The following is a 57,671-nucleotide window of genomic DNA, read 5'->3' as shown; positions in this document are numbered from 1 at the left end:
GCAGCGCCAGGTCAGTTGCGCGGGAGGCCCATGGCAGACGCTTACCGCCACCGAGTTCTGCCTGCTGCGCTACCTGATGCACCACCCTGACCGGGTGCACTCCAAGACGAAGCTGCTCGATCAGCTCTACGCCCTGGAGCAGGATGCCCCGGCGCCCAACCTGGTGGAGGTCTATATCGCGCGCCTGAGGCGTCTGCTGGGCAAGCATGTCATCCAGACCCGCCGAGGCCAGGGGTACGTGCTTGTTTCGCATTAGACGCAATAGTCTCCGTCTGCGCCTGCTGGTCAGCCTCGGGGCGGTGTCCCTGCTGGTCATGGGATTGACCTGGTTCATGCATGGCCTGCTGCTGCGCGAGACCGCGCGGGACTTTCTGGGTGACCGACTGCGTCAGGAGGCGGAGTATCGCCTGGCGCAACTGCGTCAAGCCGCAGACCCGGTACCGGCCCCCACCTTGCCCTCGAGCCTGTCGGCCGAGGTCTTTCATCACCTGTACGTGCTCAAGCGCGGCGAGCTCGTCACCACCTCCCATCCGAGCTGGTTGTCGGCGCTGACGCCCCACCTGGATGGGCCTGACAGGTCGCTGCTGGATGTACACCTGGAGGGACGTCACCTGCTGGTGTTGAGGCGAACCTTTACGGTGGACGGCAGGCCTGGGGTGCTGCTCATCGGAGAATCCTTCGACAGCGTCGAGGAAGGCCTTGCGGCCCTGCACTGGTGGATTGGCGCCATCGCAGGTCTGGTGCTGCTGGCTCTTTCGCTGCTTAACGGGTTGGCGGTCAATGCCGCCCTGCGGCCACTGGATCTGTTGCAGCGCCAGCTGGCCGAGCTGCGAAGTGGTCAGCGACAGCGTCTCAGAATGAAGGTGCCGCAGGAGTTCCGCCCTCTGGTCTCGCAGCTCAACCGTCTGATGGACAGCCAGGAGCGCCGATTGGTGCGTTCGCGTAACGCCGTTGCAGACCTGTCCCATGCGCTCAAGACCCCTCTGACAGCGGTGATGCAGGCGCTGCGCAGCAAGCGTGAGCTTGATAAATCCCGCCGTGAGCGTCTGCTGGAGCGGTTGACGCTGATGCAGGAGTTGATGGAATCCCATCTGCGTCAGGCGCGTCTGGCGGGCCCCGGTGGCGGCCAGCACACCCGGGTCAAGCGGGAATTTGACCAGCTTTTCGACATGTTTCGAAGCCTCTACCCCGACAAGCGCTTCGTCATGGCGCTCGGGGACGCCGAGGATGCCTGCATCGAGATGGAGCGACAGGACTTCCTGGAAATGATCGGCATCGTGCTCGACAACGCGGGCAAGTGGGCCAACCAGTCGGTGTGGCTCGCGCTGACGTTGGGGCGATGTCTAGAGCTGAAGATCCAGGATGATGGCCCCGGAGTGGCGGCGGAGTTGCTGCCGTTGTTGGGCCGGCGAGGGCAGAGGCTGGATGAAGGGCGGCCAGGCAACGGCATTGGCCTGTCGATTCTGCTTGAACTGGTCGAGCAGTACCGGGGAGAGGTCGGCTTTCGGGCGGCGCCCAGCGGTGGACTCGAGGTGACCATCCGCTTGCCGTTGGCGCTGGCGTCAACCTCCGAGAGAGAGGCCGTGCGTTAAGGATTCAGCTGGCTTTCAGCTTGGCGATGGAAGATGGCAGAAGTTCATCGCACAGGAAGACAGCACCCATGTCGACGACACTTCTGCCGCCACATCGGCTATCACGACGAGGATTCATCAAGGGAAGCGCGGCCCTGGGAATCGGCACCGCCGCCCTCGGTCTGGCGCCTGCCTGGGCCAACCCCTGGGGGCAGACCTCGAGTTACCCCAAGGGAGTGGAAAGCGGTCCGGATATCTCGCTGGCCATTCGTCGCCAGAGCGTGCCCATCGCTGGCCAGTCTGCACGGCCGATTACCCTCAACGGCACCAGCCCTGGCCCCCTGATCCGGCTCAAGGAAGGGCAGGACGTGACGCTGCGGGTGACCAATCTGCTGGACGAGCCCACCTCGATTCACTGGCACGGCATTCTCCTGCCGCCTGAGATGGATGGCGTCCCCGGCGTGAGCTTTGCCGGCATCATGCCGGGCGAAACCTTTACCTACCGCTTTCCCCTCCGTCAAAGCGGCACCTACTGGTACCACAGCCACTCAGGACTGCAGGAGCAGATTGGCCATGTGGGCCCCCTGGTCATCGACGCCGAACAGCGCGAACCCTTTCGCTATGACCGCGAGCACGTGCTGCTGCTGACCGACTGGAGTTTCGAGGACCCCTCGACCATCTTCCACAACCTGAAGACCGGGGAGGGGTACTACAACTTCCAGGAGCGCACCCTGGGAGACTTCATCGCCGATGTGGACCGTCAGGGGCTCGCCTCCACCTGGGAAGCGCGTGCCATGTGGGGCCGGATGCGCATGAGCTCCCGTGATATCGCCGATGTTACCGGCGCCACCTACACCTATCTGCTCAACGGTCATTCACCCGATGACAATTGGACTGCCCTGTTTCGCCCCGGCGAGACGCAGCGGCTACGTGTCATCAATGGCTCCGCCATGAGCTACTTCGACGTGCGGATTCCGGGGCTCGAAATGACGGTGGTGGCGGCCGACGGCCAGCCGGTTCGGCCCGTGCCCGTCGAGGAGTTCCGCATCGGGGTGGCGGAAACCTATGACGTTCTGGTGACGCCGAAAGACGATGTGGCCTACACCATCTTTGCCGAGTCCATGGACCGAAGCGGCTTTGCCAGGGGGACCCTGGCGCCGCGTATGGGGATGGTGGCGCCGCTGCCGGAACGCCGACGTATTGCCGATCGAGGAATGGAGGCCATGGGAGCCCACGAGGGCATGGATCACGGCTCGATGGCCGGTATGGATCACTCGAGCATGGCGGGCATGGATCACGGCTCGATGGCCGGTATGGATCACTCGAGCATGACGGGCATGGATCATGGCTCGATGGCCGGTATGGATCACTCGAACATGGGCGGCATGGATCATGGCTCGATGACCGGTATGGACCACTCGAGCATGGCGGGAATGGATCACGCTCAGATGGACAGTACGGAGAGCGCCACTGGTACAGCCATGCTACCGGTGGGCGTGGCGCAGCCTGGCTCCCGCCTCGATCAGCCTGGAATCGGCCTGGATGCCCGCGAGCGTCGTGTGCTGGTGTATCAGGACTTGAAGGCCATCGCGCCATGGCCTGACCGTCGTCCTCCTGGTCGCGAACTCGAGCTTCATCTGACCGGTAACATGGAACGCTACATGTGGTCCTTCGACGGCAAGAAATTCAGTGAGGTCTCGGGGCCGATCCACTTCGACAAGGGCGAGCGTCTGCGCCTCATCCTGGTCAATCGCACCATGATGGAGCACCCGATCCACCTGCACGGCATGTGGATGGAGCTGGAGAATGGTGCCGGCGAGCTGATTCCGCGCAAGCACACCCTGAACGTCAAGCCTGGCGAGCGCCTTTCTGCACTGATCACGGCGGATGCCGAGGGCAGCTGGGCGTTCCACTGCCACCTTCTTTATCACATGGACGCCGGCATGTTCCGCGTCGTCAAGGTTGCCTGAGGAGAGATGACGCATGGAAATTCGTGTGGGCCGTATTTGCCTGGCAGCGCTATCGGGCCTTGGGTTGTCGTCGCTGGCGCTGGCTGAGGATGGCTACGACGCGCCAGATCACTGGCCGTCGCCGATGCAGGAACATCTGCGTGGCTCGGTGCTGGTCGACCGTCTGGAATACGTCTGGCCGTCTGAAGACAGCGAGGCAGTAACCTGGGATTTTCAGGCCTGGTACGGAGGCGACGTTCATCGCGTCTACCTGAAGGGGGAAGGGGATAACACCCAAGGGGATGGCGAAGATGCGGAATTTGAATCACTGGATCTGCTGTATAGCCGACTGATCGCCGACTTCTGGGAGCTACAGGGAGGGCTTGGCTACCAGGGCGGGCTTGGCAGCGATGACCATCCCGAGCGCTATTTCGGCGTGATCAGTCTGCAGGGGCTGGCGCCCTACCGGTTGGAAACCGAGCTGGATCTTCGTGTCAGTGACGATGGTGACACCTCCTTGAGTCTGGAGCAGGAATATGATCTGCGACTGACCCAGCGGCTTTATCTGCAGCCTCGCCTGGAAATGGAAGTGGCGTTCGATGATGCCGAGGAGTTCGGTGTAGGGGAGGGATTCAATTCCTTGCGCACCGGCCTGCGCCTTCGCTATGAGCTACATCGCAAGTTCGCGCCCTATATCGGCGCCTATTGGCAGAAACTTTATGGTGATACTGCCGATATGGCGCGTGATGAAGGCGATCAAGTGGAGGACACCGCAGTGGTTGCCGGGCTGCGCGTCTGGTTTTGATGCCTCTGCGCCTACGGTTGCCATTCAGGCCGCTGGCGGGATCTGCTTCACTACGCCGTTTTTCAATGTTTCAGCGTAGATTAAGCCAGATGACACATCATGAAGGTGCCAACATTCAAAGGAGGTAATCGTTATGAAATTGTGGCAACACATGATGGGTGTAGCTGTCCTCGTGGGCGTTTCTCTACCGGTATGGGCTGCGCAGGGCCATTCGCAGGAAGCCGAAATCTTGCGGCAAGGTGTGTCTGCCACCCAACAGCTTCGTGGTGCACCCGTGCGTTACCGGTTGCCGATCGAAGAGGAAGGAATGATCGTCGTCAGCAGTGAACATCTTGCCAGCGACTCGAGTCAGTCGATGAGTATCGAGGGAAGGCTGTATTCCCCCGCGGGGCAGCTGGTGGCCAGCGACGCGGACAACAACGGCCACTTCCTGCTGGAGGAGCCTGTCACTCCCGGAAACTATGAGCTTGAAGTGCGAGGCAGTGTGCTTGGCAGCGCCAATGAAAACAGTGGTCGCTACAGTCTGCATGTCGGCTTCGAATAAACGTTGCATCGTGCCAGAGAAAACCCGCCAGGCAATACCTGGCGGGTTTTTGCTACGCGTCTGGAACGGCCAGATCAGGCGCGCTCTACATCAGAAGTGCCTTGGCCGGCATCCACAGGCCCATCAGCAGCATGATCAGGTTCTCGCTCAGGGAAACGAAGCCCAGGGGAACGTTGCTGTTGCCGCCGACGCAGGCGCACTTGAGTTCGCGCTTGTCGATGTAGACCGCCTTGAACACCGAAATGGCCCCCACGGTACCGATGAACAGGGCCACAGGCGCGGCGATCCAGATCAGGCTGCCTGCCAGCATCAGTATGCCGGCCAGTGTTTCGGCGTAGGGGTAGATGTAGCCGTAGCGTACATCGCGTTGGGCCAGCAGGTCGTAGTTCAGGAACATGGTGCTGAAGCTTTCCACGTCCTGCAGTTTCTGCAGGCCCAGCAGAACCATGGCCGAGGCGACGGCGAACTCGATGGTGCGCACTGAGACCAGCGACTGGCCGGACACCCAGCCCACCGCCAGGCCGATCAGCAGGGCCGTGGCGAAGATGGCGATGACAGGACGGTAGCTGACTTCCTTGTCGCCGGGCACGCTCATGCCGAGGTAGCGGCGCAGCTGCTCGTAGCCGCCGATGCGCTCGTCGCCGATGTACACCTGGGGTGTGGTGTCCACGTCGGCTTCCTGCTTGAAGCGGTCGATGGCTTCACGTGACGTCAGGGTGTGGTCGTCGACCTGGTAGCCCTTGCGCTTGAGCAGCGACAGGGTCTTGAGGCCGAAGGGGCAGAGGTGCTCCGCGGTCTTCATGCGATAGAGGCGGGCAGTGCTGGATGAGGCCCGCTGCGCCGGGCTTGCTGTGTTCGTGCTCATTTCCTCTCCCTGTGGTGGTTGAGAAAAGCCCAGACAGGCCAGGGTGGTGGCCCCTGAGGCTTCCGTCACTACTGTGCAAGTTCGAGCATCTTCACCACAGACTAAAACCCTTGTGCAGCACAAGGGTCAAGGCGATACGGTCATCGGCTGGTTAGTCCTGGACAACCTGTGCAGGGGGATCCAGGTGGCGGGATATATCGGCTCGGGACCGGGCGATAGCGCGATCGACGAGGGTGGGGGCGATGGCGTTGATCAGGGCGAACAGGCGCTCCTTGCCGCCGAGAGCGGCGCGACGTTGGCCACTTTTCAGCTGCGTGATGATGGCATCGGCCACGCGCTCGGGGCTGTCCACGGTGTTGCCAAGGGCCTCGTTCATGGCTTCGGCGTCGGGGCCGTTCATGGCGGTCCGGGTGGCGCGGGGGGCCAGGTACTGCACCCGGACCGAGGTGTCTTCCAGTTCCCGCGACAGCGCTTCGGCGAAGCCCTTGAGGCCGGCCTTGCTGGCGCAGTAGGCGACATAGCCCGGGTGGCCGATATGCCCCAGCAGCGAGCCAACGAACAGCAGGTTGGCGCTGGGTTGTCCGAGAAACAAGGGCAGCAGGGCCTGGGTCAGCAGCAGGGTCGAGGTCAGATTGGTATCGAGCACCCGGGTGACGTCGTCTGGCGAGGCTTCGCGAAACCAGCCCAGGTGATTGATGCCGGCCAGGTGGACCAGCGTCGAAGGTCGTTGCTCGGGAACTGTCTGACTTAGCTGGTCGAGTAGCCGCTGGCGGCCCATCGCGGTGGTCAGATCGACGCCAGCGACGAGGGTGTGTCTCGAGGCAGCCTTGCCAAGCTCGCCCGCCAGGGCGCTGAGCTTGCCCTCATCACGCCCTGCCAGCCACAGGCTGGCGCCTTCGGCGTCAAGCCGCTTTACCAGCGCCGAGCCGATGCCGCCAGTGGCGCCGGTCACCAGAATCCTGCGCTCGCTCAGTGATGGCATGAGTTTGCCTCCAGCGCTTCGTCCGTCCAGTGCTCGGCGTCTCGCAGGGCGGCGTCATGGACCGCGCCATAGAGGCGATAGAAGGCGCGGGCCGAATGGATGATCTGGGCCTGCTCCTCGGTGTCGGTGATGGTGTCCATAAGTTCGGCGAAGAAGGCCATATGGGAGATGTCCAGTTCGCCGTGGGAAAACAGGTAGTGGAAGGCGTCATCGGTCAGGCCCAGACTATCGCGGATGGCCCTGCCGGCGGCGCTGGCCGCCGAGGTGCTGGTACCCTCGAGCACCAGTACCATGCCGAACATGGCCAGCGGATGGCGCCGTCTGATGCTGTCGTAGGCGTAGGACACCATCCATTCCGTCTCGAACAGTGGTGGGCGTGAACGTGCGTGGTGCCGATCGACGCCGGTGGACTCGAGGTCATCGAGTATCCAGTGTTCGTGGCCCTTTTCCTCGTCGATGTACTCGGCGATGGCCATGCGCAGGTTGTCGCGCAGCACGAAGTTCGGAGCGGACAACTCGGCGCCGCAGGCCATCATCAGTGAGACGGTGTGGCGTACATGGTGATAGGCCTGGGCGAGAAAGGCGCGATATTCGGGCAGCGTGATCTTGCCACCCTGGGCGCGCCCGATCAGTTCTCCTCCCATCAAGGCTCGGCGTTCGTCTTTGGTGGCAGCGAGCAGGTGGCGGTAGAAACCGTCGGGCTTGCCGTTATCGACAGGTGGCGAGGTGACGATCGGGGTATCGGTCAGCGTGTTCATGGGGGCGGGGGTTCCTGTGGGTATGAAGGGAGGCCGTCGGCGGCGGAGGAAAGCGCTGCTGATACCTGCTCATGGCCGGGGAAGGTTCTGGCGACAAGCCGCTCGATGTCGCAGCGACGGCGGAGCTGAATGCTGGCCCGGCGCAGGCGTCCGTTGGCGGTCAGTTCGTTGCTGGCGATCGACAGCGGCTCGGCGACGCCTGGCAGTTGCCGCATCAACGACTGCCAGCCGCGGACCCTGGCGTAGTCGGGCAGGCGCTGATTGAGCGCGGTGATGTGGGCTTCCAGGCGGGGGGGCTGGATAGCGGCTGAAGGACTAAGGAGCGCCAGCACCCCCGGCAAGCCTTCGCCGAAGACGAAGGCACGATCGATACCGTCGATGAGCTCGAGCTCCGCCTCGAGCCACTCGGGACAGAGATTGCGTCCGTTCGACAGGATGATGACGTTGCGCTGACGCCCGTCCAGGCGCCAATGACCGTCCGCCAGGCGGTGACCGAGATCTCCGCTGGGCCAGGGCATCTCGGTTGATGGAACCTGATGATCGGACGCCAGATAGCCGAGCATGCGACGACCGTGGACCAGCAGTTGCCCCTGCTCATCGGTGCTTAGGCGCAATCCCTTGAGGGGGCACCCGACACGGCCATCCTGGGGCTCGTCCGGGCGGCTCAGACAGACCACCGAGCCCATCTCGGACATGCCGTAGCCTTGGGCGACAGGGAGTCCCAACTGGGTTGCCTGTTCGAGCAGGCGGCGGGGCACCTGGCCCCCGCCCACGGCGACTAGCGACAACACCTGTTGCCAACCGTTTGCCGCAGAATGATGTGAGGCCAGGTGAGTTAGCGCCTTGAGCAGCGCCGGTACCAGAATCAGGCTGTCGGGTCGGCGCTTGGCCAGCCAGCGTTGCCACTGGTCGGGGTCTAGCGTACCGCTGCCATGGAGCCCGGCAAGATCGGGCGTATCGATAACGATCGCGGCTCCCCGCCAGAGCGCGAAGAGTGCGCCGGCCAGATGTTCGAGCAGCACCGCCATGGGCAGCACCACGCCGTGACGATGGAGGGGAACACCTGCAAGGCGCTGTTCCAGCCCTTCGATGACCGACTCGAGATGAGGCCCGGACAGGCAGACCCCCTTGGGGGTGCCGGTGGTACCGGAGGTAAAGGTGATCAGTCGCGTTCCGTCCGGCAGTGGTGCGGGTGTCGAGGGGCGCCGGAACAAGGCGATGGACAGGCCGGCCGGAGCGTCGAGTGGCTGGCGCTTGAAGTCGTTTGCGCAGTCGGAGGGCAGCCAGGCGTCCAGCGGGCTGTCCTGCGCGATCAGAAGCCCGTCCAGCCCGGTGGTATCGAGCAGGTGGTTGAGCTGTTGTTCGCTGAAAAATGCAGGTATCGGGGTGATCGGCAGGCCAGCCCGCCAGGCAGCGAGCTGGGCGACCAGCCAGCCAGGAGAGTTGTGACCCAGCAGGCCCAGGTGGGAAACGCCCGACTGCTCGAGTTGGTGCGCGACAGCGTCGGTGGCGGCCTCCAGTTGCCGGGCGGTAAGTCGGATGTCGGCGCCATCCGGGGATTGCCCGATCAGGCTCTCCGCATCCGGCGACAGCCTCGCCCTTTGGCGCAGGCGCTGGTGTAGCCTATCCATGGGGCATGTCCCCGGCCGCGGAGCAGGCGTGGACATGGGGTAGCCCCGGTACGGGATCTGCCGCCTCCGGGGCAAGCTGTGCTGCGCCGGCGAGAAGCAAAGCGCCGAGCGGGGTGGCGCGCATGCTGTTGGCCACCTCGAGGGGGCGAATCACCACGACCCTGGGGTCCCGCTCGTAATACCGTCCCCAGTCCACAGGGTTGTCCAGGCAGTGGCGATGGGCGCGACCGATCGTGTGCATCTCGATGCCGAGCCGGGCGAGGCCGTTGCGCACGTCCCTGGACGCGGTCACCACCAGCCAGTCGATACCCAGTCGCTCGAGCACCACCACCAGCGACAGCATCAGCCGTCGGCCGGCGCCTGGCGATGCGCTGGCCAGGGCGCCGACCTCCATGACCTGGTGGCGCGGCGGCGCAAGGTCGCAGAGGCCACGAGTGGCGAGCACCATCTCGACAGGTGCCTCGAGGTAGTGTTCCACCATGAGAGGGCCTTCATCGGCACGCCTGAGCCCCGTGGTGGCGACCAGCGCGCCATGGGGGGCTCGCAGTGTCAGCAAGCGCTGGTAGGGGTTGCTGATGGAGGCATTGTGATGGAGACGATAGACGTCGGAGATGAAGGCGTTTGCCTCACCCAGCCGCTCCGGGGACGCCCAGCACAGGCCGGAGGGCATGTTCGGCTCGGGAGCATCCGTGTGGGCTGTCGTCTTCGAGGCCGATGCTGCGATTGCCGGGGCCATGTCATCGCGTCCTTGAAAGAGGAGTTGATGGCAAGGCTAGGCTGCCTAGCTTAGCGAAAACTTAACGTTCGCAGATGACTAACCTGTAGCGCGCACAGGTGGCCTGAGTGGACGCAAGAGATGGTGCTAGGCTGATCCTGCAGGGTCCGGTAAAGGAGGTATCCATGTGCGGCCGTTTCGCCTGTTACACACCTTTTGCTCAGCTGGCGGCGCTGATGCGCTTGCCGGTGGCGCCGCGCCTGCCCGAGCAGGAGCCGCCACCTCGCTACAATGTCGCGCCGGGCACCTGGATCACCTCGCTCGCCATGGACGGGGAGGGCGTACCTTCCTTTACCTCGATGTGGTGGGGCTATCGACCCCACTGGGCCCAGGCCGGGGCGCCGGAGCCGATCAACGCCACCGTGGAGAAGGTCGCCACCTCGCGCTATTTTCGTGGGGCCTTTGCTCGCCATCGCTGCCTGGTGCCGGCGGACGGCTGGTACGAGTGGCTGCCGGGCGAGGCCGGCAAGCAGCCCTATTTTTTATGTCGTGAAGATCGCGCGCCGCTGTGGCTGGCGGCAATCTTCAGTGAAAGGGCCGACGGCAGGCCGGGCCTTGCCATCCTTACCGAACCCGCCCGGGGCTGCGCGAGTCAGGTGCACGCTCGGATGCCGCTGGCGCTGGACGACGGCAGCCTTGAACCCTGGCTCGATCCTGCCCTGAGTGATCGCGACGTCATGCGCCAGACGGTGCGGCATCTACCCGCTGGCGCCTTCGAGGCATGGCCGGTCTCGACCAGGGTCAATCGGGCGGGAGAGGAAGGAAGTGACTTGATGCAAGCCGTCCAGGCACCGGGCTGACCGTCGGATCTGAAGCGCCCATCTGCATGCCCTGGCTGCGGTGATGTTCCAGGTGCTGCGCGGCTTGTCCGCCCCGCGCCGATGGGCTAAGGTCGAAGGCGCATGGCACGGGGTGTCCCGCACGATAGCGGGGCTGAGAAACACCCGTCGAACCTGATCCAGTTCATACCGGCGAAGGGATGTCAGCGCAGTCGTCAGTCCAGGGGTCGGCGTGCGTTCCTCGCCTCGACCAAGGACCCGCCAGATGACCCTTTCCGACGCCTCACGCGCTACCTCCGCAAGCCCGCCCGCGCTTCCTATTTCCCGCCAGCTGGTCGTCGTCACCGGCGCCGGACGTGGCCTCGGTGTCAGCCTGGCGCGCAGCTTCCTCGAGCAGGGCGCGCGGGTGGTGGTCAACTATCGACGCAGCGAAGAGGGCGCCAACGCGCTGGTAGCCGACTATCCCGAGCAAGCCCTGGCGGTGGCCGCCGACGTCTGTGATCGCAGCGCCGTCGATGCCATGTTCGCGCGTGCCCGCGAGCACTTCGGCGCACCGGTCACCACCTTGATCAACAATGCGCTGCCGGACTTCGCTTTCAACGGCGACGCCCGTCCCGGTCCCGACGAGCTGACCTGGGAGCACCTCGATCATCAGCTTCAGGGCGTCGCCCGGGGAGCACTGAACACGGTGCAGGCGTCGCTTGCCGGCATGCGTGAGGCCGGCTTTGGTCGCATCGTCAATATCGGTACCAACCTGTTCCAGAACCCGGTGGTGCCCTACCACGACTACACCGCCGCCAAGGCGGCGCTGCTGTCGCTGACGCGCACCCTGGCCCACGATCTGGGCCCGGACAACATCACCGTGAACATGATCTCCGGGGGCCTATTGCGCACCACCGATGCCTCCCGCGCCACGCCGGAGGCGGTGTTCGATCTGATCGCCGCCAGCACGCCGCTGAGACGGGTGACCACGCCGCAAGAGTTTGCCGACGCTGCGCTACTGTTCGCCTCGCCCTGGTCGCGAGCGGTCACCGGCCAGAACCTGGTGGTCGACGGCGGACTGGTGAAGGACTGATGGCCAGCATGCACCTCAATCTGTTCATCATGGGCTGTGGCCACCACAAGGCGGCCTGGCGTCATCCCCGTTCCAGCGTCGAGCGCCTGGCCGATATCCGCTACTACGAGGAGCTGGCGCGGCTCGCCGAGCGGGGTCGCTTCGATGCGGTGTTCTTCGCCGATGGTCACGCCGTGGGCAGCGTCGCCGACGGCCCGCTGTGGACCCTGGAGCCACTGACCATGCTGGCGGCCATGGCGCGGGCCACCGAACACATCGGGCTGATCTCGACCGTCTCCAGCACCTTCTATACGCCGTTTCATGCTGCGCGCATGCTGGCCTCGCTGGACCATATCTCCGGCGGACGCCTGGGCTGGAACCTGGTGACCTCGATGTTCGACAGCGAGGCGCGCAACCATGGGCTCGAGGCCATGCCAAGCCACGCCGAGCGCTATGCCCGGGCGGAGGAATTCGCCAATACCGTGCTGGCGCTGTGGGACTCCTGGAGTGACGACGCCCTGGTGAGGGATCGCCAGGGCGATTACGTCGACGCCAGCCGGGTCGGTCCCGTTCACCATCACGGCGAGCACTTTCTGGTGGATGGCCCGCTGACAGTGCCGCGTCCGCCCCAGGGCCACCCGGTGCTGTTCCAGGCCGGCGCCTCGGATCAGGGCCGTGACCTGGCCGCGCGCTACGCAGAGGCCATCTACGCGGTGGCCTACGATCTGCCCTCGGCCCAGGCCTACTACAGCGATCTTCAGGCCAGGGTAAAGGCCGCGGGCAGACCGAAGGTCGCGATCATGCCGGGGCTTGTCACCTACGTCGGCTCCACCGAAGAGGAGGCCAGACGCAAGCAGAGGGAGCTCGACGAACTGTTGCCGGTGGACAGCTCCCGGCGCCAGTTGAGTCAGTTCATCGGTCAGGACGTGAGCGACTGGGAATTGGATGCCCCGGTGCCCGAGTTGCCGCCACTGGAGGCCTTCAGCGGGCCCAAGGGGCGCTACGCCACGATTCTGCGGATCATCGAGAGCGAACGACCGACGCTGCGCCAGTTGCTGGGACGGCTCGCCGCCGGTGGCGGCCACTGCACCATGGTCGGCACCCCGGAGCGTATCGCCGACGAGATGCAGCGCTGGGTCGAGCAGGGCGGGGCGGACGGCTTCAACCTGATGCCGCCGTCGCTGCCGGACAGCATCGAGGACGTGGTCGAACAAGTGGTACCGGAACTGCAGCGCCGCGGGCTGTTTCGACGCGAGTACCAGGGCCGCACCCTGCGCGACCACCTGGGGCTGGCGCGTCCCGAGCGCTGATGAGCCGGAACTGCCAGGGCCCCTGATCGCCAGGCCTTGAAACGACAACAGCGGGACGCGTCAGCACGTCCCGCTGTTTTTTATCACGCCTTGCCAGGCTGTCAGCGTGGCGGTGTCAGCTCTGGAAACGCCGCACCAGACTGCCCATGCGGGTGAAGTCATAGTCCTGGCGGGATGGCAGCAGCTTCATCAGCACCAGCGAGACTAGCACCGGCACGAAGGCCGCCAGCAGGAAGGATTCCAGCAGGGTGGCGGTACCGCCGCTGGGAGACGGGAACATCGCCAGGCCGGCGACCAGCCCTGCAGCGGTGCTGAGGACCGCGTTGCGCCCGTCGTAGCGGCGATTGAACAGACCGAAGAACACCGGGAAGGCCGCCGCCGAGCACAGCAGGTCCGCCAGCAGGAACAGATAGAGCACGCTGTAGCCCTGGGCTGCCACCCAGGTCACCGGCACCGCTGCGGCGACGATCAGCCAGCGTGCCAGGCGCATCAGGGTGGCTTCGCTGGCCTGGGGCAGCAGCCGGTGCATGTCGACGGCGATGATGCTGGAGGTGGCGTTGACGGTGGTGTCGGCGCTGCTCATCACCAGGGCCAGACCCAGCGGAATCAGGGCCAGGGCGAACCACAGCGGCACCTCGGACAGCAGCACGCTGAACAGCGCCACCGAGCCGTCTCCCTCGAGCCCGAGGCCGACGAACGCCAGGCCGAACAGGCCCATCAGCACGATCACCGGAAAGTTGAACAGCCCTGCGATCCAGAAGCCCCGCCGCAGCACCTTGCTGTCCCGGGCGGCGTAGATGCGTTGCCAGGTACCCTGGTAGAACAGGCCGGTCAGCATCACCGCGATAAAGAACGTCAGGCCGGCACGCAGGCCACCGGCATCGGTGACATCCAGCAACTGAGGCGCACGTTCCTGCAGGCCCTCGAGCGTCGGCGCGACGCCGCCGGCGGCCTGCCAGCCGAACACCAGCAGCAGCGCCAGCAACGGCAGGATCACCAGCATCTGTACCTTGTCGGTGAAGATGGTGGTGCGCAGGCCGCCGTAGAAGGTGTAGAGCAGGGTCGCGATCATCACTACGCAGGCGGTCAGCCACAGCGGGATCGGCGCCAGCAGGGTGACCATATGGGCGATTGCGGTGAGGCCTGCCGCCAGCGAGATGAACAGATAGAACAGCATGATCGTCAGGGTGAAGGCGTACATGGTGCGCCCGTAGCGATGGATCACGAACTCGGTAAGGCCGTGGCCTTCGGGGATCAGCTCACGCATGCGTCGTCCCAGCGGGATCATCACCAGGCGCGGGACCATGGAACCCAGCGCATAGCCGAGTACGGCGCCGATGCCGCCCCAGGTGGCCGCCTGGGCGGGGCCGAACAGGATCCAGGTGCCCAGGGTGGTGGCCACCAGGGTCAACACCGTGGCGCGGGTGTTCTGGCTGTTGCGAGCCGAGATGTAGTCATCCAGGCCGCCCTGACGACGTCGGGCATAGATCAGGCCGGGGATGGCAAAGATGGCGGCGCACAGCAGAAGCCACAGCGCCGTCCAGGTGGGATCGAGCATCATCGAAAGAAGACCTCTTTCTTGTCGTTGTCCGCAGGGACCGGTGGACAGGCGGGACGAGCGGCGGACAGGAAGAAAGAGGAGATAACGCAACCATCCTTCCCTTCGCCGGCATGACCCGGATCAGGTTCAAAGGGTTACCGCGTGATGCGGAATCTCAGCCGTCAGGCTCCCCCAGGAATGCGCACAGCGTAGGACCGCCTCCGATGGCTGTCAATTGGCGCTTTGGCCGCAGCGACGGGGCGTCAGACGGTGGGCGAGGTGCGCAGGCTGTGCCAGCCATCGTAAAGCCAGTTCGCCGCTCGGCTTGGATCGATGTCAGTCATCGCCAGATAGCCATGACAGCAGGCCTCGCGGCTCGCTCGCGCAATGGTCGAGGCGTCGGTGGCGTCCATCACCAGGGTGCGTCGGTGCCCGCCGCCGCCGCGCAGGAAGGGAGCTGCGGGCGCGCGCTGGAACTCGACGCCTGCCGGCAGGGGCGCTGTCGAGTGATGCGTGTCGGGGTAGTCCGGGGCGCACAGGATGACCTCGAAGCCGAGCCGTTGTCCCTGGCGCGCCAGGTCGGCATTGACCGGGGAGTGGCCGGTCAGCACCAGACGCAAGGCCGGCTGGATCAGCACCTCGACGACGTCGTCGCCGATCTGGACCAGCGGACTGGTTGGCGTGGGTCGCTGCAGGTTCATGGACGTACTGCCCAGGCTGACGCGGCGAATCAGCGATGGCTGGCCGGCGAGCGTTGCATGGATGACCTCCAGGTGCACCAGGGTCTCGCTGCTCGGTGACAGGCGCTCGACCAGGCAGGGGGTGCCATCGTTGGCGTTGTTGTCGATATTGACCAGACAGGCGCCGCCGTCCCGGGCCTGGGGCAGCAAGATGGGCTGTCCGGCGTACCCGGGGCCATCGGCATCGCTGGTGACGCTCAGGTGGGGGAAGGCGGGAGCAAGGGTGTCCAGACGCGTGCAAAGCCAGCTGGTATCCCCGCGATTGGCCAGCGTCAGGGCGTGTTCGATGGCGACAAGGTCCTGGTGGTTCATGGGCAGCTCCCGCGGCGGTGTCGGCGACGCCAGCATAACGTGGAAGCGGGCAAGCGAAATAACCCGGCATCTATAAGCATCTTTTCATAGGCTAGAGAAGACGGCACGCGAGCCGCCAGGGTATTGACCTGCTGCCGGTCCAGGGCAGGGCTTACGCAAGGAGTTGTCCTCATGGAGCGTTTTGCCTGGGTGGAAGAGGCATTGGTGTCGTCCGGAACGGTGCTGGTACGCCTGACGCCGGAGTTGCAGGTGTACGACGTGGTCGGTGATGCCGTGAGCGTGCTGGGCGAGCCTGGAGAGGTCTGGATCGGGCGGGGGCTGGCAGAGCTGCCTGGCGAGGTCGCCAGGGTCGCCGAAGCCTTGGCATCCCGGGGTGCCGCTCACGCTGCCAAGCCTTCGATGCCGCTGCAACTGGGCGATGGTAGCTGCTGTCGCCTGGCCGATGGTGGGCTGGTGCTGCGACTGTCGGCTCGGCAGAAGGCAAGCCGCGGTGTCATCGCGCGGATGGCCGACCATCTGCCGGTGATGGTGGCCTACGTCGACCGCGACTTCTGCTTCCGTTTCAACAATCGTGCCTACCTCGACTTCATCGGCCAGCCTGCCGAGGCGCTGATGGGGCAGCCGGTGTCTTCGGTGCTCGATGCAGACTCCTACGCCAAGATCCGGCCACGTTTCGATCTGGCGCTGGCGGGGCAGGAGGTCAGCTACGAGGATTCCCTGGTGCTCCAGGACGGTCGCCAGATCTACTTCAAGGTCCACTATCTGCCGGACGTGGTGGAAGATGAAGTGATGGGCTTCTACGCCATCATCCAGGACGTCTCCGAGTATCGCTCGATGATCCAGTTGTTGCGGGATGTCCATACCGGGGTAAATCGCACCGATATCGGAGTATCAGAGATCGTCGACATGCTGCTGCGTGACGCCTTGAGCTACCTGAGGCTGGATATCGCGCTTGTCAGTCAGGTCGAGGGGGAGCGTTACACGGTGCGCTGGGCGGCCTCGGATAATGCGCCAGTAGGGGCCGGCGATAGCTTTGCACTGGGTGACACCTACTGTCGGCTGACCCTCGACGCCGATGACGTCTTCCATACCCACCGCGCCGGGCAGGACGAGCGAGTCAAGGGCCACCCCTGCTACGAGAACTTTCAGCTGGAGACCTATATCGGTGCACCGCTGCGGATCCAGGGCAAGGTATGGGGAACCCTGAACTTCTCCAGTCCGTCGGTGCGCCGGCACGCCTTCAGCGAGGTCGACATCGAGTTGGTCCGGCTACTGGTCGGGGCCGTCGAACGTGTCATTTCCAACGAGATGGAGGTCGAGCGTATTCGCCTCGAACGTGATCAACTGGAAGACCAGGCGATGACCGATGCCTTGACCGGACTCCCCAACCGAAGCCAGTTGGATCGCCACGTCACCCGCCTGATCGAGGAATGCGACAGTGGCGGGATGGTGTTTTCGCTGGCCGCGGTCGATATCGACTTCTTCAAGCAGGTCAATGATGGTTTCGGTCACGCGGCCGGTGACCAGGTGCTCACCTGGCTGGCGCAAACAGTAGCCAACTGCCTGCGTGATGGCGATCTGGTGGCGCGCACCGGCGGCGAGGAATTCGTGGTGGTCATGCGGCGAACCGCCTTGCCCGAGGCGATCAAGGCGGCCGAGCGGGTGCGTCGCGCGGTGGAAGGGGGGGAAATCACCCTGTCGGATGGACAGACGATTCGCATCACCATCAGCATCGGCGTCAGCCAGTATCGCAAGGGGGAGGGGTTTGCACCGCTGTTCGAGCGCGCCGACCGGCGCCTGTACAGCGCCAAGCGTAGTGGTCGCAACCGCATTGCCAGCCTGGATGAATAGCGCCCAGGTGTCGCCAGGTGCGGCGTTATCATCGCTGACGTAGGACTTTGCTCGTTCTTTCGGTCTAGTCTGAAAGGATCAGTGTGAGTGGTTGGGTAATCTCAGGTGGCTGGGCTGAGGTGACAGCGGCTGCCAGGCCTTGAAGCAACCTGCTTGGCGCATGGCTGCCGCCGCTCCCGTGTACCTGAAGATGGTCTCTTGTCCCGCGTAATTTCGGAACTTTCCAGGTTTCAATGTGCTACCCGATTCCCTTCGGTGGCGGAATGCGATAGCGAGTATGAACTTTCTCATCTTTTGCGATGTAGTTTCCTACTGCGTCGATACTGCGTTGATCATGTTGCCTGCAAAAGAGTAGATAGGAGCTGTGTTCCTACAAAAGATGTGGGTAATATCGTACGTCCGTTGTTAATAAAATATTACAAAGCAGTTGCGTAATGCCGGTGTTTGTCCCACCGGTGCGCAGGGGAAAAATCATCATGCATCTCAACAAGCTTGCGTTCGGCCTGGCGTTGGGCGGGTGGGCGTGCCTGCTTGCTCCGTCCGTGCTGGCAGAAAGTCTGCTGGAACTTCACGAGCTCGCGGTGGACAGCGATCCTCAGTTTCAGGCCGACTTTCATGGTAAGCAGGCCACCGATGAGCGTTACTATCAGGCGCGCTCAGCGCTGCTGCCGCAGATCAATGTCAATGTCGAGCGCAGCGAGATCTCCCAGGACATCGTCAGTACCGACAACGAGGTCTACGGCAGCGGCAGCACGTCCTACCCGACCACCGTCTACGGTGTCTCGCTCGAGCAGTCGATCTATGACTATTCCCGCTGGGCAGCCTTTGGCCAGGCCAAGCTGGAGATCCAGCAGGCCGCGTCCGAGCTCGAGGTCTCGCGCCAGGATCTCTACCTGCGGGTGGCCGAACGCTACTTTGCGGTACTCGCCCTGTCGGAAAACCTGAGTTTCCTGCAAGCCGAAAAGAAGCAGGTCCAGACCAATCTCGAGCAGGTCAGGGCGCGCTTCGAGGACGGTTTGATTCGCGAGATCGATCTGCTCGACGCCCAGGCGCGCTTTCTGCAGGTCGAGGCGCGCGAGCTGGACGTGGCCAACCGTCTGCGCGATGCCCTCAATGCCCTGGCCGAGGTCAGCGGCGTGCGTCCGGTGGAGCTTAGCCTGGTCGATGAGGACCTGACCCTGGCGAGCCCGGAACCGTCGTCAGTCGAGGCCTGGATCGAGCTGGCGATGCAGCGTAATCCTCGTCTGTCAGCCGCACGGCTGGCGGTGGAAGTGGCCAATCAGCAGGTCAAGGTGAGTCGTGGTGGTCACTATCCGACCCTCGATCTGAGTCTCGACTACGACAACGACGAGACCGAGGGCTCATTGTTCGGCGGCGGCAGCGAGGTCGAGACCCAGACCATTCGGGTCGGCCTCGGTGTGCCGGTCTACAGCGGTGGGCGAGTGTCGTCGGAGGTGCGCGAAGGGACCCGTCTGATCGAGGCAGGGCAGGCTCGACTCGAACAGGTGCGGCGTGAACTCGACCGCGAGATACGTGCGGCCTTCGAGGGTATCGTCACCGCCATGTCCCGGGTCAGGGCGCTCAGCGAGTCCTTGACCGCCAACCAGCGCATCGTCGAATACCGCCAGGTGGCCTATGAATCTGGTGTCATGCCGGTGCTCGAACTGCTCGACGCCGAGCGCGATCTGTTCTTCGCCCGCAGCGAACTTGCCAGTGCGCGCTACGACTACCTGATCAGCGTGCTGCGGCTGAAGCATGCCGCCGGCGTCATCAATGGCGAAGACCTGGCGGAGATCGACGCCCATATGAATGACCGGATGGACCTCCTTGCCTTCCAGCACTGAACCCCGGCCCTTCGCCGAGCGTCAGGCGTTGATCGAGTCCTGGCTCGATAGCCTCGCGCGTCCCTACAGTGCCGAGCGCTCGGTCAAGTGTGCTCCCGCCCGCTGGGCGCATCAGCGCAGGCTCTACAGTGTGCCGCTCGAGGGCGTTGACGCCGACGATCTTGCGGTGCGCCTCGAGGGGTTGCTGGAGTCGCTGGCGCTGGCGCCTGGCGACCGGAGGGCCTTTGTCGCCGGACTGTCGACGCAGGCGATGGCGCACTATCTGCATCTCGGGCTGGAGGCCGCGACCACCAAGGTGTACTGGGAAGCGCCGCTGCCGGACAAGGCCCTGCCGGGGCGTCGCTTCCCGCTGTACCAGGCGTGGAAGTGGCGCCCTGGCGTCGACGCCAGTGTCTCCGACTATGTCCTGCTCGAGAGCGCCGAGGCGGTGCGCCATGCAATGGCGAGCACGCTTGCGGCGATGCCCCCGCTCGTCGGCGACGTGATCGAACAGCTCGAGGTCAGCCACGCGCTGGCACGAAAGCCCTGGCCACCGTTGACCGTGAGGATCGAGGAACGGCGCCAGGGCCGCGATACCGGTCGTGATTCCATCAATCTGCATCTACATCCGGCCGAGATACGTCTGGGCGAACTGGCGGGCCTTTTGTTGTCGCTGGCTCGCGAGTGGCGCTGTACGTCGCGCGCACAGGCGATCGAGTGGATTGCCGCCCACGGCGACAAGCCGCTGAGCAACCTTTCTCTGGGGTTCGATGCGAAAGGCGAACCCTTCGTGACCTTCTACCACGGGGTGACACTGGTCTCCCCGACTTCCACCGGCGCGCTGGCCGCGCAACGACGCTGACGTCCAGGCCCAGGGACGACACTCAAGTACAAGAGGACTCTTTCATGGCGACTCAACTTCTGATCTATCGCAACGTTCAGCCGATCACCCGCGACAAGCATCGCGAGCTGTCGCTCAAGGTCGGCAAGGACTTCGGCTTTGCCAGCGGGGTGAACTCGGTGCCGCTGATGGCGGCCGAATTTCCGACCGCCGCCACCGACCTGCCGATCGTCTTCACCCAGGCCGACGACGGGGTGCTGCCGGTCGCCGTGCTGGGACTCGAGCAGGACCAGAATCTGCTGGTGGACCGTGAAGGCCAGTGGCGCGGTGAGTACGTACCGGCCTTCTTCCGCCGCTATCCCTTCGTGTTTGCCTCCGCCGACAACGACAAGACCTTCACCCTGTGCATCGATGATGACTACGAAGGGCTCAATCGTGACGGTCGCGGCGAGCGCTTCTTCGACGCCGACGGTGAGCAGACCCAGTACCTGGGCAAGGTACTGGACTTCCTTCAGGACTATCAGGCGCACTTCCAGCGCACCCGCGCCTTCTGCGCCCGTCTGGTCGAGCTCGACCTGCTCGAGTCGGTCGAGGCCCAGATTCGCCTGCCGGAAGGTGGTCAGCGCACCCTGACCGGCTTCCAGGCGGTCAACCGTCAGAAGCTCAAGGCGCTGCCCGAGGACAGCCTCAAGGCGCTGCTGGACAGTGACGAACTGGAGCTGCTCTACGTCCACCTGCAGTCGCTGCGCAATCTCAACCGACTGAGCCGTCAGGCGCAGGGTGGTTCGCGGCTGGGTGCTCTGGCCAAGGGCGACCCCGCCGAGGAGGCGGTCGCGTCTGACGCCGAACAGGACACTCCCGTTCACTGATCGACCGAGATCAGGGGGCGTATCGTCGCCGCGATGCGCCTCTTGACGTTTTTCGCCACCGGAGTCCCCCCATGAGTCGCCACCAGCGCAAGCCTCTGTCCGAATTGATCGCTCGTCTTCTCCGCCAGCCCAGGCGTGCTCGTCGTGCCCAGGCAGAGCCGTCCCGGTTCGTGTTCGAGGGACTCGAGCCACGCATGCTGATGTCGGCGGACCCGCTGACCGCCAGCGTGGCCGGTGGCGCCGAGATGACGTTGCGGGTGGTCGAGGAGAACCAGCAGCAGGTGCTGCAGGTGGTCGAACTCGACGAGCAAGGTGTCAGTCAGGTGGTGGCCTCACGCGGCCTCGATGACGCCAAGGCCAGTGGCGGCGTGGTCATTCAGGGCAGCGACGCCCAGGACATCCTGCGCGTGGACCAGAGCCTGCTGGGCCAGGCGGATGGTCTGCTGGTGAGCTTCCAGGGCGGCGACGGCGACGACGTCCTGGCACTCGAGCATAGCCAGGGGCTGACCATCACCTTCGCGGGGGGCGAGGGCGATGATCGCATCGAGGGCATCCAGGGCAACACCGAGTGGCAGGTGAGCGCCGATGGGGCGGGCAGCGTGGACTGGTCGAGCACCACCACGGCGGCGCGCAACGATAGCTGGCTCAGTTTCACGGGCATCGAGACGGTGAACGCCGCCTCCTATCGCCAGGGTGACGACGGCGTGCTGTCAGCCACGGACGATGCCGCTCGGCACCGGCTCTCGAGCAGCCAGGACGGGGCGCGTTGGTCGCTTTACGACGAGGGCAGTCTGGGGCTTGGCAATATCGCGTTCAACGGCATCGACCGACTCGACGGTCGGGCCGGCCAGATCCTCGACTTCAGCGACTTCTCCACCTCGGTAGAGGTCGATCTGGGGACAGGCAAGGCCACCGGCTTCGTCGGTATCGATGGCTTCAATCACGTCATTGGGACCGGCGGCGACGACCGCCTGATCGGTGATGTCACCTCGCAGATCGACACTATCCTGGACGGGGGTAATGGCAACAACCTGATCGTCGGGGGCGGCGGCGACGATACCCTGAAAGCCGGCGCCGGTCGCAGTACCCTGGTGTCGGTCAGCGGCAGCGATCGCTTCGAGCAGAGTGAGCTGGGCAGTGAGTTCACCCCCGAGGAGGTCGAGCTGACCTACGTGGTGCAGCGCGCATCCGGGGACATCACCCTGACCAGCGCTGGCGCCACCGCCACGGTCACCACCGGCGACGGCAGCCTGAGCTTCCAGCGCCAGCCCGTGGAACTGGTGCTGTCCGCCGCGGGGACCGGCCAGACGCTGAACGCCAGCGGCTACTCGCTTTCCGGCGTGACCTTCCAGAGCCTGGATGGCGCCAGCAATAGCCAACTTGTCGGCAGCGCGCAGGACGACCGATTCGTGCTCAGCGCCGGGGGCGGCAGTGTCCAGGCCGGTGGCGGCAACGACCGCATCGAGGCCAGCGCCGACGCCGACATGACCCTGACCGATACCGCGCTGAGCGTGACCGGCTGGACCAACTGGGTACTGGGCGACGTCGAACTCGCCACCCTGGTGGGCGGTGCTTCTGCCAATATGCTGGACGCCTCTGCGTTCAGCGGTTCGGTTCAGCTGGAAGGCGTCGCCGGTAACAACACCCTCAAGGCCGGCGCCGGCGACGCGGTACTCCTGGGCGGCAGTGGCAACGACACCCTGGTCGGGGGTGTCGGTGACGACGTGCTGTTCGGCAATCGCGGCAGCAACAGCCTCGATGGTGGCAGCGGCAGCGACTCGGTGCTGGGCAGTACTTCCCACAGCTTGCGTCTGTTCGGTGGCAGCGGTAGCGCCACCCTGGTGCGCGGCGACGTCGCCGAGGAGCGCGAGCTGGTGTGGTCGCGCAGCGCCGGTGAGACGGTGGTCTTTCACTTCGCCGGCGAGCAGACCGTGGCGCTGGCCTGGGACGCCGACGCCCTGGCGGTACAGCAGGCGCTCGAGGCGCTGTCTGCGGTGGGCGAAGGCAACCTGCAGGTGGCCCGCGAGCTGTTCGAGTCTGCTGGAGAACAGCAGGTACGCTGGCGCATCAGCTTTATCGGCGACTTCATGGCCGTGGCCGACGACGGTTCCTTCGCCAAGGCGCTGGTCGGCAGTGGTCTGGCGCTGGGAGCTTCCGGGGCCAGCGCCACGGTGACCTCGACCCAGGTGCGCGCTCGGGAAGCGGGGCGTGACAGCCTGGCCGGCATCGAGCACGGCATGCTGCGTGCCGAGTTTGGCGACACCGTGCTCGACGCCAGTGGCTTTGCCGGCAGTGTCTATCTCCAGGGGGGCAGCGGCAACGACCTGATGATCGGTGGCGAGGCCACGACCCAGTTCGTGGCGGTAGCCGGGGATAACGTCATTCGTGCCGGGGCTGGGCAGAACGAGATCCGCGGCGGCGTCGGCCAGGATCGTCTGGAAATCGTCCTGGCCGATGGCCAGAACGCCGTCAATGTGAGTGGGGACAGCTTCAGCATCGATGGCGGGACCGCGTCGAGCTATCGCGATATCGAGGCGCTGACGCTGGTCGGCAACGCCGGCGCCAACACCCTCGATGCCAGCGGCTGGCACGGGGTCGGCGAACAGACCCGGGTCACTGCGCTGATGGCCGCTGGCGGCGCCTCCAACGCCGAGATCGAGACCTTCCTCTCGGCGCTGGGCGATGCGATTCCCGGTGCAGAAGACTTCGCCAGCCAGGCGGAGTACGAGTCCTACCTGGCGCGTTACGTCACCGGTAGCGAACTCGAGAACTCCGGCGCGCACCTGAGCTTCACCCTGCAGAACGGCGAGACGCGGGCGCTCAATGTGGCCGACGCCCGCACCCTCGGCGACCTGCTGGTGCTGCTCGGCAGTGTCGAGGGCCTGACCGCGAGCTTCGATGGTGCCAGCGGGCGTCTTGTGGTCACCGACACCACCACGGGAAGCGCGAGCTTCGCCGTCAGCGCCGACGCCACCGCGAAGATCCTGACCGATGCACTCGGCATGGGCGTCAGTGGCGACAAATGGCAGAGCACCGCCTTGAGCGGGACCGGCGTGGTGCTGGACGCCAGTGCCGGCGGCAGCGATGCCCTGATCGGTAGCCGTGGCGATGACCGTATCGTCGTCGTGTCCGGCGCCGCCAGTGTCGACGGCGGCGCCGGCACCGACAGCCTGCTGGCGGCGGCGGGCGACTCCATGACGCTGACCGATGGCGGGTTGGTCGTTGGTTCGGCCACAACCACGCTGTCCGGGATCGAGGCGGCGCGCCTGAGCCTGACCGGAGGCGCCGACAAGACCCTGACGGCCACTGCCTTTACCGGCGCTTTGGCCATCGATATCGCCGAGGCGGCGACCGGAACAACCATCGTGAACGCCAAGCCTGGCGATCAGGTCGAGGTGGAACTGGCGGCGGGGAGCCTCGCCCGGCTCGACGACGTGACCGTCAGTGAGGGCGCCAGCCTGGTGGGCTACTGGGATGGCGACGCCTCCCTGTCCAACGTGACCAGAACGTTGGACAGCAGTGTCGAGCTGCGTGCCGACGGTGCCTTGACCCTGGACAACGTCGATCTGAGCATGAGTGATCCGACGCTGGGACACGATCTGTCGATCCTGGCGCGTGAGCTGACGATCGGCGGCGATAGTGTGATCGATGCCGGTAGCGGCGAGTTGCACCTTGGCGCGCAGTTGTTTCAACCCCTGCTGGCGCCTGCCAATGGCCTGGTCGACGTGGGCCTGTTCGACCTGTCGGTGGATATCGACAAGGCCACGCTCAAGGGCGGGGACGTAACCATCGATGCGCGTCTGGTGGATCCCGATCGCGACTGGTTCAACCTGCGCACCGGCGTGGCCTTCCTCGACCAGGGCATCGATACGGCGCTGGACTTCCTTCAGGGGCTGTCGCTGTTTGGCAGTGTCTCGGTGATGGTGGCCGAGGTCGCCATCGATATCGGCTCCGACGCGGTCATCACCGCCACCAGCGGGGACATCACCGTCGCCTCCGAGCTCGACATCAGTACCGAGGTGGGCGCCAGCAAGGCCTGGGGCCTGGGTGTGTCGGTCAGCACCCTGATCACCCGCTCAAGTGTGCACGTCCACGGTACCCTGAGCGCCGCCAATGACATCAACCTGAGCAGCAGTGTCAGCACCGCCCAGAGCGTCTCTGCTGAACCGGATGGCCTCAAGGGCGTGGCCGGCGCGGTGGCGGTCAGCGTGCTGGTCAGCGATTCCCGGGTGATGGTGTGGGAAGACGCCAATCTGAGTGCAGGCAATGATCTGGTGGTCGCGGCGACCAGCGTGGAGGAAAACGAGACCTCCGCCAGTTCCGCCCCTGACAAGGGCAAGGTCGGCATCGCCCTGGCGATCAACGTCGAGACCAGCAACACCGAGGCGCAACTGGCCGGTGACGTCAGTGTGGGCGGCGATCTGACACTGAGCGCCGAGACCTCCCAGGGCGAAGACCACGGCGGTACCAGCGCCAGCGCCGGTACCGCCCCCGGTGGTGGCCCCGATAGCCTTGTCGACGGGGCCACGGCCAGCGCCGAGGACCTGTCGCCGACATCGGTGATCGGCAACTTTCAGGAGGCGCTCAGCGGCGTCATCGGTGACAAGATCAAGGAAGGCATCGCCGACCGCGGGCCTGCCTCCATCGGCGAGCACTTCAAGGAATCCCAGGGCCAGCAGAAGAACGCCCTGGACGTGGCCGCCGCCCTGGCGGTCTCGGTGGACATCAATCGTGCCGAGGCCCGCCTTGGCACCAGCGTGACGCGACTGGGCGCCATCGCCTCCCAGCGCAGCGACATCGAGGTGGCCGGCGCGGTCAGTGTCAGCGCTACCAGCGCCCACCGCCCGGCGGTCAGCGCCGAGGGCTCCGCTACCGGCGTCGACCCCAACAAGAAGGAAAAGGAAGAGAGCTTCACCGACAAGGTGCTGGGCAACACCCTGATCGGCAAGCTGCGAGACGCCGCGGCGGAGTCCGAGATCCAGGGCACCGACAGCGCCAAGGATCAGAAGGAAGACAGCCAGGTAGCCGATGTCGGTGTCGCCGGCGGCTTCGTCTTTGCGCTGCAGAACAACCATGCCGATGCGGTGGTCGAGGGCCTGGTGGACCTGGACGCCGGCGATGCCATCAGCGTCACCGCCGAGAGCCTCAACAGCGTCGATATGGATAGCCTGTGGGGGCGTCACCTGTATGTGGCGGGCAAGGCCCTGGGTGAACTCGATGGCACCTACGACCATGCAAGCGCGGAAGGTACGGCAGACCTGGCCAACGGCGACAAGGTGCTGGTGGCCGATGACCACCAGCGCGGGGGCGAGGCCGGCCTGATCTATCAGTTCGAGGGGGCCGACGTCAGCGGTGTGGATCTCGCCAGTGAAGACTTCAGCGACGACAGCCGCTGGACTGCCCTGAGCTCGCCGTTGCAGACCCGTATCGAGGAATTCGTCGAGGCGCTCAACGCCTTTACTACCGGCAATCTGGGGATCAGCGGCAGCTTCGACAGCTGGACCGTGGCCACCGCCGAGGGGGGCAAGCTGGCCATCGCCGGTGCCGCCAACGTCTTCCTGGTCAATCAGGACAGCGAGGCCCGCATCCGCGAGGGTGCCCGGATCAATCTGGGGGGCGCCACCGATGTGGCCAGCGTCACACCCAGCGACGAGCAGCAGGTCGAGGTCATCGCTCGCAGCGACAACCACCTGCTGTCGCTGGTCGGCAATCTCAGCTTGCCGACCTTTGCCGGCGCCGACGAGGCCAGCGCCGAGGCCTGGCGTGACGCCTTCAAGAGCGATATCGATACCATCAAGTCCGGGTTCGCCGGCATCCAGTCCGACGGCAGCGCCATCGGTGCTTCCATCGGCGTGCATCTGCTCGGCGCGGATACCCGTGCGGTCATCGAGACAGGTGTGGCGCTGGTCGCCAGCAGTCTGGACGTGCGCGCCGACAGCGACACCCTGCTGATCGGGGCGGCGGTGTCCGGTGGCAAGGCCGACAAGGTCGCCTTCAACGCCACCTCAGTGGCCAATATCGTCGACAACACCACCCTGGCGCAGATTCAGGACGGGGTATCGCTGAACATTGGTGCCGTCTCGGTGGACGGGGCCAGTGGGCCGGCGCTCAGGGTCGGCGCCAACGACGACACCTACGCCTTTGGTATCGGCGGCAGCGTCGCCTCCGGCAAAAGCGCTGGCGTCGGTGTGTCGGCGGTGGTCTCGGTGATGGAGCGCGACACCCGAGCGGTGATCGGTGGTGTGACCACGCCAGCCAGCGCCAGCGGCAGCATCACCGTAGGAGGTGATCTGCTGGTCGAGGCCAATAACGGCGGGGTGGTAGCCAACCTCGCCCTGGCCGGAGCCAAGGCGGGCAGCAGCGGTACCAGCGGGCTGGATTCGGCCGGTGACGCCAGCGGCTCGGGCGCTGGTGGTGGTTCGGCTGGGGGCAGCGCCACCAAGGACGACCCCAACAAGTGGCCCAACAACCAGAGCAACTATGACAGCGTGCTCAAGGAGTTGAGTGGCAAGCTCGGCGGTGCCGCCAAGGCGTCTTCCGGCGGCAGCGGCGGCACGTCTTCCACCTCGTCCGGCGGTGACCAGAAGGGTAGCTTCGGCCTCGGTGTCTCGGGTTCGGTGGTGGTGAATATCGCCGACTATCGTACCGAAGCCCTGATCCAGGGGATCGAGACGCTGAAGATCACCGGCAAGACGTCGGTGGCCGCCAAGGACAGCAGTCATCTTGGCATGCTGGCCGGTGGCGCCGCGCTGTCGCTGGGCAGCAGTGGCACCCAGGTGGCGGTGGCCGGGGCCGCCGCCCTGGCCTTCGACAGCGGCATCACCCGGGCGCGGATCGATCGCGTCACCTCCTTTGACACCGGTGGCCTGGCACTCAGCGCTGCGCGAGAGGGCTGGACGGTGGTTGCTGCAGCCGGTGTCGCTGTCGCCCCGGGCGCCAAGGGCTTTGGTGTGGCTGGCGCAGCCAGTGTGCTGACCTCCGATCGCACCGTCGATGCGGGGCTTTTGAATATCCAGTCCGGCGATCTCGGGGATGTCAGTGTGGTGGCGCGTGACGCCGCCAACACGGTACTGATCGCCGGCGCAGTGGCTGGCGGCGGCAAGGCGGGTGTCGGGGGGGCGGCGGCCTTTGCCGATATCAGCCACGACGTCGACGCCCACGTCGAAGCGCTGGGCAGTGCCAGCGAGTCGCTGGTGATTGGTGGACTCTCGGTCAAGGCGCTCAGCGATACGCTGGTCATCAGCCTTGCCGGCTCGGCCGGTATCGGTACCGGGCCCAAGGGGGTTGGCCTTGCGGGGACCGCCGCGGTCAACCTGATCGACAATGCCACCCAGGCACGTGTGGTCGACAGCTTTCTGGACAAGGGCAGTGACGCCCTTGCGCCGGCGCCGAAAGTGGAGATCAACGCCGAGGACAACAGCAGTGTCTGGACGCTGGCCGGCGCCGTCGGTGTCGGCGGCACCGCCGGCTTTGGCGCCGGGGTGTCGGTCAACAGCCTGTCCAATCAGACCCAGGCCCTGATCAGCGGCGGCGTCATCGCCAACGCCGGCGCGGTGTCGGTGGTAGCGGCCAACACCGGTCTGGTGCGCTCGCTGACCCTGGGGATCGGTGCCAGCACCAAGTTCGCCGGGTCAGGCAGCGTCTCGGTCAACCAGATCGCCAATACCCTGCGCAGTTCAATCAGCAACGCCAACGTCTCGACGGTGGGCCAGGTGCTGGTGGCCACCCGCGATCGCGCCGAGCTGGTGGCGATCAGCGGTGCAGGAGCCGGTGCCGGCAAGGTGGCCCTGGCCGGCAGCGTCTCGGTCAATCTGATCGACAACGACAGCCAGGCGCTGATCCAGAACTCCACCGTTACAGCTGGTGGCGATGTGGTGGTGGACGCCGAGGCCAGCAGCCTGGTGGTGTCAGTCGCCCTTGGAGGCGCCGGGGCCGGCAAGGTGGGCCTCGCCGGTGCCGTCAGCGTCAATCTGATCAAGGGCAAGGTGGAGGCGCTGATCGACGGCGGTCGCGTCGAAAGCAGTACCGGTGATATTCGCATCCAGGCCACCGACAGTGCCCAGGTGGTGGTCGTGGCCATCGGCGCCGCGGGCGCCGGCACCGTGGCCGGCGGGGTCAGCAGCGGCACCGTTCAGGTCGACAACGCCATTGTGGCCCGGGTGACGGGGGCCACCTTGATCGCCGGTGGTGACGTAGCCGTCTGGGCGGGCCTGGCCGAGCGCAGCGGTCGCGCCGCGCTGGAATTGTCGGCACTGGGACTTGAGGTGGACCCGGCGACCCAGGGCACCGAGACCAATCCGAGCACGGGATCATCGGATATTGCCGCCCGGGACATGTCCAACATGGACTGGACCGCCGGGGTGATCAACCTGACCATCGCCGGTGCGGGCGCCGGCAGCGTGGCCGGCTCCGCTGCGGTGGGGCTCAACTGGCTGCGCTCCAGCGTGCTGGCCGAAGTCTCGGGCGGCGCCAGTATCACCGCCGCCGATAGTGTCAGCGTGCTGGCCCAGGACAAGAAGGGCCTGGTCAACTTCTCCTTCGGCGCCGCTGGTGCCGGCAATGCGGCGGGGGGCGCGGCGATCGCCTTCAACTATCTGGGAGGCGACCCCAGCGATCCCTCGCGCACCGTCGACAACACCAGCGACCAGAACGTCGACGCCAGCGAAGACGCCTTCATTCTCCAGGGCGAGCGCAGCGACCACGGCTACAGCGTGGGCCAGATCGCCGCCTTGATCGATGCCTCCAGTGTGACCGCCACCAGTGGCGACGTGCTGGTGGACGCCCGTTCCGAAGCCAGCATGCTCAACATTACCGCCGGCGGTGCGGGCGCCGGGGCGGTGGCCCTGGCCGGCTCCATCGGCATCAACTTCATGCAGAATGATGTACTGGCATCGATTGGCAATGGCGCCGTGGTCAGGGCCAGCGCCGGTGACGTCAGCGTGCATGCCTCGGTGGCGCCGATCATGATCAACGTGGCCGGCGCGGCGGCTGGTGCCGGCTCCGTCGGTCTTGCCGGCGCCTCGGCGACCAACGACATGGCGTCGGCGGTGAGCGCGAGCATCCTCGGGGCGAGCACCGAGGTAACGGCGGGTGGGCGCGTCGACGTCAAGGCCGAGCTGATTCGGATCACCGATGTGCCTTCGGTCAAGGTCGATGACAGCCTGATACCGCCAGAAGACTCAGACGAGAATCGCCCGGCGACGCCTGGGCAGGGCGACCAGGTGTGGAGCTTTGCGCTGGCCGGTGCCGGTGCCGGCAAGGTGGCGGTGGCCGGGGCGCTGTCGCTCAACTGGCTGCGCGGCAGCGTCACGGCGGTGATCGACCAGGCCACGGTCTCGGCGACGGGAGACATTGCCCTGTCGGCCAGCGATGATCTCGGCCTCAATGCCTTTACCGTGGCGGGGTCCGGTGCCGGGGCCTTCGCCCTGGCCGGTTACCTGGCCTACAACTATATCGGCGGTGATCCGGACGACCCCACCAGCGACAGCGCCAACCGTATCCACGCGCTGATCAAGGGCGGCGCCAGCGTGGCGTCCAGCGACGGCAAGGTCAGCCTTTCAGCGGTCTCATCCTCGAGCATCAGCGCCTACTCCCTGGGTGGTGCCGTGGCCGGTTTCGCCGCACTCAGCGGTACCACCTCGCTCAATTTCACCCGCAAGGACGTGGTCGCCGATATTCGCGACAGCGCCACCGAGGTGAGTGGCGCCGGCGGCATCGCGGTAAGCGCCAGCGACACCAGCGCGATCTCGGCGGCCAGTGCCCAGGTCAACGTGGCGGTCAAGGGTGGTGCGGCCGGTCTTTCGGTGGCCTATCTGGACATCGACAACAGCATCCTGGCCGGTAGCCAGGGCGCCACGCTCGACTCGAGCGGCGGCGATATCGCCATTGATGCCCGCTCGCGCTCCACCAACCTGATCGTGATAGCCGGTGTCAGCTATGGCACCTTCGGCGCAGGTGCCGGCAACGCCGGCAGCTCGTTGATCAACAACACCAGCGTCGCGCGCATCGACGGCGGCAGCGTCGATGCCGCCGGCAACGTCAGCGTGGTCAGCGACAGCAAGGACGTCAGCACTATTACCCTGGGCACCGTCAGCGTGGGTGCGGTGGCGCTGGGCGGTGGTGTCGGGGTCGACCTGCTGGGCAGCACCTCCGAAGCCTGGATTGGTGGTGGAGCGCGCGTCAGCGCCGGCGCCGGCGGTGCGGCCGTATCGGTGCGCGATGACTGGAACAATGGCTGGACGACAGACAGCCACAAGGGTGTGGTGGTGCTGGCCACCAGTGAGGTGTCCTTCACCAGCGTGGCGGTGACCGCGGCGGGCGCCGCCGGCAATGCCTTGGCGGCCAATGTGGTGGTGGATGGTGTCACCGGCGCGACCCGCGCCTACATCGACAAGGCGCGCATCGACAGCACCGCGGACGTGGTGGTGCGGGCCTTGCATCGTGGCGACGCCGACAGTGGCGGTGGCGCGGCGGCGGTCAGTGGAGGCAGCTCCGGCGCCGCTGGTGTCGATGTCACCCTTTTCCAGCACAAGACCGAGGCCTTCATCAGCGGTGACGGCTTCGACCATTCGGCTGAAAGCGACGGCCTGATGGTCAAGGCTGGCGGCGACGTGGCGGTGGAGGCCCGCGCCGACGTGAGCTTCCTGTCCACGGTGATGGGGGCGGCGGTGGGCCTCAACGGCGTCGCCGGTGCGGGATCGGCCAGCGTGGTCGATCTGTCGCTTGAGACCCTGGCCTATCTCAAGGACGTGGAGGTCGCCGGCACCAACGTGGCGGTACGTGCCGACAACGACGTGGACGGCCGCTTTATCGTCGGTGCGGTGGCCGGTGGCTCCGTCGGCTTTGGCGCCTCGCTGGCGCTGGGGTTGCTCAACCCCGAGGCACGAGTGTCGCTGGACAAGGCAATAGTGACTGCCAGCAATGATATCGCGGTGTCGGCAAGCCAGCGCCTGGATCTGGGGATCACCGTAGCCACCGCCGGTGGCGGTGCGGTCGGTGTAGCCGGCGCGGTATCGGTGATGACGGCGGATGCGGTGACGCAGGTGCTGGTGTCCGGCGATAGCGAGCTGAACGCCGGCAATGACGTGCTGCTTGAAGCATCCACCACCACCCTGGTCAATGAGCGCAGTGGCCCGGCCGGCTATCTGCAGGGGGTCGGCGCTGCCGCCGTCGGCGCGGCGGGCTTCGGTGCCTCGGTGGACGTCATGGTGCTGCGCGAGCAGACCCGTGTCAGTGTGGCGGATGGTGCGCAGATCATCGCGGGGGGCGATGTGACCGCCGAGGCCAGGCTGTCGCGTACCCTCAACTCCACGGTGATCGCCTTTGCTGGCTCCGGCTCTTTGAGCCTGAGTGGCGCCATCTCGGTGATCAGTCTGGGCAAGGGGCTGAGTGAGGAGAGCTTCGAGCGGGTCGAGGACCTGCAAGACCTGGTGAGCGATACCTTCGCCGGCTTCCAGAGCGGCGAGTTCGCCATGAAGGCCGAGGCCGAAGATTCTGATTCCGGCACCGATACGCCGCTGGACAGCGACGAGCAGGCGGCGTTCGACGGTGACTTCGATCGTCCCGACGATGCCGGCAACCACAACAAGGCCAACCGCACCTCGACCAACAGCGCCTTGAGCACTCTGACCGCTGGTCTCTCGGGGGATACCCTGTTCGACGTCAAGTCGCCTCTGAAGGTAGGTGACACCGCCGCGACCCTGGGACGTGGCGTGACAATCACCGCCGGCGGGGACGTCAGCGTCAAGGCCAGCGAAGCCCTCAAGGTGCAGACCCTGACCGGCTCCGGTGCGGTCAGCGGTGTTGCCAGTGTCGGCCTGTCGGTGGGGGTGGTCGAGCTCAACGGGGCGGTGACCGCCCAGGTGGGCCATGGCTCGACCCTGGATGCGGCGGACGCCATCAAGGTGGCGAGCGACTACGACGGTGACGTGTCGATCAGCGCCTATGGCGGTTCGGCGGCACCCAGCATCGCGGTGGGTGGCCAGGTGGCCATCCTGCTGGATCGCACCCAGCAGCTTGCCTCGCTGGAAGGCGCTACGAGCGCCGCTGGCGGCACCCTGATCAAGGCGGCGGATCGCGTCGATATTGTGGCCAGCGCCGATCGCGACTATTCACTGAGGGCTGCAGGTGGGGCCATCGGCCTGGTGGCCGCAGGCGTGTCGGTGGGCACCGTGGAGATCAGCGGTGCGACAAGGGCCTGGGTCGGCGAGTATACCAGGGTGGGCGAGAATCAGAGTGTCGGTTCGCTGAACGTCTCGGCCACGAGTATCGATCGGGTCGCGCTGGAGGTGGTGGCGGTGGCCGCCGGGATGGCCGGTGGCAGCGCCAACGTGGCCCTGGTGACCCTGTCCCAGGAGGTGCAGGCGTGGATCGGTGACGGCGCGCGGATCTCGTTGTCTGACGCCCTGAGCATCAATGCCAGCCTGACGCCTGCGGTACAGATCAAGACCCTGGGGGTATCGGTGGCGGCGGGCGTCGGCATCGGCGTTTCGGTGGTCGAAGGAGAGCTCAAGGCCAAGGTGCTGGCGCGGGTCGGCACGCCTGGCTCCAGCGCGGCCCATGATATCCGCATCACCGCCGGGTCCATGGACGTTGCTGCGTCCCTGAATACCCTGGCGGGCGGCAACAGCCTGACGGGTGAAGCCCTGGGTTCCGCCGGGGGGGCGCTGTTGGGCGTCGATGCGACCCTGGTGACGCTCAAGGACAGCACCGAGGTGGTGGCAGAGATCGCCGACACCTCCCTGGAGGACGGCAGCGGTAGCCTGCGCGAGAGCACCAATCTTGCCATCGCCGGGCGGCTGGACGTCACCAGCGACCTGAACTCGCGGCTGTCTGGCAAGTCCAGCAGTATCGTCGGCGGGCTGGTGGCGGCGGGTGCCGCCAAGGTTACCGTCGAACAGCGCACCGTCAGTCGCGCACGCATCGGCAGCGGCAATGGCGTCCTCGCCGGAGACGCCAGCGTCCGTGCGAACGGGCAGCTGGAAGCGACCCTCGATGCCCTGGCCGGCAGTGGCGGTGTGGCCGCCGGCGCCGGCGCCGCCACCCACGTCACCCAGCATGCCACCACCGAGGCGCTGATCGGCGCCGCCGAACTGCTGCTGGTGAAGGCTGCCGGCAACAGCGGCCTGCTGACCGTACACGCCGATCAGAGCTTCGACGTCGACGCCCGCATCATGAGTGTCTCCGGGGGCGTGTTCGCCGGCAGCGGCGCCGAGTCGCGCTACTGGATTACCGCCAATACCCTGGCCGAGGTCGGTGACAAGGCGCTTCTCAAGGCTGCGGCGATTGACGTATTCAGCGATACCCGACTGGACAAGCAGCGTCTGGCAGGCACCGACGACGGCAATATCCGCGGGGTGGCCGGTGGTGCGGTGGCCGGCGCCGGCGCCTCCAGCGTCGCCCGTCTCGATCTGAATACCCGAGTGGTGGTCGGCGAAGATGCCTACCTTCACACCAGTGACGGTGATCTGCGCCTGGCGGCGAAGAACCAGGTGGTGTTCAAGGAGAAGGTCAACCTGACCGCCGGCGGCCTGGCCTCCGGCGCCGGTATCACGGTGGACATCCTGACCACCAATCTGGCCGCCAGCGTTGAGATCAAGAGCAACGCCGAGCTGGTCAGCCAGGGCGAACTGCTGATGTCGGCCCGTGGCGGCGGCGACCTGGCAGCGACACTGCTGATGGATACCTATGGCGCGGCCACCGTCGGGGTGGGCAGCGCCAAGGTGGTGGTGACTCCGGACAACAGGGTCACCGTGCGCGGTGGTGCCAAGGTGTCCGCGCTTGGCAATATCGATATCGTGGCCGGTGGCAGTGCCCAGGGCGAGCGTGATCGCTACGCGGTCAGCGCGGTGCTCGACAGCTTTGCCGGCAGCATCATTCCGATCGATGACCTCAACGCCCTGGCCAAGATGGACCAGACCAACCGCATCGAGGTGGCAAGCGGGGCCGAGGTCATCGGAGCGAGGGATATCCTGCTGTTTACCGAGCGCTTTGGCTTCAGCGACATGGAGGCGCGGGCCAAGGGCGTCAACTGGCTGTCGGCGGTGGGCAGTGCCATCGACGCCGCCCTCGGCAGCGGCGGGGCTCAGCTGGTTGACGGCGATGTCGAGACCGACGCCGACGCCGACGTGATTATCGACGGCCGGGTGGAAACCGGCCTGGGGCGCCACAAGACGCTGGTGCTCGGGGTGATCGACGTAACGCAGGAGCGGCAAGACATCGCGGATCTCAATTCGCGCATCAATGCCCTCGCAGAAGCGCTCAACAGCACCAGCCTGACCCCCGCCGAGCGCACCCAGAAAGAAGCCGAAATGGCAGCCCTCGAGGACCAGCTAGCGGCCAAGGTGGCCAATAGTGGCAACTATATCGTGGCCGAAACCGGCCATGACGATATTGGTTTCGCGGTGAGCGTCACTCCGGGTCAGAGCGGACTGGTCGATGAGCTTCAACGCATTCGCGAGGCATACAACGTCTATCGCAACTCCGGCAATACCCGGTTGGTCGACTTCTACCAGGGCGAGATCGCGCGCCTCGAGCAGGCCCTGGTCGATGAAGGCTATGGCGAGAAGGTCAATGGCCAGCTGATCGTCAGTCGGGTGGACGAATTGACCATCACCCTGGATGACGTCTGGGCCCAGGCGGGGGCGGTCTACGTCTACGCCGACGACTTGAGCGGCGGCGGCCATGTCGAGGCGCCCACCGACGCCAGCATCACCATCCTCAACAAGGCGCCCTCGCGCATGGTGCTGGGCGATATCGAGATTCCCCAGGTTACCGGGGGGCTCTACCTGAACCTGACCCAGGTGGCTTCCAGCGCCGAGATCGACGCCATCAACGCGAGCGAGAGCGCCGGCTTGACGGTGGAGGGGGACCCTGGCGCCCAGAATGGCCAGCCGCGCATCACCGTGGTCAACAGCTACGGTGTTGCCTTCGATGAAAACGACGCCAACCAGAAGAAGATCCGCGACGTGCTGATGGGGGCGCTTGGCTACAGCGACGCGGAGTCGCTCTATGACCGACGAATCTTTGACACCGCTCCGCCCTCGAGCCTGGTGTTCGGCGGGCTGACCCGCAATATTTCCGGCGAGCTGATCGGCTACGCCAAGGGATCCATCTCGGTGGAAAACGAGATGCGCGCTGAAAGTATCCTGTTGAGCTCGCCGGGCGAGCTGACGATCAAGGGGCTGTCACAGTTCAACCCTGGGGGTAATGCGGATGCCGCCGCGGTGCGAGCCGATGGCGACGATGGCGCAGGGGCGCTGGACGCCGATGCGCTATCCGCGATCGCCAACAGCGCGAGCGCGAGCCCACAAGTGGAGGCGCGCAGCATCGTCATCGATGCCGAATACGTCAACCTCAACGGCTATATTCGTGCCGGCGTCGACGGCTACGATCTGACCATCGGCGCCGCCGATGCCCAGCGTATCGCCGACCACATCCGCAGCGGCTCCAGCGGTAACCTGACGCTGTCGGCGTCCTCCGGCGACGCCCTGGTGATCTTCAATGGCCATACTCGCCAGATAGAGGTCACCGGCCTTGCCATCAGCGGCGGCAAGCTGGATATCACCGGTCACATCGCCAATACCGGCAACGGCAAGCTTGAGGTGCTGGGGGGCTATGGTGCGATCAATATCACCAACAACACTTCCTACACCCTGGCGGTGGGGGATCTCGACGTCAGCCGTCATGGCGAGGGCTATCTACGGATCGCCGACAAGTACAAGGGCTCCAGTGCCAATCCGCTGGTGACCGAGTATCGCTACGACTTCGCCGATCCTGGCAAGACCTACACCTATACGCCGGACAGTGATGTGCGCTACGGCTTCAGCGTGGTCCAGGACAGCTCCAAGCGGCGTTATGCTCAGACCGCCTCCAGCGCCTGGGCGGGAATCGACGCCTTTGCCGCCGACCCGGATACCCTGAACTGGGGCGAATCCGAGATATCGCCCGGGCGCCTGCAGGATTCGCTGTCCTACTTCTATACCAGCAGCGAGACCGGTTATCAGTACAACAAGAGCGAGGTCAACGCCAGCGAGTGGACTGATCCGCAGCTCGTCGACAAGTGGTCGACCAGCACCTGGTATGGCAAGAAGACCCACTACGCCAAGTTCGTCCAGGAACAGTCGAGTCAGATCCTGCACACCCACTCGGTGGCCGCCAACAATTCGGTGAACATCAGCTTCTTCGGCCAGGCTACGGGTTCGATCAATATCGATTCGGTGGGCGACGTGGTGGTGCTCGGGGATCTGGCCAACTACAACGGCGAGACACGCATCGACAGCGATGGCCAGATTCTTCACTACAATGACCCGACCCGTGATGTGCGGGTCTCCGGCGCCAGCGTGGTATTGCGCGCAGCGGACGGTATCGGTGATGGTTCGGCGTTGAAGCTCCTGTCCATCGAGGGCGCTGGCGGCGCTGCGGCGATGACCATGACGGTGGACGCCGTGACCGAGCGTGGTCCGCTGAATCTGGCGCACGAAAATGCTGACCTGATCGTGCTGCGCGCCCACAGCGGCTGGGGCGACGTCAGCCTGTCTGCCGAGGGCTCGCTCAAGGCGGGCAGTGCCCTTGGCGGTGTCCACGTCAAGGGCAACAACCTGAGTCTGGCGGCCGGCGATGCGATCGGCTCCTTGGCCGCCCCCCTGACCCTGGCCCAGCACGCCGATGGCCGCCTCAATGCCGTGGCCGGTGGCGATATTGCCATCGATCAGCTCAGCGGGGACCTGGGGATCGAACGGGTCGAAAGCCGCCTGGGCGACGTCTGGGTGCGTGCCGCGGGGAATCTGCTCGACCGCAATGACGCCGCCACGGTCGATGAGCGTACGGTCGAGCAATTGCGTGACGGCGTCTGGTCACAGCTCAATCTGGTCGGCAGCGCCGCCGAGCAGAAGATTCAGGACGCCCAGGACGACCTGGCAACCCGCAAGACCCAGGAGTACAACACCTACTGGAACTACCGCCAGGCAACCTCCGATGACTGGATCGGCGGCTTGGCCGATGGCACCAGCTACAGTGTGCTCAGCGTCGACAGCGGGGCCATCCTGCTCGGTCTTGTGCGTCAGATCAGCGATGGTAGCGGCGGCACCCTGGAAGTACGTGACGAGCTGCGCCTCAGCGCGCCGGACATCGCCGCCGGTGATGCCCGGGTCGCGCATCGTTTCTATCGGGCCGATGGCAGCTACTTCACCATCGACAGTCTGAACGACCTCAGCGCAGAAGGGTTGATCCTGGCCTCCGGGGCTGGCGTGGCCCAGGGCAACACCTTGACCTACCGTCGTGTGGCGTCCTACGCCAGCGATCAGGTGATCAGGCTGTCCCAGGCGGAGCGTGACGCCTATCGTCAGCGTTTCGCCGACCAGGGTCTCGACGACGCCCAGATCGAGGCTCGCCTCACGGGCATCGAGTCCGATCGCACCGATATCTACCACGAGCTGCATGACGTCTACGGCAGTGCGACCGAGTACCAGGACGCAAGCTACAGGGTGACCCTGAGCGCGGCAGAGAAGGAGCAGGTGCGCGGCAGCATCAAGGTGTGGACCGAGCAGGAGCTGCTGTCGCTGATCGGCGCGGGCCTGTTGCAGGAAACCACCGATACTCGCACCGAGATTCAGGAACCCAACGTGATTGCCGGGGGCGATATCACCCTGATCGCCGGCGACAGTGTCGGTGTGGCCCGCGGACGCGAGCTGCTCGACATGTCAGGTGGGCTGACCGGGCTCTCCGACGAGCAGCGGGTACTGCTGTCCGCCGCCGAACGGGCCGATGTCACCTACCTCAAGCAGGCGCCACATAGCGCCGTGGTGGACTTCCTTGATATCCAGCGCGACCAGGGCGTGACCACGGTCAAGCTGGTGCGCACCGACGGGCAGAGCTGGGATACCAGCGTGTTCAAGGTGGGCGAGGCCGTCGATCTTGCCGGCAAGTCGCTCAATGTGACTGAGAATGGACGCTACTACACCGTGACCGCGATAAGCGGCGGCACGCTGGAGCTGTCCACCGCGCTGGAGGTGGTCGGCGAGCTTGGTGCCCAGGTGGAGCTGGCAACGGTGTTGCTGGACCCCCAGACCCAGGTCAGTAGCGGTGAGCAGTTGATTCGCTACATCTCGATCAACCTGATCGATGACTTCGCCATCGAAAACGCAGGCGATACCTTTATCACCGCCGCCAACTCGGCCTACGTGGTGTCGGAGACCGATATTCGCCTGGCCAAGCTGGTGGCCGGACAGGACGCCAGGGTCAAGGTGTCCGGATCGATCCTGGCGGCCACGTCCTCCGGTGCCGACCTGGTCATACGCACCTCGGATCTGGTGCTGGAAGCGGCCAGCGGGCAGATCGGTTCCGGCGCCAGTGCACCGCTCAAGCTGGCCCTGACCGATGCCGCCACCCTGACCGCACGCGCTCAGGGCGATATCTCGCTGCACGAGATCGAGGGGGATCTGGCGATCTCGACCCTGTTCACCGAGCGCGGCGACCTGTGGCTGAAGGCCGCGGGCAGCATCATCGACGGGCTGAACCATGACCTGCTCAAGGTGTTGGCCAACAATATCACCCTGATCGCGGGCGACAGCGTGGGCCAGGCGACCAACGCCATCGAGCTGGCCACGCGCGGCGATGGTGTCGTCACCGTCGATGCCGGCGAAGACGTCTACCTGGCGGCGGTGGATGGCAATCTCAGGGTCGGCCATATCAAGGGGGGAGAGCGGGTCGAACTCAGCGCGCTCAACTCCATCATCGCGACCCATGCCGATGAACTCCGCGGCGACATCGAGGCGAAAACGCTGCAGCTCGAGACCGGCTTCGGCGGAGTCGGCGCCGCCGACCGCCTGCTGGCGCTGGTCACCGATGACACCGCGGGGCGCGTCGATATCGATAGCGCCGATTCCGTGTTCGTGCGCGAGGTGAAGGGTGATCTGCGGCTGGGAACCGTGCAGGCGGGGCCGGCGGGCTCCACCGATGCGCTGGCGTTCGTGTTCTCGCAGGGCGCCATCTACAGCGCCCTGGGTGCCAACGAGACGTTCAACCTGTTGACCGCCGGGGTACGTCTGATCGCGGTCAAGGACGTGGGCACCAAGAGCAAGGTGCTGACCTCCCGTATCGGTACCCTGGAAGGCCAGTCCCGCGACGGCAAGGTCTACCTCAACAACACCGGACATCTGACCATCCATGGTCTGGGACTGACGGCCACCGGCGATATCGAGATCACCGCCAACAGTCCGATCACGGTGACCGAGGATATCGTTTCGGCTGATGGCGATATCGTGCTGACGGCCAGGGAAAACACCTCTGACGCCAATGACAACGAAGACTACCTGCACATCGAGGCAGGGGTGACGCTGGATGCCGGTCGCGACATCCTGATGACCGCGGGCGACGATCTGCTGTTCAAGGCCAACGACATCATCGTGAAGGCCGCGCGCCATGTGGTGATGAAGGTCGACACGCCAGATGAAGACCAGCCCACCTTCCGTGATACGCCGGAGGCCAAGGTCGAACTGCGTGGCGACTGGACGGTTGCCGGTGATATCACTCTGGAAGGGGGCGACAAGCGTCAGACGGTACTGATCGCGGCGGGTGCAAGCCTGAAAGCCGACAGCATGAGCGTGGCGCTGGGCGGCGGCGATGATGCGCTGACCCAGCAGGGTAGCCTGGACATCACCCAGCAACTCAACATTGCCGGCGGCGATGGTGACAATAGCGTCACTATCGAGGGTAATGTCGAGGCGGCGAGCCTGAGAATCGACGGCAACGCAGGCGTCGACACCGTTACCTTCAACGGCACCCATCAGGTCGGCTCGCTGAGTCTGTCGCTGGGCGCCGGCGATAACGTCCTGAGCGTAAGCGACACACTCACCGTCACCAATGCCTTCGATGTCGAAACCACTGGTGGCGACGACCGCATCACCTTCGACGCCAGCATCCAGGCCGGCTCGCTCTCCATCGCCATGGGCGAGGGTGCCAACACCCTGGGCGTGACCGAAGACCTCACCGTCACCGGCCTGGGCAGTGTCACCGTCGGATCGGGTGTGGATACTGTCACCTTCAACGGCACCCATCAGGCGGGGTCGCTGAGTCTGGCGCTGGGCGCCGGGAATAACGTGCTGAGCGTCAAAGACAGCCTGACGGTAACCAACGCCTTTGATGTGGCGACCGGAGAGGGCGATGACCGCTTCACCCTCGACGGCAGCGTCAAGGCAGGTTCTCTCGCCATCGCCATGGGCGAGGGCGCCAACACCCTGGACGTGACTCGAGACCTTACCGTCACCGCAGCGGCCAGTGTCACCGCCGGATCGGGTGTGGACAGCGTCACCTTTAACGGTAGCCACCAGGCGGGCTCGCTGAGCCTGGCGCTGGGCGCCGGCGATAACGTCCTGAGCGTCAAAGACAGCCTGACGGTAACCAACGCCTTTAATGTCGAAACCACGGGTGGCGATGACTCCCTGACCTTCGACGCCAGTATCCAGGCCGGCTCGCTCGCCATCGCCATGGGCGAGGGCGCCAACACCCTGGACGTGACAGAAGACTTGACGGTCACCGCAGCGGCCAGTGTTACCGCCGGCGCTGGTGTGGACACCGTCACCTTCAACGGCACCCACCAGGCGGGCTCGCTGAGTCTGTCGCTGGGCGCCGGGAATAACGTGCTGAGCGTCAACAACTCACTGGGCGTGACCAACGCCTTCGATGTGACGACCGAAGAGGGCGATGACCGCATCACATTCGACGCCAGCGTCCAGGCAGGTTCTCTCTCCATCGCCATGGGCGATGGCGCCAACACCCTGGAGGTGACTCGAGACCTTACCGTCACCGCAGCGGCGAGTGTCACCGCCGGATCGGGTGTGGACAGCGTCACCTTTAACGGCACCCACCAGGCGGGCTCGCTGAGTCTGTCGCTGGGCGCCGGGAATAACGTGCTGTCCGTCAACAACTCACTGGGCGTGGCCAACGCCTTCGATGTGACGACCGAAGAGGGCGATGACTCCCTGACCTTCGACGCCAGCGTCCAGGCCGGCTCGCTCTCCCTCGCCATGGGTGAGGGTGCCAACACCCTGGACGTGACTCGAGACCTCACCGTCACCGCAGCGGCCAGTGTCACCGCCGGCTCTGGCGTGGATATCGTCACCTTCAACGGCACCCACCAGGTGGGCTCGCTGAGTCTGTCGCTGGGCGCCGGCGATAACGTGCTGAGCGTCAACAACTCACTGGGCGTGACCAACGCCTTCGATGTGACGACCGAAGAGGGCGATGACTCCCTGACCTTCGACGCCAGCGTCCAGGCCGGCTCGCTCTCCATCGCCATGGGCGACGGCGCCAACACCCTGGACGTGACCGAGGACCTCACCGTCACCGGCCTGGGCAGTGTCACCGCTGGCGCTGGTGTGGACAGCGTCACCTTCAACGGCACCCATCAGGCAGGCTCGCTGAGTCTGGCGCTGGGCGCCGGCGATAACGTGCTGTCCGTCAACAACTCACTGGGCGTGATCAACGCCTTCGATGTCACGACCGAAGAGGGCGATGACCGCATCACCTACGACGCCAGCATCCAGGCCGGCTCGCTCGCCATCTCCATGGGCGAGGGCGCCAACACCCTGGGCGTGACTCGAGACCTCACCGTCACCGCAGCGGCCAGTGTCACCGCCGGCTCCGGCGTCGACACCGTTACCTTTAACGGCACCCACCAGGCGGACTCGCTGAGTCTGTCGCTGGGTGCCGGCGATAATGTGCTGTCCGTAAAAGACAACCTGACGGTAACCAACGCCTTCGATGTCGAAACCACGGGTGGCGATGACCGCATCACCTTCGACGCCAGCATCCAGGCCGGCTCGCTCTCCATCGCCATGGGCGATGGCGCCAACACCCTGGACGTGACTCGAGACCTTACCGTCGATGGTCTGGCCGAAGTCACCGCCGGATCGGGTGTGGACAGCGTCACCTTTAACGGCACCCATCAGGCGGACTCGCTGAGCCTGGCGCTGGGCGCCGGGAATAACGTGCTGTCCGTCAACAACTCACTGGGCGTGACCAACGCCTTCGATGTCACGACCAGAGAGGGCGATGACCGCTTCACCTTCGACGCCAGCATCCAGGCCGGCTCGCTCTCCCTCGCCATGGGCGAGGGTGCCAACACCCTGGACGTGACCCAAGACCTTACCGTCACCGCAGCGGCCAAGGTCACCTCCGGTGCCGGTACCGATACTGTTACCTTCAACGGCGATCACCGAGCCGACACCTTGTCGGTAGACAGCGGGGATGGTGACGATCTGGTGTCCTTCCTGGGTCAATGGCAGTTTGCCGACAGCCTGACGGTGGTGACCCGGGCGGGAGACGATCGTCTGCTCTTCGATGGCCGGCATCGCGCAGGGGAAATCGCCGTCGATCTGGGCGACGACAACGATATTCTGCATGTGCACGGCGATATCGCGGTGACCAACAACATGAGCTTCCGGGGTGGCAGCGGCAACGACGACATGCTGATCCATGCCGATACCCTGGTGGGCGCCATGCTGGTGGCCGGCGACGGCGGCAAGGACCGTCTGACCGTGGTGGAGCTCAATGATCGCCAGGCGCTGTTGACCCTGGATGGTGGATCCGGCAGCGACGAGCACCGGATTGTCACGCGCCAGGCGGATCAGGGCGACTACCGCATTCGCGTTCTCGACAGCGGTGCCAGCAATGCCGGAGCGGACACCCTGTTCATCGAAGGTCGTGGCTACGACAACTATGACGGCAGCATGATTCGTGCCCTGTCGAGTGCATCTACCACGGGGGATCTGTTCCTGGTCCGCGACAACTTCGTTGCGCGTCTGGCCGAGGCTGGCAGCGCCGTGGAGCGTATCGATGTGGGGGCCAGCATCAATGCCCGGGTGACCATCAATGGCCACGACGGCGCCGACCGCTTCGTGGTCGATGGCTCATCGACCGTGATGACGCTGGACGGAGGTCGCGGCGACGATCGCTTCGAGATTGGCCAGCAGTACGGCGAGCATCCGAACCCTGTAGGCACGGCCAGCGCTGGCGTCTACGCCTCGGGCGTCGTCGTGGGCGACGAGATCGCGGTGACCCAGGCTGGCGACGGCTTTGTCAGTCGAGGCAACGGCCAGGCAATGAGCGTGCTGGGGGGCCAGGGCAACGATCAGTATCAGGTCTACGCCACCCAGGCGCCTCTGGCAATTGATGGCGAAGACGGTTACGACAGTCTGAGTGCCTTCGGCAGCAGCGCAGACGACAACTTCGTGATCACCGCGGGTGCCGTGTTCGGCGCTGGACTCAATCTGTCCCATGACGATCTCGAGCGTGTGCGCGTCGAGGCTGGAGCGGGAGACGATCGAATTCAGGTGCTGAGCACCCGCGAAAGCGTGCTGACTGAGGTCATCGGTGGTCTCGGCAGTGACCAGATCCAGGTGGCGGGGGACGTCAGCGGCGAGGTGAAGGCGATCGACGCCAGGGGGGCCAGCAGCCTGGTGGGCCATGGCACCGTGTCTGCAGACGAGGCCTACGCAAATCTTCTGGCCGAGGCGCTGACGGTGCAGGTGGCTAGCCCCGAGCACGGTGCCATCCTGGTCGAGCAGCCCGGTGGGGCGACGCGGGTGGTGGAAGGCGGAGGCGCTGCCGCTTACTGGTTGTCGACGAACCTGCCGATCTCCGGTATCGCCGAGGGCAGCAGGGTGACGCTGACACTGTCCGCCAGCATGGCGTCGACTCAGGACCGTCACGCGGCGGGCGCGGCGTCGGCCGAGACGCTGCTTCTGTCACTCGACGCTTTGGGCGAGTTTACCCAGGCGATCACCGTGGACTTCGTGTTCACCGGGGGCAGCTGGTCACCGCGCCAGCAGATCTTCGTCAAGGCGCCGACCGATGGTCTGGTCGAAGGGACTCGACAGGTGGCGATCAGCTATCTGGCCCAGGTCGAGACGCCCTCGTCGTCTCCGTTGCCCCAGGCGTTGGCCTCGCTGCTGGATCAGCCCATCGCCGATACCGAGATCACGGTATTCGATGCGACGCGCGGAGATGTGGTGGTGTCCACGGCCCAGGATCGACTCCAGGTGATCGAAGGCAAGGGTGCGTCGGCTCAGTCCGGCAGCGTCGAAGTGCGCCTGTCGGTGGCGCCCCAGGCCGGTGAGGTGATCACGGTCAGCGTGGATCTGTCGGCCTTCGGCGATCGTCTGGTGGCAAAGCACGGCGCCACCCTGAGCTTCGATGCCTCCAACTGGGACAAGCCCCAGACGCTGGTGCTGGAGGCGCTCGGCAACACCGACATCGAAGATCGGATCGACGCCCAGCTGGGCTTCGATATCTCCAGCAATCTGGGGCAGGCCAGCTCGTTTGCCGAGCGCGCCACGAGCAAGGTCGACGTCAGCGTCCACGACGATGACAGCGCTGGGCTGGTGGTGGAGCAGTCGGATGGCGGTACCCGAGTCTCGACCCTGGGCGGCAGCGACAGCTACACGCTGAGGCTGACCAAGGCGCCGAGCGCTGAGGTCAGGGTCCATCTCAATAGCGATGGCCAGACCGAGTTCCCCCTGGGTGGGCGCATCGTGCTGGATACCCTGTTCGACGGTGAGCGCAGCGTGACGGTGCTGGCTGCGCAGGGAGCCGGGGCGATTCTGGTCCTGGAAGATGGCGACTGGGCATCGCTGGGGGCCCAGACCGGGCGCTACCTGAGCCTGGAAGATGGCTCGGGATCGAGCATTGCCGGGCGTCTGCGGATCAACCACATCGATGCCCAGGGAAGGCTGCACCTGATGTCCGACGATACCCTGGGAAGCTGGGTCGGTGACAGCCTGACGCTGACCTCCGTCACCACACCTGCGGTGGTGTTCGACGCCAGCAACTGGGCCGACAAGGTGGCCGTCGAGGTGGTGGCGGAGACCCGATATCGGGCTCCGGTCGAGGCGGGCATGCAGTTTGTCACCGAACGGCGTCTGTCCGACATTCAGGGACCGCTGATCGTCGAAGGGGGCACTGTCGCCGATACGCCGGTGCCGTCTGTGCCGCTGATGCTGCCTTCTGAAGGTGTCAGCGCGCTGGCCGCCGAGACCTCCGGCACCGCGCATGAGGATAGCGACAGCCTGGTGCTGCACGTGGATGCCAGCGTGGCCGACCTGTCCGGTGTCATCGGTGCCGAGCGGATCGGCGGGCTCGGCATGGGTGAAGGCATGCTGTCCCAGGACAACGGTGTGGGCGGTACCATCGATACCGAGCGAGGGGTTCATTTCCACGGTGTCGAGGTCTTCGAGGCGCTGCTGGGCGCAGGCAATGATCAGCTTGCCATCGATGCCGATCCGGTGGCCTTCGACGGCGACTGGCAGGCACAGACGGTGGCGGGTGTTTCCCAGCTGAATCGTAGTGCCGGCAGCTGGTACGCCGATGGCTTCCGTGCTGGTGACAGCGTACTGGTCGGCGAACAGCGTCTGTTGATTCGCGACATCACCAGCGCCGGGGCGCTGGTGCTCGACGGAGTGGTGAGTGCCAGCAGTGGCCGTGTGATTCGTGAAATGCCGCTCAGTGTGGTCCACGGTGGCGGCGGTGATGACCACATCCGGGTGAGCGGTGGCTATCAGTGGCAGATGCCGCTGGTGGTGTTCGGCGATACCTCTCGCAGTGGCGAGCGCTACAGCGCCGTCGGCGGCCGGCCGACGCTGCTGGCTCAGCCGTTCCTGGAGGCCGGTGATAACCTGCTGGACGCCAGTCAGGCCATCGGTGGCGTGGTGCTGGTGGGTGGTGCCGGCGCGGATACGCTGATTGGCGGCCTCGGTGATGACCAGCTGTTTGGTGGATCCGGCGATGACCGTCTGAGTGATGAAAAGGGCGGTAACAACCATCTGTACGGTGATGGTGGCATCGACGTGGATGTTTCCCGACGCCTCAGTCTGGCCGATACGGTGATGACGGTGCATGCCAGCGCCGCAGCGATTGCCCATCCGACCGGAGATAGCCTCACAGCCGGTGATGACGTGCTGAGTACTGGGGGAGGCAACGACATCCTGCTGGGGGACCACGGCGTGATCCAGCTGGAGGCTCGCCCCGGAGAGGCGGGCCTGCGACTGCTCGATAGTCAGCGGGTGCTCGCGGTGGAAGGCGTCGACATGGCGTCGGGCGGCGATGACAGCTTGAGCGTCAGCGGTGGCGACAACCTGTTGATCGGTGGCAGTGGCAACGACGTCCTGAGCGGAGGCGGCGCTTCCGACTGGCTGATCGGTGACAACGCCAAGGTTACCTTAAAGGTGGTGAACGATCTGTCCAGTGGTGCCACGCTGGTGCTCAAGGACAGTATCCACGACGGAGGCGACCGACTGTTCGGCGGCGAGGGCAATGACTTGCTGCTGGGGGGGGGCGGGTCTGACGTGCTTTACGGTGGCAGCTTGACCAGCGGCGGTCGCAGCGGTGATGACCTGCTGGTGGGCGACTACGTCCGGCTGGACGTGGTGGGCACCCAGGTGCGTGAACTGGTCACGCTGCCAAGCGCCAATGGGGCAGCGGATCGTCTTGACGGTGGTGATGGTCGCAACGTCCTGATTGGCGGAGAAGGCAGTGACAGCCTCAGCACCGGTGGCAATGACAGCGTGACTGTCGCCTCGCCTGAGCGCAGTGCCAGCGTGGCGATCGGTGACCATGGTCTGCTTGAGTGGAACCCTGCGGGTGTCCTGGTCATTGCGACCTCCCGCCTGGCGTCCGATACTGCCGCCAGCGAGACGGCGGCTATGCTGAATACCCGCGGCGGGGACGACAGCATTCGCTTGAGCGGTGGCCACTCCGTGGTCATCGGTGGGGTGGGCAGTGACCTGATCGAGATCGTCAAGGCTGGCGACGGGGCGCGCCATGTGGTGCTGGCGGATCGCGGCACCCTGAGCTGGAGCGACGTCGGCGTTCTGGTCAACGGCGATAGTCTGACGCCCAACGTCGGCGGCGCCGATCGTGTGGCTGTCGAGTCGGGTTCGGTCACCGCTGTGGGCGGTGCCGGTGCGGACACCATCGAGATCAGCGCAGCATCGGTCGACGCCCGTCACCTGCTGTTTGGCGATAACGGTTCTCTGCGCCAGAGTGCCAGCGGAGTGTTGTTGAGCGCCGCCTCCAGTGCGACTGCCATCGGCGGCGACGACACCCTCGAGGTGAATGCCGGTTCGGTCACGGCCATCGGCGGCGCTGGCGATGATCGGATTTCGATCACCGCCGCCTCGGCCACCAGTCGTCACCAGTTGATCGGTGACAATGGGCGACTCCAGTGGGACGACACCTCGGTGTTGAGGACGATGACCAGTACCGCATCGGCGGTGGCGGGACAGGATCGCATCGGCGTCAATGCCGGTCGCAATGAGATCGTCGGTGGTGCGGGCAGCGATGCCATCACCACGGGTGATCAGACCAGCACGGTGCTTGCCGACCTCGGTCGCCTGGAGTGGAACGCAGCGGGACATCTGGTGAGCGCGCGTTCGTTGGCGCACGGTCACGGCGCGGCGGATAGCGTCAGTGTCGGCAGCGGCGGCAACCTGGTGATCGGCGCCGAAGGCGACGATGTCATCACCTCCGCCGCTGGTGCTGACAAGGTAGCGGGTGATCACGCCGAGGTACTGTTCGACGCCAATGGCGTGGTGACGTCCTTTGCGTCCCTTCATTTCGCCATCGGCGGGATAGATACCATCACTACCGGCAAAGGTGATGACTGGATCATCGGCGGGTTTGGTGGTGAACGCATCAGTGCCCTTGGCGGCGACAACGTGGTCATTGGGGACAATGGGTCGATCACCGCACAAGATGGTGTTCGCCAGGAGGTGAAGAGCCTCGATCGGCGCCAGGGCACCGGTGGGGATGATGTCATCCTGCTGGGAGTGGGCCGGGATCAGGCGATTGGCGGTGTCGGCGCCGATACCCTTGTCAACGCCGGCGGCGAGACCGTGGCCATCGCCGATGACGGCCGCATTCTCAGTGATACCACCGGCCGTTACCGCCTGGCGGAAACCGGCAATATTGCCCTGCGCAGCGACAATCACCTGATTGGCGGCATCGATCGCGATGTGCTGCTGGGTGGCGGCGGCAAGGACACGCTCGAGGGCGGTGCCGGTAACGATATTCTGATGGGCGATTTCGCTCGAGTGACTCGCGTGCCAGGGTTGATCACCATCGAGACCATCGACAACTTCGAAGGTAGCGATGACGTCATCCTGACCGGACTGGGCCACGATGTGGCGATGGGCGGCGCCGGCTTCGACGGCTTCGGTGGTGACTACGGCTTCGACATCCTGATCGGCGAATATGGCCGAGTACGGTTGAGTGTGGCCTCTGCCGGTTCGACGAGCACGCCGGAGGTCGAGCGTGTCACGTCCATCGTGACTCTGGCTCAGGGCAAGCTGGATCTGGTGCGCGGTGCGCAGCAGAACCTCTACCGTGAGCAGGAGCCAGGCGGGCGCCTGGCCGCCTGGAGCTGGATGGATCGCACCGAGTTCGCCCTGAGCGAGGCGATGGTCTCGAACAACCGTCCGGCAGCGGTGGCTCCGAGCCAAGGACTCGAGGATCTACGTGGTGTTGTCGCTAGTTGGGTGGCCCACCATGACAGTCGCGGTGGCATGATCAGCGGCTTGCCGCTGTTCGCCGCTCCTCCGGCTGCCGGCAGCGTGCTGACGGCGCCAGACGCTGCGGAGGGTAGTGAGTCGCTCGAGGCGGCACCGTCGGTCGATGACGCAACCCTGGACCAGTCGCCACAGGCGGCAGGCTCACCGGCGTCGACCGGGGTATCGCCCAAGGTGTCGAGCGAAGCAGATGCGTCCGTCCCTGCTGAACAGCAAGGTGCCATGGGCAGTTCGGCCTTGGGTGGCCTGGCAGCGGCGCTGGCCGGCGCTGGCTGGGGTATCGCGCGAGCCATGTCGTCGTCTACCGAGCACACCGATAGACTCAAGACGCTTCGACGTGAACAGGCCGCCGAGCAATGGCGTCGGCTGCGCAAGGATGACGATGAGGAGACGTCTTGATTGACACCTTGATGAGGGGCCTGAACGGGCCAGCGGGAGCGGTATGCTGCTAGACGAGGCAAGGGGCGACGTTGAAGCGTCCATGCGTGAACGGATGCAGCACTGGCTGGCCCGGCACTGTGAGCGCAGCGGCGCTGTCGATGAGGTGCGGCTGGTCGAGGGATTGGTGGCGTGGCGTGGGCCATCCGGCATCGAGCCAGTGGCGCTGTGGCCGGGCTTCAGCGAGGGCGCCGGCGAGGCACTGCTGGCGCTGGCAAGTGAGGTCGCCGAGGTTGCCAGTGGCATGGTCAGCCAACTGGATGAGGCGCACCTGGGCATCGGCTATCCGGTGAGCATGGATGGCGAGGTGGCAGGCGCGGTAGCGCTGAGCCTGGCGATTCCGCCTGGCCTGCGCGACACCTCCGACGACGGTGTGGCGCGGGCACGTCAGTCCCTGGTGCCACTGATGCAGCGACTCGAGGAAGGTGTCGCTGCGCTGGAACGGGACCTGATGAGTGAGCGGCAAGAAGACATGCTGCGACACCAGGCGGTACTCGGGGACCGCCTGTCCCTGCTGGCCGGCGTGCTGTCCGAGGCTACCTTCGCCGCAGCCTCGGCACAGCTGGTGACCCGTCTGGCCGAGCAATTCGGTGCCGAACGCGTAAGCCTCGGCTGGCGCCGCGGTGCCAGTTGTCGCGTGTTGCAGATTTCCCACAGCGCCCAGTTCAATCGCAAGATGAATCGGGTGAAGGCCACGGCGGCGGCCATGGATGAGGCGCTCGACCAGTTGGCCAGCGTGGCCTGTCCTCCCGTGGAAGGTGCGGCAGGGCGGCACGATGGCGGTGTCCAGCTGGCCCATCAGGAGCTGGTCACCCTCGGCGGTGTTCCTTCGGTGGTCAGCGTACCCTGCCTCGACGATGGGGTGGCGCGTGGCGCCGTGACCCTGGAACGCGATCGACCCTTTACCCTCGACGAGATCGAGGCGCTGGAGAGTCTGCTGGCGCTATGCACCCGTGCGCTGGAGGAGAAAAGGCGCAACGACCGGCCGCTGGTGGTCAAGGCGCTGGCATCGGCTGGCGAGCAACTGGGGCGCCTGCTTGGACCGGGACATCTCGGGCTCAAGCTGGCGGTGCTGGCGCTGGTGGCTCTGCTGGTCGCCTCCACCCTGATCACCACGGTGGACGAGGTGGCGGCGGAGGTGACCGTCGAAAGTCGTGTGCAGCGGGTGATCTCGGCGCCGTTCCGGGGGTATCTCGAGGCAACCAGCGTGCGAGCCGGTGATCGTGTCGAGCGCGGGCAGGTGCTGGCGAGCATGGAAACCCGGGAGCTGCTGCTGGAACGGCTGCAATGGCAGAGCGAAATCGCCAAGCTGTCACGTCAGGAGCAGGAGTCCCGCGCGCGTGGTGATCGCGCCGGGCTCAACGTGCTGGCGGCTCAGCGAGAGCAGGCCGAGGCGCGGGTTGCGCTGGTCGAGTCCAGGCTCAATCGGGCCACCCTGGTCGCGCCCTTCGATGGGGTGGTGGTCAGTGGCGACCTGACCCAGCGACTGGGCGCGGTGACCGAGCAAGGCGAGGAGCTGTTTCGCGTCTCTCCGCTGGACGGGTTTCGCCTGGACCTGGCCGTGCCCGAGGGCCGTATCGATGATCTGGCGCCGACCCAGCATGGCTCGATGGTGCTGGCCTCGATGACCGGCAAGCGTTGGCCGCTGGTGGTCGAGCGGATCACACCTCGGAGCACCAGCGGTGAAGGTCAGACCCGCTTTATCGTCGAGGCTCGCCTGGAGATGAACGCCGGCGAGGTTGACCCCCGGCAGGTGGAACGCTTGCTGCGCCCTGGGTTGTCGGGTATTGCGCGGGTCGAGGTCGGCGAAGGTCCGCTGATCGAGATCTGGACCCGCGGGCTGCGAGACTGGCTCAAGCTGACGCTGTGGCGCTGGTGGGGGTGAATCATGACCACTGCACTGTTCAGCCAGCACTGGCACCGAGTCGCCGATCTACGCCTGCGCCTGCGCCGGCATGCGCGTTTGTCACGCCACGAGTATCGCGGCGAACCGTGGTACGTGCTGCACGATTCCCTGACTGGACAGGTGCATCGTTTTACGCCGGAGTCCTATCAGATCATCGGGCGACTCGATGGACGACGCACCCTCGACGACATCTGGCATCAGGTCAGCCGGTCGTTGGGCGAAGCCATGCCGACACAGCAGGAACTGGTCACCCTGATCGGTCGCTTGCATCGTGCCAATCTGCTTTCGGGGCACGAAGACATCAATATCGAGGAACTGTCACGGCGTCAGACGCGGCAGCGTCGCAGCAAGTGGCTGCAGCTGATCAAGTCGCCGCTGGGCATCCGCATCCCGCTGCTGGATCCGGAGCGCTTCGTCGCCGCGAGCTACCCGCTGGTAAGGCCGCTGCTGGGCCCGCTGGGCGCGGTGCTGTGGTTGGCGACCGTGGTGCTGGCGCTGGTGGTCGCAGGCATCCACTGGACGCAGCTGAGCGACAACCTGGCCGATCGGGTGCTGGGGGTCGACAATCTGTTGCTGATGGCACTGGTCTACCCGTTGATCAAGACCCTGCACGAACTGGGGCACGCCTGGGCCACGCGCGACGCGGGCGGCGAGGTCCACGAGATCGGGGTGATGCTGCTGGTCTTTTTCCCGGTACCCTACGTCGACGCCAGCGCCGCTGCGGCCTGCCCGGACAAGGGCAAGCGCATGCTGGTCGGGGCCGCCGGAGTGCTGGTCGAACTCTGGCTGGCGGCGACGGCCATGCTGGTGTGGGCCATGGCCGAGCCTGGCGTTGTTCGCTCGCTGGCCTTCAACGTCATGTTGATCGGCGGTGTCTCGACCCTGATGTTCAACGGCAACCCGCTGCTGCGCTTCGACGCCTACTACGTGCTGGCCGACTACCTGGAAATTCCGAATCTGTTTTCCCGCGCCAACCAGCAGCTCACCTACGTGGTCAAGCGCTACCTGCTGGGACGTCGCGATGTCAGCGGTCAGGCCGGTTCGCTCAAGGAGGCCTGGTGGCTGGTGGCCTATGCGGTGCTGTCCTTCGTCTACCGACTGATCATCATGGTGGTCATCGCCACCTTCGTCGCCACCCAGTACCTGTTCATCGGTATCCTGCTGGCGCTGTGGTCGGTGACCATGACGCTGCTGTTGCCCCTGTTCAAGCTGTTGAAGGCCATGTCCGTGGATAGCCAACTCGAAGGTTCTCGCACTCGCGCCTGGAGCTGGTTGCTCGGCGGCCTGGCGTTGCTGCTGGCGGGCCTGCTGCTGGTGCCCGCGCCTCACGCCACAACCCTAAAGGGGGTGATCGATTCTGCCGAGCCCGCGCGCCTGCGGTCCGGTGTCAGCGGTGAGCTGGTCGAACTGATGGCGATACAAGGGCAGCCACTTCGCACCGGCGACCCGATTGCCCGTATCGCGGCACCGGAACTCGACGCCGAGGTGAGGCTGCTCGAGGCCAGGGCACGGGAAATTCAGCAGCAGCAGCAGGCCGACATTCGCGACCCGCAGGCGCTGTCGGTGCTGGCGGAGACGCAGCGCCTGGTCGATGGTCAGCTGGTCGATGCCAGGCGCAGAGCGGCGGCGACATTGCTGACGAGCCCCCACGATGGACGCTGGATGATGCCCGAAGGGGCGCCCCTCCTGGGTAGCCATGTTCGCCGCGGCCAGGCCCTCGGGGTGCTGGTCAAATCCGGTGACCTGCGAGTGCGGACGCTGGTGCCGACCCACCAGGCGGAACTCGTGCGCGACGACCGGCGCAGCGTCAGCGTGCGTAGCGGCGGTGATGTGGAGGCCGCCGCCTCGCACCTGCTGCGGTTGTCCCCTGGCGCCAGTCATGAGGTGCCGAGCCTGAGTCTCACCCAGAAGGGCGGAGGCGATGTCGCCCTGGACCCCACGGCGGCGTCGGGGGAAGGCGAGCCGCTGAGGGCCTTTCGTCGGCATCATCTGGCGGACTTCAGCGCCACCGGCCTGATCGAGAGCGTTGCAAGGGTGCGCCTGGGTCAAGGTGTCCAGGTGCGTATCGAGCACACACCGGAGCCGATTGGATTCCGCATGTGGCGGCAGGTCCGGCGTTCCTTCCTGCGCCTGTTCGAGCGCTGAGTCGATGCTGACACGAGTTCCCGCAGACGTCATCAGCCGCGCCGAGCGCCCGGTGTCAGCACCTGGTGCATTGGAACGGGCCTGGCACGGGTTGAGGGCAAGCCTCGGCGGGCCCTCCTCGGTCAGACGATGGGTCTTGCGTTGCCGTCTTCCCGTCATTCACTGGCATGCGCGGCAGCTGTCACGACTCGACGACACCGCGCTCGATGCGCAGGCTGGCCTTCTGCGCCAGGCGTTGCGCCGTCGCGGCGTGGTTGGGTGGCTATGGCCACGTGCCTTCGCCCTGGTCAGGGAAGTGGCACGACGTGAATTGGGCATGGCACACCACGACGTGCAGCTGTTGGGGGGCATGGTCCTGCTGAAGGGGCAGGTAGCGGAAATGCAGACCGGCGAGGGCAAGACCCTGACGGCCACTTTGCCGGCTGCTACCGCCGCCCTGGCCGGCATCCCGGTGCACATCATCACGGTCAACGACTACCTGGCGTCAAGGGACGCCGACAAGATGGGCCCCGTCTACGCCCGCCTGGGTCTCTCGGTGGCCTCGGTGGTCCACGGCATGACGCCCGCCGAAAGGCGCAGGGCCTACTCGGCGGATGTGGTCTACTGCACCAACAAGGAACTGGTATTCGACTACCTGCGGGACACTCAGGAGCTGGGCACCAGGCGTCACCCCTTGAGCGCCCACGCTGCACGACTGCAGGGGCGTCTCACCAGCCACAGGCTGCTGCTCAGAGGGCTGCACTTCGCCATCGTCGACGAGGCTGACAGCGTGCTGATGGACGAGGCGCGGACTCCCTTGATCCTGTCTGGCCCCGCCGGCGAGGGTGTACTGGATATTGCGCTTGTCGATGAGGCCATCGCCATGGCGAAGCGCTTTGTCGAGGACGAGCACTTCGTGCGGGAACAGGGGCAGCTGTTGTTGACCGACAGCGGCAAGCGTTATCTGGAATCGCAGGTCGAACGACTGTCCCGCCAGTCGATGGCCGGACACTGGCAGGGACGTTCCCGTCAGCAGTGGTTGATCCAGCAGGCTCTGCTGGCGCAGCACCACTTTCAACGTGACGTCCACTACCTGGTACGGGATGGCAAGGTGCTGATCATTGACGAGCACACCGGCCGGGTGATGGAGGATCGGCGCTGGGAAAAGGGGCTGCAGCAGATGATCGAGCGCCGCGAAGGGTGCGAGCCCAGCGATCCCAACATTACCCTGGCGCGTCTGACCTACCAGCGTTTCTTTCGCCGCTATCGCCACCTGTCGGGTATGACCGGTACGGCCAGGGAGGTGCGGCGCGAACTCTGGACTACCTACCGTCAGAGGGTGGTGACGGTGCCCCCTCATCGGCCTGGCCGGCGGCGTCTCGGCAAGGTGATGCGTTGCGACACGAAGGCGGCCAAGTGGGAATGGATCTGCCAACGTCTTCCTTCTCTCGTCGCGCAAGGGCGTGCTGTGCTGGTGACCACCGTCAGCCTCGCTGATGCCGAAGCGCTTTCGGCGAGACTCAAGGCCAACGACATTGCACACCGAATACTGAGCGCTCGCCAGGACGCCGACGAAGCGGCGGTCGTCGCCGCAGCCGGGGCGCCAGGGGCGGTCACCCTTGCCACCAGCATGGCAGGACGCGGGACCGATATTCCGCTTGATCCGGTGACTCGTGGTGCGGGCGGCCTGCACGTGATCCTGGCGGGCCATCACGACGCTGCGCGGATAGATCGTCAGATCATGGGGCGCTGCGCTCGCCAGGGCGATCCGGGCAGCGTCGAGTGGGTGCTGTCCGAAGAGGATGAATTGCTGACGGAACTGGATGGCTGGCAACGCCGTCTTGGAAGGCTTGCCACACGACTGCGCCGCGCGCAGCAGACCAGGGAGCGTCGCCACGCCCGGGAGCGGGCACGTTTGCTCGAAGCCGACTGGCGTGAAGATGACCAACTGGGTTTCAGCGGAAGAGGGGAGTAGCGTGGCGCGGAAGTGGCATGGCGCGGAAAGAGGCGCGTTCATTCCTTTCATCCGCTCTATGGTTTTTCCCACTGGCAGATCTGTATGGCCATGGTCTGCGCTGATAGCCGATCGTTGTTTAACCCTTGTCTCCGTCATGGAAAGGAAGTGCGCATGAAAGCAGCGAGATCACTGATCGTCGCCCTGGGATGCATCGCCGCGCCGGCACTGGCGCAGGACACGGACCTGCAAGAACCGGGATTTGGTGAAATAAGCTGCCTGGTGGAGCCAGGTCGCCAGGCTGCTCTGTCGAGCCAGGTGCCGGGCGTCATCGAGCGAATCGACGTACAAGCGGGCGTGCGGGTGGCGGCTGGCGATCCGCTATTTTCGCTGATGCGGGATGTCGAATCCGCCAGTGTCGAACTGGAGCGTTCTCGCGCCGCCTATGCGTCACGACGCATGCAGCGAAACCAGCGAATGATCGAGCGCAATATGCTCAGCGAGAGCGAACGTGACGAGATCGATACCGAGCTTCGCCTGGCCCGCCTGCAGGTCAATCTCGCCAATGCACGTCTGCAACAGCTCACGACGCGGGCTCCCTTCGATGGGTGGGTGAGCGAACGCCTGGCGGAGGAGGGTGAATTCGTTGACGCCACGCCGGTGCTTGAACTGGTTCAGCTCGATCCGCTACGCATCGAGGCCGCTTTGCCGCTGGCCGCTTACGGAAGAATCGCTGCAGGAGATGTCATCGAGGTAACGCTATCGAGCCCGGTGGGGCAACGCTATTCAGCGGAGGTCATCCATGTGGACCCGGTGATCGACGCTTCGAGCGGGACCTTCGCCTTGGCCATGCGGCTTGCCAATCCAGATGAGCAGATTCCGGCAGGGATCGCCTGTGAGCTCGGCGGCATCGTGGAAGGCGGCGACGCCTAGGCCGATTCGACACGTCAGTGGATGCTCCATGACGAGCCAGATAAGCAGGGAAAGCCCCGACGGTTTGCTGCAATTTCTTGGCGCCTTCCTCGTCGCCTTGTCGGGGATGTCATGCAGATGACGGTGGCGTGAAATTTTTTTACACGAAGTGCTTGCCAAGGCCGGCCCCGATCCGTAAAGTACGCATCCGCTGCCGACGACGAGCAAACGTCACAGGCGGTGAAGAGTGGTAAAAGTGATTGTTTTGAAAAGGCTTTTTGAAGTCTTCGAAAAATTCTCCGCTTGACGGGCAACGAGAAATCGGTAAAATGCTCGCCACTCGATCGGAGTCGCCAGGACGGCATCGCAGGATGCGCGTCAGGCTCGCTTCGCTTTCTCTTGGGTCCTGCAGGCATCGCTAGCATGGCGAAAAAAGAAAGCCTTGACGAAATGCTTCGATTCTGTAGAATGCGCCTTCCTCGCAGGGCGCTGCGCCAACAGGCGCTGCAAAGCGAGAAGCTCTTTAAGCTCTTCTATAGAGCCCAGAGCACGCTCTTTAATAATTTGATCAGGTAATTCATGTGGGCGCTTGCCGATGAGTCAGTGACACTGTCACTGAAATATCAAGGCAAGCGACTCGTCAAACGAGACGTTTGAGCCTTGAGCCAAGTTTGGTCCGCTTAACGGACTATCAGACTTTAAACTGAAGAGTTTGATCATGGCTCAGATTGAACGCTGGCGGCAGGCCTAACACATGCAAGTCGAGCGGAAACGATCCT

General features: G+C 65.2%; 24 protein-coding genes, 1 rRNA gene and 2 riboswitches (1 of these 27 running past the window's edge). Of the genes, 18 read left to right on the top strand and 7 right to left on the bottom strand.

Translation table 11 applies throughout. The annotated features are described in order from the left end of the window. From EBB56_RS00125 to EBB56_RS00105, 5 genes are all read left to right on the top strand, one after another. Nucleotides 1–256 carry the 3' portion of a response regulator transcription factor gene (locus tag EBB56_RS00125; protein ID WP_240184300.1) on the top strand. The gene continues 440 nt to the left of window position 1, outside the view, so the window shows 256 of its 696 coding nt (coding positions 441–696); its start codon lies off the left edge, out of view; the stop codon is at nucleotides 254–256. Then, a complete protein-coding gene (locus EBB56_RS00120; protein WP_240184301.1) occupies nucleotides 243–1,592 on the top strand; it encodes an ATP-binding protein in 1,350 nt (449 codons plus the stop codon). Before EBB56_RS00125 ends, EBB56_RS00120 begins: the two co-directional genes overlap by 14 nt. Nucleotides 1,593–1,660: 68 nt before the next feature. Further along, nucleotides 1,661–3,541, top strand: a complete 1,881-nt coding sequence (locus tag EBB56_RS00115) for a copper resistance system multicopper oxidase (RefSeq protein ID WP_108449901.1) — start codon at nucleotides 1,661–1,663, stop codon at nucleotides 3,539–3,541. Nucleotides 3,542–3,554: 13 nt separating this feature from the next. After that, nucleotides 3,555–4,325 (top strand): copper resistance protein B, encoded by a 771-nt coding sequence (locus tag EBB56_RS00110; protein WP_108449902.1) that lies wholly within the window; start codon nucleotides 3,555–3,557, stop codon nucleotides 4,323–4,325. Nucleotides 4,326–4,458: 133 nt separating this feature from the next. Continuing rightward, a complete protein-coding gene (locus EBB56_RS00105) occupies nucleotides 4,459–4,869 on the top strand; it encodes a hypothetical protein (RefSeq protein ID WP_124802262.1) in 411 nt (136 codons plus the stop codon). An 85-nt stretch (nucleotides 4,870–4,954) separates the two neighbouring features. Here the strand turns inward: EBB56_RS00105 and EBB56_RS00100 are convergent, their stop codons facing one another. The 5 genes from EBB56_RS00100 to EBB56_RS00080 form a co-directional block, all read right to left on the bottom strand. Continuing rightward, entirely contained in the window at nucleotides 4,955–5,734 is a 780-nt protein-coding gene (locus EBB56_RS00100) for a glutaredoxin (RefSeq protein WP_221621121.1), read from the bottom strand. A 151-nt stretch (nucleotides 5,735–5,885) separates the two neighbouring features. Next, entirely contained in the window at nucleotides 5,886–6,716 is an 831-nt protein-coding gene (locus EBB56_RS00095) for an SDR family oxidoreductase (RefSeq protein ID WP_124802260.1), read from the bottom strand. After that, the gene (locus tag EBB56_RS00090; protein ID WP_124802258.1) at nucleotides 6,704–7,474 is read right to left on the bottom strand and encodes a TenA family transcriptional regulator; all 771 of its coding nucleotides are present in this window, start codon (nucleotides 7,472–7,474) and stop codon (nucleotides 6,704–6,706) included. Before EBB56_RS00090 ends, EBB56_RS00095 begins: the two co-directional genes overlap by 13 nt. After that, a complete protein-coding gene (locus EBB56_RS00085; protein ID WP_185696351.1) occupies nucleotides 7,471–9,105 on the bottom strand; it encodes an AMP-binding protein in 1,635 nt (544 codons plus the stop codon). The genes EBB56_RS00090 and EBB56_RS00085 overlap by 4 nt, the downstream gene beginning before the upstream one ends. Next, nucleotides 9,098–9,841, bottom strand: a complete 744-nt coding sequence (locus tag EBB56_RS00080) for a thermostable hemolysin (RefSeq protein WP_124802254.1) — start codon at nucleotides 9,839–9,841, stop codon at nucleotides 9,098–9,100. The genes EBB56_RS00085 and EBB56_RS00080 overlap by 8 nt, the downstream gene beginning before the upstream one ends. A 164-nt stretch (nucleotides 9,842–10,005) precedes the next feature. On the opposite strand from EBB56_RS00080, the gene EBB56_RS00075 reads away from it, so the two are divergent. From EBB56_RS00075 to EBB56_RS00065, 3 genes are all read left to right on the top strand, one after another. Next, nucleotides 10,006–10,680, top strand: a complete 675-nt coding sequence (locus EBB56_RS00075; protein WP_108449906.1) for an SOS response-associated peptidase — start codon at nucleotides 10,006–10,008, stop codon at nucleotides 10,678–10,680. Between the two features lie 98 nt (nucleotides 10,681–10,778). Next, nucleotides 10,779–10,877: riboswitch (TPP riboswitch) on the top strand. 47 nt (nucleotides 10,878–10,924) lie between these two features. After that, on the top strand, nucleotides 10,925–11,734 hold the full coding sequence (locus tag EBB56_RS00070; RefSeq protein WP_108449907.1) for a 3-oxoacyl-ACP reductase: 810 nt from the start codon (nucleotides 10,925–10,927) through the stop codon (nucleotides 11,732–11,734). Next, nucleotides 11,734–13,023: an LLM class flavin-dependent oxidoreductase gene (locus EBB56_RS00065; RefSeq protein ID WP_108449908.1), complete on the top strand. Its 1,290-nt coding sequence runs from the start codon at nucleotides 11,734–11,736 to the stop codon at nucleotides 13,021–13,023. Before EBB56_RS00070 ends, EBB56_RS00065 begins: the two co-directional genes overlap by 1 nt. Nucleotides 13,024–13,138: 115 nt before the next feature. Here EBB56_RS00065 and EBB56_RS00060 read toward each other — a convergent pair whose 3' ends face one another. Together EBB56_RS00060 and EBB56_RS00055 are read right to left on the bottom strand one after the other, a co-directional pair. Next, entirely contained in the window at nucleotides 13,139–14,584 is a 1,446-nt protein-coding gene (locus EBB56_RS00060; protein WP_108449909.1) for a sodium:solute symporter family protein, read from the bottom strand. Between the two features lie 80 nt (nucleotides 14,585–14,664). Next, nucleotides 14,665–14,767, bottom strand: a riboswitch (TPP riboswitch). Nucleotides 14,768–14,826: 59 nt separating this feature from the next. Continuing rightward, entirely contained in the window at nucleotides 14,827–15,615 is a 789-nt protein-coding gene (locus EBB56_RS00055; protein WP_108449910.1) for a hypothetical protein, read from the bottom strand. A gap of 171 nt (nucleotides 15,616–15,786) precedes the next feature. Between EBB56_RS00055 and EBB56_RS00050 the strand changes: the two genes are divergently transcribed. From EBB56_RS00050 to EBB56_RS00005, 10 genes are all read left to right on the top strand, one after another. Beyond that, entirely contained in the window at nucleotides 15,787–17,466 is a 1,680-nt protein-coding gene (locus EBB56_RS00050; protein WP_108449911.1) for a diguanylate cyclase, read from the top strand. A 476-nt stretch (nucleotides 17,467–17,942) separates the two neighbouring features. After that, nucleotides 17,943–19,310 (top strand): TolC family outer membrane protein, encoded by a 1,368-nt coding sequence (locus EBB56_RS00045; protein ID WP_124802252.1) that lies wholly within the window; start codon nucleotides 17,943–17,945, stop codon nucleotides 19,308–19,310. Then, entirely contained in the window at nucleotides 19,294–20,151 is an 858-nt protein-coding gene (locus EBB56_RS00040; RefSeq protein ID WP_124802250.1) for a hypothetical protein, read from the top strand. The genes EBB56_RS00045 and EBB56_RS00040 overlap by 17 nt, the downstream gene beginning before the upstream one ends. Before the next feature lie 44 nt (nucleotides 20,152–20,195). Further along, a complete protein-coding gene (locus EBB56_RS00035; protein WP_124802248.1) occupies nucleotides 20,196–20,999 on the top strand; it encodes a SapC family protein in 804 nt (267 codons plus the stop codon). Between the two features lie 71 nt (nucleotides 21,000–21,070). Beyond that, nucleotides 21,071–49,957 (top strand): LEPR-XLL domain-containing protein, encoded by a 28,887-nt coding sequence (locus tag EBB56_RS00030; protein WP_124802246.1) that lies wholly within the window; start codon nucleotides 21,071–21,073, stop codon nucleotides 49,955–49,957. A 43-nt stretch (nucleotides 49,958–50,000) separates the two neighbouring features. Then, nucleotides 50,001–51,881: an efflux RND transporter periplasmic adaptor subunit gene (locus tag EBB56_RS00025; protein ID WP_108449915.1), complete on the top strand. Its 1,881-nt coding sequence runs from the start codon at nucleotides 50,001–50,003 to the stop codon at nucleotides 51,879–51,881. A 3-nt stretch (nucleotides 51,882–51,884) separates the two neighbouring features. Continuing rightward, on the top strand, nucleotides 51,885–54,047 hold the full coding sequence (locus tag EBB56_RS00020) for a peptidase M50 (RefSeq protein WP_045995148.1): 2,163 nt from the start codon (nucleotides 51,885–51,887) through the stop codon (nucleotides 54,045–54,047). 4 nt (nucleotides 54,048–54,051) lie between these two features. Further along, complete coding sequence (locus tag EBB56_RS00015) at nucleotides 54,052–56,001, top strand: DEAD/DEAH box helicase (RefSeq protein WP_124802244.1); 1,950 nt, start codon at nucleotides 54,052–54,054, stop codon at nucleotides 55,999–56,001. A gap of 153 nt (nucleotides 56,002–56,154) precedes the next feature. Further along, on the top strand, nucleotides 56,155–56,913 hold the full coding sequence (locus EBB56_RS00010; RefSeq protein ID WP_052704557.1) for an efflux RND transporter periplasmic adaptor subunit: 759 nt from the start codon (nucleotides 56,155–56,157) through the stop codon (nucleotides 56,911–56,913). A gap of 679 nt (nucleotides 56,914–57,592) precedes the next feature. Continuing rightward, nucleotides 57,593–57,671 (top strand): 16S ribosomal RNA (locus tag EBB56_RS00005); the annotation flags it as partial.

The sequence above is a fragment of the Halomonas sp. YLB-10 genome, assembly GCF_003856855.1.
In the GTDB taxonomy this organism is placed as follows: Bacteria; Pseudomonadota; Gammaproteobacteria; order Pseudomonadales; family Halomonadaceae; genus Halomonas; species Halomonas litopenaei.
Note: the sequence above shows the minus strand (reverse complement) of the source record. Positions and strands in the feature narration are given on the sequence as shown.

Coding starts and splice junctions, on each gene's coding strand:
- EBB56_RS00010 (WP_052704557.1), top strand. CDS start 56,155: ATGAAAGCAGCGAGATCACTGATCGTCGCCCTGGGATGCATCGCCGCG.
- EBB56_RS00095 (WP_124802260.1), bottom strand. CDS start 6,716: ATGCCATCACTGAGCGAGCGCAGGATTCTGGTGACCGGCGCCACTGGC.
- EBB56_RS00090 (WP_124802258.1), bottom strand. CDS start 7,474: ATGAACACGCTGACCGATACCCCGATCGTCACCTCGCCACCTGTCGAT.
- EBB56_RS00060 (WP_108449909.1), bottom strand. CDS start 14,584: ATGATGCTCGATCCCACCTGGACGGCGCTGTGGCTTCTGCTGTGCGCC.
- EBB56_RS00025 (WP_108449915.1), top strand. CDS start 50,001: ATGCTGCTAGACGAGGCAAGGGGCGACGTTGAAGCGTCCATGCGTGAA.
- EBB56_RS00115 (WP_108449901.1), top strand. CDS start 1,661: ATGTCGACGACACTTCTGCCGCCACATCGGCTATCACGACGAGGATTC.
- EBB56_RS00050 (WP_108449911.1), top strand. CDS start 15,787: ATGGAGCGTTTTGCCTGGGTGGAAGAGGCATTGGTGTCGTCCGGAACG.
- EBB56_RS00080 (WP_124802254.1), bottom strand. CDS start 9,841: ATGGCCCCGGCAATCGCAGCATCGGCCTCGAAGACGACAGCCCACACG.
- EBB56_RS00035 (WP_124802248.1), top strand. CDS start 20,196: ATGGCGACTCAACTTCTGATCTATCGCAACGTTCAGCCGATCACCCGC.
- EBB56_RS00075 (WP_108449906.1), top strand. CDS start 10,006: ATGTGCGGCCGTTTCGCCTGTTACACACCTTTTGCTCAGCTGGCGGCG.
- EBB56_RS00085 (WP_185696351.1), bottom strand. CDS start 9,105: ATGGATAGGCTACACCAGCGCCTGCGCCAAAGGGCGAGGCTGTCGCCG.
- EBB56_RS00105 (WP_124802262.1), top strand. CDS start 4,459: ATGAAATTGTGGCAACACATGATGGGTGTAGCTGTCCTCGTGGGCGTT.
- EBB56_RS00020 (WP_045995148.1), top strand. CDS start 51,885: ATGACCACTGCACTGTTCAGCCAGCACTGGCACCGAGTCGCCGATCTA.
- EBB56_RS00055 (WP_108449910.1), bottom strand. CDS start 15,615: ATGAACCACCAGGACCTTGTCGCCATCGAACACGCCCTGACGCTGGCC.
- EBB56_RS00045 (WP_124802252.1), top strand. CDS start 17,943: ATGCATCTCAACAAGCTTGCGTTCGGCCTGGCGTTGGGCGGGTGGGCG.
- EBB56_RS00065 (WP_108449908.1), top strand. CDS start 11,734: ATGGCCAGCATGCACCTCAATCTGTTCATCATGGGCTGTGGCCACCAC.
- EBB56_RS00110 (WP_108449902.1), top strand. CDS start 3,555: ATGGAAATTCGTGTGGGCCGTATTTGCCTGGCAGCGCTATCGGGCCTT.
- EBB56_RS00015 (WP_124802244.1), top strand. CDS start 54,052: ATGCTGACACGAGTTCCCGCAGACGTCATCAGCCGCGCCGAGCGCCCG.
- EBB56_RS00100 (WP_221621121.1), bottom strand. CDS start 5,734: ATGAGCACGAACACAGCAAGCCCGGCGCAGCGGGCCTCATCCAGCACT.
- EBB56_RS00070 (WP_108449907.1), top strand. CDS start 10,925: ATGACCCTTTCCGACGCCTCACGCGCTACCTCCGCAAGCCCGCCCGCG.
- EBB56_RS00030 (WP_124802246.1), top strand. CDS start 21,071: ATGAGTCGCCACCAGCGCAAGCCTCTGTCCGAATTGATCGCTCGTCTT.